Here is a 54,794-nt window from a genome sequence, read left to right on the forward strand (position 1 = left end):
GCCTCTAGCTGGTTCGGCGAGAGCGGCGGATCGAAGGCGCAGCCGTGGTCGTCCCCGTCCACGCGCACGACCTGCGCCGCCGCGGTGCCGGCACCGGCAAGGCCTAGGCGGATGGGTGTGCCGATGGGGAGCCTGTCGGTCGAACGATAGCGAAAGCCGGTCAGCGACAGATCTTCGACGATCACGTCGTGCGGGATATCCTGGCCGTCGCGGATGGTGGATAGGCGCCCGACGGTCGTGCGCGTGCCTGCGCGACGTTCGCTTGCGTCGCATTGGTCGATTGCGTTGCGCGGGTCTGGCAGATCGATCTTCGCAGCAAGCGTCATTGATTTGCCCCGGTGGCCTGGCTCCCCGCTACGCATCAAAGGTTAAGCACTTGTTTGGCAATGCGCGTCGGGCGCGATGGCGCAGTGACGCGGCACGATCCCCCACGATCGCGCTGCCGGATGTAATTTTCGATCGGGACTGTCTTTCGCGCCTTGATCACAACCTATGTGTATTGAGGCGACCCGTAGCGCGCCAGCATATTCGCTGCCGCGCGGGCGTTGGGGTTGTAAATCCTACAACCGTCGTAATGCGTGTTGCGAGAGATCCAAATTGCCATTTGGCGACAATCCGGATTGCTATTTTACTGCTTCCTGGCCGAAGACTAGCAACAGCGGGCTGCTCGGCGGAATTGGATTACTAAAACAGACATCTGGAGAGATGAGGATTTTGTCGTAGAACGCCGATGCGGCGTGTCCCGAAAAGGAACGAACATTTGCAAACGGCGTTCCATCTATATAATCTAGAGCAAAATAAAGAGAGGATGTACGAAATGCGGTCGCGCTCAATGGCGTCTAGTCGCCGTCTTGCCACTTGTCGGCCGATGCCTACGACGTCTTTCTCAGACAAGCGAAACAACGGACAAAGGCCGCGGGCGGAATTGCAGCCGGCAGGCCTGGTCAATGCAGTGGGCATGTCCGCAGTGATCTGGTTTGGATTGTTTCGCCTGATTCTCGGCTGATCCGAGGCTTGTCGGCGGTCGGTCAGTAAGAGCCGCGAGCGAGCATTACGCTCGGCACGGTCATTACAAGGATCTTTGCGTCGAACAAGGCCGATCGTGAGCGGCTGTATGTCACGTCGAACGCGACGCGGCGGCGATAGGACGTGTTGTTTCGGCCGCTTACTTGCCAGAGGCCGGTTATGCCTGGGCGAACGCTGCAGTAATGCGCGAAGTACCGGCCATAGCGTAGCACCTCGGCGTCGACGATCGGGCGTGGCCCGACGAGGCTCATCTCGCCACGTAACACGTTGAAGAGTTGAGGCAGTTCATCGAGACTGCTCTTGCGCAGGAGCCCGCCAATCGCGGTGATCCGCGGATCATTCTTCAGCTTGTGATCGCGCGCCCATTCGGCGCGCGCTTCAGCGTCTTTAGCGAGCAATTCCGCCAGCAATTCCTCGGCGTTGACCGCCATGCTGCGGAACTTGAGGCAGCGGAAATGCCGGCCGCCCCGGCCGACGCGGCGATGCGCGAAGAAGACTGGGCCGGGATCGGTCACGTAGATGATCGTGGCGATTACGAGCATGAGCGGGAGAAAGAACGCGAGGGCGATCAGCGCGACCGCCAGGTCCATCATACGGGTAATGCGCGCGTCCCAGCGCGCGCCCGTGAACCTTCGACCGCCGGACATCGCGGCCGGCGGCGTGACGACGGCCATGTGCATCGACTTCCCCCTATTTGCTTTGCGTCGATCTGCGCATCCGATGCTGTCGTATTCGGCGCTACGGTGGCGTTCCGCGCTTCGCCTAACGCCTTCCGCTCTTCAGCCCGGAAGTTCGACGCTCGTCAGCTGACGTCAAACCATGACTCAACCAGTCAGTTATCGAGTAAAAGCCGGCCGGAATCTTATCCGGCCGACTTTTACGTTCATGCATCAGGTGTGATCAATTGATCAGAGTGCTTCGGCCGCAATGATCAGTGCGTAGAGTTCGTCCTGCGTGAACGTTTGATTGGTATAGTTTCCGCTACCGTCCGGCGTGATGTTACGGAACGTAAAAGACTCAGCTTCATAAAATGAAACCGCGTCGCCGCTTCCATCAGGTTCGCCAATATACTGAATCTTGATGCCGCCATCCGAGCGCGACGTAAAGATATAGTCGTTGATGCGATGGTTCAGGAAAATTTGATCATAGTCACTAGCATTTTCGCCCATTTTGATGATGCCATTCAGATCGACATTTATGTCGTTGGGACCGAAGACGAACACATCGTCACCGGCGCCGAGCTTGATCACCTGATCGCTGTCTTTCTGGACATCGAACAGCGTGCCGCGATCGTTTCCAGCCGAACCGACCACCTTACCATCGCCCTGCCCGGTTAGTGGCGAGAGTCCAGTTGGCGTTACGTCTGTGCTCGGAGCGTCCATTTCTGTAGGTGCAGCAATATTAAGAGAAACAGCCATGTCGATTACCTCCCAGTTGTATCGGTGGTTTGTCGGCTGGCAGAATCACCCGCCGCAAATACGGTGAACCACGGGTTATTAAATACCACATGAGATCACTTGTGCCGGTTCTTAAGGAGTCTTTAACTGAACCGTTTTGGAGGATTTTTTTGGTCTTCCTAATGTAGCGCACGTGTCCTGTGTGTTTCGTTGTATTCGAAACTGCGAAAATTATAGGATTTTGCGAATATGGGATATATTTATACAGCGAGGTACTTAGTCGTCGATGCACCGTGGAAAAGTATTGCTAGATAGCTATTTCAAGGTTCCGTCCTACAATTTCTACAGAATTGATCGTCTTGACCTTCCATTCATGCAAGGTTGGCACGCGCCGCCGTCGCCATTGCGCCGAGGGCACGGCGGCGAGAGCCCGGCACGTGATCGAGCGCACGCGCGGTTGCATACTCCACGCTCTCGGGGATCGCCTGCGACACCAACGGCAGGTCGAACCGCGTCGCGATGAAGCGTGTCTTCGCGGTTCCGTCGTCGATAACGAGGATGGCGCAGTCCGACAGCAGCGCGAAGATGATCGCGTGCAGCCGGTTGGTGACGACCAGCGAGGCGTGGCGGTATTCGTCAAGCAGCACGTCGAGCTCATACGTCGCCTGCAGCCGCGCGTCGGACAGTGCCAGGCCGTCGATCAGGCTGTGCGCGGCCGCGACATCCATGCCCGGCCGCGGATCGTGGCAAGCAAACACCAGCGCGTCGTCCGGCCGACGCTCGCGCGCTGCCTCAAGGATCTGCGCGAACACCGGCGTTGCCATCGAGCGCCCTTCGCTACCGTCGATGCACGGGGCGATGAGAATGCGATCGCGAACAGCTGCCGGCCCGGATGCCCGTTCGTGCAGACGGCCGGGAATGAAGGCGGCGTCCGCGGTTTGCACCACCCGATTGCGCCCCACTAGCGCCGCCGCGTTCTTGACCGACTGGGCATCGCGAACGCGCACGTCGGTCGCGAGCCGCAACAATGCCTTCCACAGCAAACGCCGATTGCGATCGCTGATCGTGCCAACCCCGAGACCGCGGGTGGTGACGACGCCGCCACGCCAGCGCGCCGCGCGTGCGCCGGCATATTGCGCGACGAGGCTGGGGAGCGAGACGTTGCCGCGCACCAATTGCCCGCCGCCGATGACGATGTCGCACCGGCTTGCAAGCGCCACGAACGCAACCAAGTTGCGACTGTCGACGAGCGTGCCACCGGCCGCGACCACTTGGCGCTCGACCTCGGGCGGCAGCGGCGCCCAGCGGCGGACATAGGCGGTGGCGCCGGCGGGCAGATGCTCAAGGTTCTGTAGCAACAGCGCGAGATCGCCGAGATTGCAAAGGTCACCGCAATAAAACAGGTGCGGTCGCACGCCGTTGTTCCGCATCTTCTGCGCCCCCCGGATCCCATGTGTCGCGGCGCGGCGGAACGGACCATCACGCGATGCCGGACGCGCTTATGCTTAGCCGCGCGCTCGGATCGGGCCGCGGTTTGTAGGTCCGGGATGGTTGAATCTGGCGGTAAACCGCACGAGCGCCACGCTAGGGATAGCCGCGACACATCATCACCGTCCGGTCCACGCCTGGGGCGCGCGGAGGCGAATGAACCGGAGCTTCCGTGTGAAGGTCGCGATCCTCAATGTGAAATACAGCCCGAACCTGGGCGACGGGCTGCTGGCGGAATGCCTGGAGCGCGAGCTGGTGCGGCATCATCCCTCGATCGAGGTGGTGCCGATCGATCTGGCAGGCCGCACGCACTATGGCGGGCACGGTCGCAACCGCGCGCTGGCGATGCGCACGCTGGAACGGCTGCCGGGGCCGCTGCGCCGCGTGGCAGCGTGGTCGGTGCTCAGCCTGCTCGCGCGGGTGCGGCTGCGACCGGCGTTCCGCGCCGCGCTTGCCGATTGCGACGCAGCGGTGATCGGGGGCGGCAACCTGTTCGCCGACGACGATCTCAACTTCCCGATCAAGCTGGCGCTGGGCCTCGCCGAGACCAGACGGCGCGACGTGCCGGTAGCGGTGTTCGCGGTCGGCGTATCGGACAATTGGAGCGCAACCGGCGAGCGGCTGTTCGCGCGCGCGCTCGCCTCCGCGCGGCTGGCGTGCGTGCGGGTGCGCGACGAGCGATCGCAGGACATCTGGAACCGTCGGCTGGGCGTGCACGGCGTGCCGCATGCAAAGATCGCGCGCGATCCGGGCCTGCTCGCGGCGCGCTGTTACGCGCTCCCGGCGTGCGCGCACGCCATGCGCGTGGTCGCGCTATGCGTCACAGACCCGCTGGCGGTGCGCTATCACGGTGGGTCGGACGGGAGCGATGCGGTTTTGGCAGCGTGGTACACGCAATCGATTGCCGCGCTGGCCGATGCGGAGTGGGACGTGGCGTTGTTCACCAACGGCAGCCCGGAGGATCGCGCTTTCCTCGATCAGCGTTGTGCTGGCTGGGTTGCGGCTGGGCGCGGCCGGGTCCGCCGGCTGCCCGATTTCGCGCAACCGGCCGATCTGGTCGCAGCCTTGTCGCGCGCGACGATCGTGATCGCGCACCGGATGCACGCCTGTATCGCGGCCTATTCCTGCGGAGTGCCGGCGATCGGACTGCGCTGGGATCGCAAGCTCGACAGTTTCTTCGCGCTCTCGGGTCGAGACGCCTTCATGGTCGATACGGCTACGCTCGCGCCGGCCGAAATCGTGACGCTTGCCGAGCGGGCGGCGCATGAGGGCGTGGAGCCAGCGCTACATGCCGATCTGCTCGATGCGGCCAGCGCGAGTGTGGCGCTGCTCGGCGACCTGCTGCGCGACAGGGCGTGCGCGCGATGATCGACCGGGTCGTCATCCTAAACGACATCGCCAGGCCAATGGGCGGCGCGACGGCGCTTGCGCTGCTCTCCGCGCACCTGTTCCGTGCGCGCGCGCTGCCCGTCACCTTCATCTCGGGCGATGCGGGCGAGAATGCCGAGCTAGCGGCGGCCGGAGTAGAGGTGGTTGCGCTGGGTCAGGCGCGGCTGGAGGCCGCTGGTGTGGCCAGCGCGCTGGTAGGTGGCCTATTCAATCGCCCGGCGATGGCAATGGTGACGCGCTGGATCGCCGCCAACGATACGCCCGGCACCGTCTATCATCTTCACGGCTGGGCGCAGATCCTGTCGCCAAGCGTGTTCAAGGCGCTGCAGCCCGTCGCGCACCGGCTCGTGCTGTCGGCGCACGACTTCTTCCTCACCTGCCCCAACGGCAGCCAATCATTCCTGAAAAGCGGCCGGATCTGCCCGCTGACACCGATGACGCCCGCCTGCATCGCGGCGAATTGCGACCGGCGGCTCTATGCGCACAAATTGTGGCGCGTCGCGCGGCAAGCGGTGCAGCGGCGCTTCTACGACCGGCAAAACTCACCGCCGGTGTTCGCGATCCATGAGGCGATGCGGCCGTTCCTGATGCGTGCCGGCATTCCCTCCGCAGCGATCCACACCGTGCCAAACCCGGTGACCGCGTGGACGCAGGAGCGGATCGCGGCGGAGCAAAACGATGAAGTGCTGTTCGTCGGCCGGCTCGAAGCAACCAAGGGCCCGGACCTCGCCGCCGCGGCCTGCCGCGCGGCGGGGGTGACGCTGCGCGTGATCGGCGACGGGGGCTGCGCGAGCGGCTTGCGGCGGAATATCCCGAGGCACTGCTGATGGGCCGCCGCGGGCCGGCGGAGATCGCGGATTATGCGCGACGCGCGCGGCTGCTGGTGATGCCGAGCCGTTATCCCGAACCCTTCGGGCTGGTGGCGGTGGAGGCGCTGTGGAGCGGGCTGCCAGTGATCGCGACCGAGACGGCGTTCCTTGCTGACGATATCGTCGCGGCGGGCGCCGGACTCGCGGTCGAGCCCCGCGACACCGACGCGTTCGCCGAGGCAATCCGCACGTTCTTCGTTGACGACGCACGCTGCCGTCAGGCGAGCGTCGCGGCGTTCAAAGATACACGAGCAGTCGCACTATCCCCCGACGCATGGGCGGAGCGGCTGATCGCGGGTTATCGCGAGCGGCTTGGCGCGTCGGGCTAATCCCTTCCCTCGTGAAAATGCTGGCGGCGATGCGCCGCGGTAGGACGGCGATATCGCGCACGCTGCGCTAGGGAAGAAACCAGCGCTACAGTCGGAGTCTCAAGCGGGCGATGCTCGTGACCCCGATGCGCCTTGATACGCACGCAAGCAGCCAAAAATCGGATCGGCGTCAAGGGCAGGCCATGCCGAGCCTGGGACGGTCGTTGCACTATAACATTTTGGCAACACCGTCAGACAGAATCGCGCTAGCCAAATTGCATCCTTGTGATGATGTAACACACCCTGTTAGGCGATCCGTGGCTTGGGAGTTTTCGAATGCACCGTATGGTTAAATTGCTTCTTTTTACGACTGTTGCCGCTCAGGCTTTTCCGGCCCTGGCGCAAGTCGCCGAAGCGCCGGCGCCCGCGGCAATCGATCGCGATGATGCGGTCCATAACCAGCAAAGCGAGATCGTCGTGACGGCACCTTTCGTCCGTGAGCTTGATCTGTTGGCCGGCAGCTCGGTTATAACCGGCGACGAACTGGTGATCGACGTTCGCTCACAGATCGGCGAAACGCTCACCCGGCAGCCCGGCGTTTCGGCCACGTCGTTCTCGCCAGGCGCGTCGCGACCGGTGCTGCGCGGCTTTCAAGGCGAACGTATCCGGGTTCTGTCCGACGGGCTGGGCTCACTCGATGTATCAAACACCTCGACTGACCATGCCGTGTCGATCGAACCCCTTACCGCTGAGCGGATCGAGATACTGCGCGGTCCAGCCAGCTTGTTGTTCGGGAGCCAAGCGATCGGCGGCGTGGTCAACGTGATCGACCGCCGTATTCCCCGGAACGTCCCCGAGGCTGGCTTCCATCTTGATGCGATCGGCGCCTACGGCTCTGCCGCCGAAGAACGTAGCGGCGGCGCATCGCTCGACGTTGCGCTGGCGCCCAACATTGTCGCGCATGTCGATGGCACTTACCGCAAAAGCGACGATCTCCGGATTGGTGGCTTCGTGCTTTCGCCGACCCTTCGTGCCGATCAGCGGGCGATTGCTGCCGAGGAAGCCGAGGAAGGCAATCTTGGTGAGGCAGCAGAGGCGAGTGCGCTTGCCAATCTGCGCGGCCCCCTACCCAATAGCTTCACCGAAACCTTCTCGGTCGGCGGTGGTTTGGCGCTGATCAATGACGGCGGCAGTCTCGGCTTCTCGGCGGGCTATTACGATACCAAGTACGGCGTTCCTTCGCGGCCCGGTGCGGGGCATCATCATGGTGAGGAAGGCGAAGAAGGCGAGGCAGAAGGCGGAGAAGAGGAAGGCCCCGTCACCATCGACCTGAAGCAGTTCCGCGCAGATATGCGCAGCGAAATCACTGTAGGCGGTAGCTTTCTGGAAAGCATCCGAACCCGGATCGGCTATTCCGACTACACGCACACTGAGTTCGAAGGTGCCGAAGTCGGGACGGTGTTCGACTCCCAAGCATTCGAAGGCCGATTGGAATTCGTTCAGGCAGACCGCGACGGGTGGCGTGGTGTGACCGGTTTCCAGGGCTTCACCCGCGACTTCTCCGCAGTTGGCGCCGAAGCCTTTGTTCCGCCTAACGTCACCGATCAGTACGGCGTGTTCACCCTGCAGGAGTTCAACTTCGGCAAGCTGGGATTAGAAGTGGCCGGCCGGTACGAGCGAAGCGAGGTTAGCTCGTCGAGCGTGCGGATCGGGCTGGAAGAAGACGCACAGATCGTCGCGGTAGATCGTACGTTCAATGCCTTCTCAGGCGCGATCGGCGTGTCGTACGCCGTAACGCCGACCGTAAAGATCGGCATCAACGGATCACGCGCCGAGCGCGCACCATCGGGTGAGGAGTTGTTCTCCAACGGTCCACATATCGCAACCCAAGCCTTCGAGATCGGCGACCCCAACTTCACCAAGGAGAAAAGCTGGGGTGTCGAATTGTTTGCACGTGGGGACGCCGGGCCGATACGCTTCCAGGTTGCAGGCTATTCGACGTGGTTCAACGACTATATCTACGAGGCGGACACCGGCCTCGAAGCTGATGAATTGCCGCTATTCCAGTATATGCAGGCCGACGCCCGCTATTACGGCGTTGAAGGCGAAGTATCGGCGACGATTGTCAATACCGGTACGTTCCGGCTGGACGCCAATGTCGTCGCTGATTACGTTAACGCTGAGTTAAGCAATGACGGCGGTCCATTACCTCGCATCCCACCATTGCGCGTGCTTGGCGGCCTGTCAGCAGCGGCGGGAAGCATTAGTGGTCGGCTGGAAGCCGAGCATATCACCGCACAAAACAACATAGCCGCATTCGAGACGCCAACCAAAGACTTCACCTTGGTCAACGCTACCTTGTCATTCAAGCCGTTTGGCGGGAAGAACGAGACGATCATCAGCGTTTCGGCAAACAATATCTTTGACGTCGATGCGCGCCGTCATGCTTCATTTACCAAGGATTTTGTGCCCTTGCCCGGCCGTGACATTCGAGTTTCGGCGCGCCTCAGTTTTTAGTTGGATCGCACTATTGCAAGCCAGCTTCATGACGAAGTTCTCGGCTCGTTTCCGGCTGAAGAAGCTGGGATCGAGCCGTGCAACGAAGCTGGCGGGTGAAGAATTCGAATCACTCGTCACTCCTTCAAGCGATTGGAAGATCGACGTCGGGTACGAAGCCAACGCGATGCGTCTGGAAAACTTGCGCACCCTGCGTTGACAGGCTGGCCCGACTATATTGATAGTATTCTCATGGGGACCGCGATCTCCCCACGAGGCGGCAGGCCGAAGTATCGCGTCCCGATCCTATCGAAGGACGCGCTATGCCTGCTCTCAATGCGATTGCCTGCGACAAGCTTGGACGTCGCACAAGGCGAAGGGAGAGCGCCCGTGAACCCCGCCACTCTCGAGACTCCCGTCGCTGCGACGACACGACCCGCGCCGGTGACGCTGGGCCAAGCCTTCTGGGTATGGCTGCGGATTGCCGCGCTCTCGTTCGGCGGGCCGGCGGGGCAGATCGCGGTGATGCATCGCATCCTGGTCGAGGAAAAGCGCTGGATCGGTGAGCATCGATTCCTGCATGCGCTCAACTATTGCATGCTGCTGCCCGGCCCCGAGGCGCAACAACTCGCCACCTATATTGGCTGGCTGCTGCACCGGACGAAGGGCGGTATCGTCGCCGGGGTGCTGTTCATCCTGCCCGGCGCGATCTCGATCATGGCGCTGAGCTTCGTGTATGTGTTGTACGGGCGGCTCGGGATCGTTTCGGCGCTGTTCTTCGGGCTGAAGGCGGCGGTGCTGGCGGTCGTGCTGCAAGCGGTGGCGCGGATCGGCAAGCGCGCGCTGAAGAACCGTCCGATGCAGGCGATGGCGGCGGCGGCGTTCTTGCTTATCTTCTTCGTTGCGGCGCCGTTTCCGGTCATCGTCCTCGGCGCCGGGCTGATCGGCTGGTGGGGCGGGCGAGGGGGATTGGCAGCATTCCAGGCCGGCGGCGGGCATGGATCGAGCGGCGGCACGATAGTTGCCGACGCCGACACGCTGCTGGGCGAGGAACTGCCCGCACATGCCAGCCCCAGTTGGGGCGAGACGCTGCGAACCGCCTTGTGGTGGCTGGCGCTGTGGCTGATCCCGGTTGCGGGGCTGCTGCTGACGCTCGGGCCCGACCATGTGTTCAGCCGGATCGCCACCTTCTTTTCGACGATGGCGATGGTGACCTTTGGTGGGGCCTATGCGGTGCTCGCCTATGTCGCGCAGCAGGCAGTCGAGAATTATGGCTGGTTGCGCCCCGAGGAGATGCTCGACGGGCTCGGCATGGCCGAGACGACCCCGGGACCGCTGATCATGGTGCTGCAATTTGTCGGGTTCCTGGGCGCCTATCGCGATGCCGGCGGGATGACCCCGCTGCTCGCCGCGACGATCGGCGCTCTGCTCGCAACATGGGTGACATTCGTGCCGTGCTTCCTGTGGATTTTCCTGGGCGCCCCGTTCGTCGAACGGCTGCGCGGGAATGCGGCGATCGCCGGCGCACTATCGGCAATTACCGCGGCCGTGGTGGGCGTGGTGCTCAACTTGGCGATCTGGTTCGCGTTGCACACGCTGTTTCGCCAGGTGTCGCCAGTCGCGGCAGGCCCGCTGCGCTTCGATGCGCCGGTGCTGGAGAGCATTGATCCTTGGGCGACGTTGCTGTCGGCGGTGGCAATCGTCGCGATCTTTCGATTCAATGCGGGGGTTATCACCACCCTGCTAGCGAGTTCGGTCGCTGGGCTCAGTCTGTACGCCCTTGGTTTGATCGGCTGACCGATGGCCAGGTTATCGTTTGCGACACTGCTGGCCTGAGGCTTACTGGCGGCCGTCCAGCCGGCATCGGCGCAGCAAGCCGGCAAAACCGACGGCCCGCTCCAGCTAAGCGGCACGGTCCGTGCGCGCTACGAGGTGATCGACGGGCAGGCGCGCGCTGGCTTTAACACCAGCGACGCGCTGCTGAACCTGCGCACCATCGCTACCGCCGACTACGCCGTCGATCCGCACCTGCGCGTCGTCACCGAACAGTGGGACAGCCGCGTCTATGGCGCCAACCGCGGCACGCCGGTATCGACCAACGAGGTCAATACGTTCGAGCTGCCGCAGGCGTTCGTCGCGCTGACGCTGCCCGAAGCGATCGGCAAGGGCAGCAGCGTGAGCGCCCAGGCGGGCCGGTTCCTCCTCAACCTCGGCTCGCGGCGGCTGGTCGCCGCCGACGATTATCGCAACACCACCAACAGCTATACCGGCCTGCGAATCGACGGTGCCTTGCGCGGCGGGTGGAAGGCGACGCTGATCTACACACTGCCGCAACAACGGCGGCCGACCGACCTCGACGCGTTGCTGGCGAACCGCGTGCAGGTCGATCGCGAGAGCTTTGACCTTGTGCTTTGGGGCGGGCTGTTCAGTCGCGCACGCACGATCGCCGGCGCGACCGCCGAGTTCGGATTCTTTCATTTGGGCGAGCGCGATGCCGCCGGTCGTGCCACCCGCGACCGCTCGCTGGACACCGCCAGCGCGCGGGTCATCCGCGATCCCGCACGTGGCGGAGTTGATTTCGAGGTCGAGGGAATCGCCCAGCGCGGTACTGTCTCGACAACCCTGGCTGCAAACGCACCGACCCAGCAGGTGCGCGCGTGGTTCGTGCATGGTGACGTCGGCTATACGTTTCGGGGCGGCTGAAAGCCCAGATTGGCGATCGAGTACGACCATGCCAGCGGCGAATCCCCTGGCGGCAGCTTCGGGCGCTTCGACCCGCTGCTGGGGATGCGGCGGCAGGATCTGGCCCCCGCAGGGCTCTACAATACCATTTCGCGTACCAACCTGATCAGCCCGGGCGTCCGGATCGAAGCTGTTCCCGATGCCAAGAGCGACCTGATGGTGAGTTATCGGCCGTTCTGGCTGGCGGCGCGTCAGGACGCTTTTTCGTCCAGCGCGGTGCGCAACGCCGCCGGAAACTCCGGCAACTTTGCGGGCCACCAAATCGACGCGCGCCTACGCTATCTCCTGTTCCCGACCCTACGTCTGGAGGCCGACGTCGTTTTGCTCGCCAAGGGGCGATTTCTGCTTGATGCACCCAATGCGCCGACCGGCCGCTGGACGCGCTATCTGTCACTCAACGCCACCTTCGCCTTTTGACCGGAACGACCGATAGCGGATCACTCCCACTCGATCGTGCCGGGCGGCTTGGAGGTATAGTCGTACGTGACGCGGTTGATCCCGCGTACCTCATTGATGATGCGCGTCGTGACGCGCGCCAGGAAGCCGCCGGGGAACTCGAAAGCCTGCGCGGTCATGCCGTCGGTCGATGTGACCGCGCGCAAGGCGAGCACGCTGTCGTAGGTGCGGCCATCGCCCATCACGCCAACCGAGCGGACCGGGAGGAGAACCGCGAACGCTTGCCAGATCGCATCGTACAGCCCGGCGTTGCGGATCTCCTCGAGATAGATCGCGTCCGCCTTGCGCAGGATGTCGCAGCGTTCCTTGGTGACTTCGCCGGGGATGCGGATCGCGAGGCCGGGGCCAGGGAAAGGGTGACGGCCGACGAAGATGTCGGGCAGGCCAAGCTCGCGGCCGAGCGCGCGCACCTCGTCCTTGAACAATTCACGCAAGGGCTCGACGAGCTTCATGTTCATCCGCTCGGGCAGGCCGCCGACGTTGTGGTGGCTCTTGATCGTCACCGATGGCCCGCCGGTGAAGCTGACGCTCTCGATCACGTCGGGGTAGAGCGTCCCCTGCGCGAGGAATTCGGCGCCACCGATCTTCTTTGCCTCGGTCTCGAACACTTCGATGAAGGTCTTGCCGATGAACTTGCGCTTCAATTCCGGGTCGGTGACGCCGGCGAGGCCGTTCATGAACAGCGGCTCGGCGTTTACGTGGACGAGCGGGATGTTGTAATGGCCGCGGAAGAGGCTGACGACCTGATCCGCCTCGCCAGCGCGCAGCAGGCCGTGATCGACGAACACGCAGGTTAGCTGTTCGCCGATCGCCTCGTGGATCAGCACCGCGGCTACGGCGGAATCGACGCCGCCGGAGAGGCCGCAGATCACCCGGCCCTGCCCAACCTGCGCTCGGATCTCAGCAATCTTGGTCGCGCGGAACTCGGCCATCGTCCAGTCGCCGACCAGGCCGCAGACATGGCGGGCGAAGTTCTTGATCAGCCGCGCGCCATCGGGCGTGTGCGCAACTTCGGGGTGGAACTGCATTCCGTAGAAGCGCCGGCCTTCGTCCGCGGTGATGGCGAACGGCGCGCCGGGCGAGGTGGCGACGGGGACGAAGCCGGGGGCGAGCTCGGCCACGTGATCGCCGTGACTCATCCACACCTGATGCCGCTCACCTTCCTGCCACAGCCCGTCGAAGAGACCGCAGCCTGCGGCGACCTGCACAAAGGCTTCGCCGAATTCGCCCGAATGGCCCTTCTCGACGCGGCCGCCGAGTTGCGTGTTCATCACTTGCTGGCCGTAGCAGATGCCGAGCACGGGTACGCCGCTGTCGAACACGGCTTGCGGTGCGCGCGGGCTGCCTTCGTCGACCACAGACGCAGGGCCGCCGGAGAGGATCACGCCCTTGGGCTTCATTCGCTCGAACGCTTCGGCCGCGGACTGGAAGGGCGCGATCTCGCTGTAGACGCCAGCTTCGCGCACGCGGCGCGCGATTAGCTGAGTCACTTGGCTGCCGAAATCGACGATGAGAATGCTGTCGGGGTGCTCCATCCGCAGCGCATAGCGGCCCAACGCGCTCGGCGAAAGGGCGGGTACCGACGTAAACTATTGTCGCGCGGCAGTACTCAGCGCATGAAGATTAGCGACAGATAAATCGGGGGAGATTACAGCATGCTGATCGTTCAGGACGTGAACATATCGTCGACCGTCAATCGCCAGCTGCAAATGATCGGCAACCAGCGGCAGCTCGCCGTTGCTGCGCTCAAGCGCCTCGGCAGGACCGGCGGCAAGGCTGGCAAGCCGGTGGGCACCACGGAGGCTGGGCAAGTGCGCAAGGCAGCACGTGTCCACGGCAGTGCGGGTAAGATCTTCTCCGTTCCATACGGCGACGATAATTTCTGCATCTTCTATTATCGCACCGGTGGCGACATCAAGGCGGAGGACAAGCTGAGCCACGAGGCTGCCTTCAAGAAGCAGGAGGCCAGCGGCGGCGGTATCTGGACGTTGCTGCTCGGACGCTTCGAGGGAATGTCGCTGATCCTGCCGACGCACGACAACACGCCATTTGGAGAGGTGCCAGACACGGCAGCCGCCTGAGGCGCGGTCAGTCCGACGTGCCATCGGACATTTGAAAAAGGGCCGCCCCGCAAGCGGGACGGCCCTGTTAGCCTCATCAACTGCGACGCGATTACGCCGCCTCGTCGAAGTCCTCGTCGTTCATCACTGGGCCCGAATCCTGGCCCTTCGCCGAAACGTCGCGATCGACGAACTCGATGATCGCCATCGGCGACGCGTCCGAGGCGCGGATGCCGGCCTTGATCACGCGGGTGTAGCCGCCAGCACGATCGGCGTAGCGCGGCGCGAGAACGTCGAACAGTTTCACCAATTGCGCATCGTCGAGCAACCGAGCGTGGGCGAGACGGCGGTTCGACAGGCCGCCCTTCTTGCCCAGCGTGATCAGCTTTTCGATATACGGGCGCAGTTCCTTCGCCTTGGCGACGGTGGTGGTGATCTGCTCGTGCTTGATGAGCGCTGCCGACATGTTGCGGAACAGCGCGATGCGGTGGGCCGAGGTCCGCTGAAGCTTACGGCCGCCTACACGGTGACGCATGGGTAATTCCTTCTCGTTCGTTCGGGGGCCGTGAACGGATCCCATCAAAGTATTACTTTGATGGGTACCCTCAGGTACCCCAGGACAGGTGGGACGTTAGGGCCACCCTATGTTCGTCACCCCGGCTTAGCGCCGGAGTCCCGCTTGATCTTCTGCCGGCAGCGCCGCGGCAAAGCCGCGGCGTCGGTCGGGCTGTTTCGTCTCCGACGCAGCGTGGCTGCGCCGGTGCGAAATCAGCCCATAATCTCCTGCTCGAGCTTCTTGGCCATCTCTTCGATGTTCTCAGGCGGCCAGCCGGGGATTTCCATGCCCAGGCGGAGGCCCATGCTCGAGAGCACTTCCTTGATCTCGTTGAGCGACTTGCGGCCGAAGTTCGGGGTGCGCAGCATCTCCGCCTCGGTCTTCCCGACGAGATCACCGATGTAGATGATGTTGTCGTTCTTGAGGCAGTTGGCCGAACGCACCGACAGTTCGAGCTCGTCCACCTTCTTGAGCAGGTAACGATTGATCTGCTGCGTATCGCTGGCGATCTCACCAGTCGGAACCGGAGCGGCCATGCCGACCGGAGCCGAACGCTGGACGATCGAATCGTCGAAGTGGACGAACAGTGCGAGCTGATCCTGCAGGATGCGACCGGCGTAGCCGACGGCGTCCTCAGGCGTCACCGTGCCGTCGGTCTCGACCGTCAGGGTCAGCTTGTCATAATCCAGATCCTGGCCAACGCGGGTCGGATCGACCTTGTAGCTGACTTGGCGAACCGGCGAATACAACGCGTCGACCGGGATCAGGCCGATCGGCGCATCGGCCGGGCGGTTGACGGTCGCGGGCACATATCCCTTACCGGTGTCGGCAGTCAGCTCCATGTTGAGCGTCGCGCCTTCGTCGAGATGGCAGATGATCAGCTCGGGGTTCATCACCTCGATATCACCCGACACCGCGATGTCGCCGGCCTTCACCTCGGCCGGGCCGGTGGCGGAAAGCTGCAGCCGCTTGGGCCCTTCGCCCTGCATCTTCAACGCGATCTGCTTCACGTTGAGGACGATATCGGTCACATCCTCGCGCACACCGGCGAGGCTCGAAAATTCGTGCAGCACGTTTTCGATCTTGATCGACGTGACGGCGGCACCCTGCAGGCTCGACAGCAATACGCGGCGAAGCGCGTTGCCGAGGGTCAGGCCGAAGCCACGCTCGAGCGGTTCGGCGATGAAAGTCGACTTGCGCTTGCCATCTCCGCCCTTCTTTTCGAGCGTGTTGGGCTTCTTCAGTTCCTGCCAGTTCTTAGCGTTGACGGACAAGGCTCGTGTCCCCTGATGTTGGGCCGGACGGGGGCGCGTCCGGCCTGGTGTTAGAGGGCGCCCCGACTCGTCAGCCGGGCGCCGGACGTCATCAGACGCGGCGACGCTTCGACGGACGCACACCATTGTGTGGAATCGACGTAACATCGCGAATCGACGTGATCTGGAAACCGACCGCCTGCAGCGCACGGAGCGCCGATTCGCGGCCCGAACCCGGACCTTTCACTTCGACCTCAAGCGTGCGGACGCCGTGCTCGGCAGCCTTCTTGCCGGCGTCCTCAGCCGCGACCTGCGCCGCATACGGCGTCGATTTGCGCGAACCCTTGAAGCCCATCGTGCCGGCGGAGGACCAACTGATCGCATTGCCCTGGGCGTCGGTGATGGTGATCATCGTGTTGTTGAAGCTGGCGTTGACGTGCGCCACGCCGGCGGTGATGTTCTTGCGTTCGCGACGGCGAATACGCTGCGGTGCCTGTGCCATTTGGTAACCCTGACCTTTGTATCAAGCGAAGACCGGGAGGCGCGACGCCTCGACCGGTCGACGACCGAAGAAGTGGAAGCTCGCGCTTACTTCTTCTTTCCTGCGATCGGCTTCGCCTTGCCCTTGCGCGTGCGCGCATTGGTGTGCGTGCGCTGGCCACGGACCGGCAGGCCCTTGCGGTGACGCAGGCCACGATAGCAGGCAAGATCCATCAGACGCTTGATGTTCATCGCGGTCTGGCGGCGAAGATCACCCTCGACGGTGTAGCCAGCGTCGATCGCCTCGCGGATCTGAAGAACCTCCTGGTCGGTCAAATCCTGCACGCGACGCTCGGCGGTGATCTCGAGTTTGTCGGTGATCTGCTTGGCCTTCGCCGGGCCGATACCGTGAATATATTGAAGCGCGATGATCACGCGCTTGTTGGTCGGGATATTAACGCCCGCGATACGTGCCATGAACTATGTTCTCCTCGTGCTCCACGGGACGCGGCATGGTTCGCGCATCCCATCTCTTCGCATGAACTTCCACCACGCAAGAAAGCGGCAAGCGCTTACGAAACGCCGCCGGTGACCGGTATGCTGGAAGGCGGTCGGTTAAGCGCCGGCGAACGCCGTGTCAAGCGCCCGGTTCCGGCGTTTCGTCTTTCATAGGCTGCAACTCAACCGCCTGATGCCAAGCAAATCGCCTGGCGAAAGGACGCAGCCTATTTTCCGTCGAGGATCGCCTCGATTGCGCGCGTGACTTCAGCGATGTCGGCCATGCCATCGACGCGGTGAACCAGCCCCCGCGCGTCGTAGATCGGCAGGATCGGCGCGGTCTTCGCGCGATACTCCGCCATGCGCGTGCGGACGGTTTCCTCGTTGTCGTCGGGCCTGCGCTTGAACTCATGCGCGCCGCACACGTCGCAGGTGTCGGCGACCTTGGGCAGCTTAAAGCTATCGTGATAGCTGGCGCCGCAATTGCCGCAGGTGAAGCGCCCGACGATCCGCTCGACAAGCGCATCTTCGTTCACTTCGAGTTCGATCACATGATCGAGCGTCCGGCCGCGCGCGTCGAGCAGCTGGTCCAATGCGGACGCCTGCGCCGCGGTGCGGGGATAGCCGTCGAAGATCGCGCCTTGGTCAGCATCAAGTCGATCAAGATTCTCGCCGATGAGGTCGGACACGATCGTGTCGGAGACGAGCGCGCCCGCGTCCATCACCGCTTTAGCCTGCACGCCCACCGGCGTGCCGGCCTTTACGGCAGCCCGGAGCATGTCACCGGTCGACAGCTGAACCATGCCGCGATCCGCCACCAGGCGTTCGGACTGGGTGCCCTTGCCGGCTCCCGGCGGCCCCAGCAGAATGATGTTCACGAACCGCCCTCCCCGTTTTCTTTATGCGTCGTCTCGCCGCGCTTCAGCGCAGGCGGCCGCCCTTCAACTTCGCCTTCTTGATCAGATCACCATATTGGTGCGCCAACAAATGCGACTGGATCTGCGTTACCGTGTCCATCGTCACGTTGACGACGATCAACAGGCTGGTGCCCCCGAGATAGAAGGGGATCGACAGCGCCGACACGAGATATTCCGGCACCAGGCAGATGAAGGCGAGATACGCCGCGCCGATCACCGTGATGCGCGTGAGCACATAGTCGAAATATTGCTCGGTGTTCTTGCCCGGGCGGATGCCGGGAACGAAGCCGCCGTAGCGCTTCAGATTCTCCGCCGTCTCTTCCGGGTTGAACACGACCGCGGTGTAGAAGAACGAGAAGAAGATGATGCCGGCACCGTACAGCAGCATGTACAACGGGCTGCCGTGCTGCAGATACTGATTCATGCCGATGATGGCATCGCCCCACCAGCTGTCACCCGACACGCTCTGGCCAGCGAATTGCGTGATCGTCAGCGGCAGGAGCAGCAGCGACGATGCGAAGATTGGCGGGATCACGCCTGCGGTGTTGATCTTCAGCGGCAAGTGGCTGCGATCGGCCTGCATGCCGCGCTGCGTCTGGCGCTTGGGGTATTGGATCAGGATGCGGCGCTGCGCGCGCTCCATGAAGCAGATGAACAGGACCAGCCCGGCCACGGCGAGAACGATCGCGATCAGGATCGCGGGGTTCATCGAGCCCGTCCGGCCGCCTTCAAGCAGGTTGACGATCGTCGTCGGCAAATGCGCGACGATGCCGGCCATGATGATCAGTGAAATGCCGTTGCCGATGCCGCGGCTGGTTATCTGCTCGCCGATCCACATCAGGAACATCGTTCCGCCGATCAGCGAGATTACCGCAGCGACGCGGAACAGCATGCCCGGCTCGACCACCGCACCGCCGGCCTCAAGCCCGGTTGCGATGACATAGCCCTGGATCGCGGTGAGGAACACCGTGCCGTAGCGTGTGTACTGGTTGAGCTTCTTGCGCCCGCTCTCGCCTTCCTTCTTGATCGCGGCGAGCTGCGGCGAGAGCGACGTCGCAAGCTGCACGACGATCGAGGCGGTGATGTATGGCATCACGCCGAGCGCGATCAGCGAGGCACGCTCCAGAGCGCCACCCGAAAAGGTGTTGAAGAAGTCGAGCACGCCGCCCTGCGTCTGCTTGGCCAGCGCGGCAAGGCCGGTCGGGTCGATGCCCGGCAGCGGCACATAGCTCAGCAGTCGGAAGACGATCAGCGCACCGATCGTGAACCACAGCCTCTTCTTGAGATCAGTCGCCTTCGCGAATTTCGCGAAATTGATGCTTTGCGCCATCTGGTCGGCTGCGGATGCCATACTGCGTCGATGCCTTCGGAAACGATGAACGGCGGAGGAGGTCTGATGCCCCGCCCCGCCGCTCATATAGGGGCGCATGGCCCTATGTCTAACTTCTCGTCACCCCGGCGTGGCCGAAGCTTCGTCCCGGTCGAGGCGCGAGAAGGCAGCGGGACCCCGGCGCATGTCCGGGGTTTGGGAAGTTACGCCTTGCCCTGCTTCTCGGCCTTGTTGGCGAGACGCACTTCGCGCGCCTTGCCCTTCTTTGCCTTCGCCTTGTCGGCAGCGGCAACGACCTCGATTACATTCACGGTGCTGCCCGACTTCTCGAGCGCTTCGCGTGCGCCAGCCGAGACGCCGGCGACGGTGAAGTTCAGCTTGGCGGTCAACTCACCCTTGCCAAGCAGCCGCACGCCATCCTTGCCACCGCGCGCCAGGCCAGCAGCCTTGAGCGTCGCGTGATCGATGTCGGTTGCGGTCAGGTTGCCCGAGTCGATCGCCTTCTGGATCGCGCCCAGGTTCACCTCGGCATAATCCTTGGCGAAGATGTTGTTGAAGCCACGCTTCGGCAACCGCATGTGCAGCGGCATCTGACCGCCTTCGAAACCGGCGATCGAGACGCCCTCGCGGCTCTTCTGGCCCTTCTGGCCACGTCCGCCGGTCTTGCCCTTGCCGGAACCGATACCGCGGCCGACACGCATTCTGCGATGGCGGGCGCCTTCGTTATCTCTGAGTTCGTTGAGCTTCATATCGTGCACTCGCTTTCGCTTTTGTCGCGCTGATGGAAAAAGGAAGGGGGCCGGTTAGCCCCCTTCCCCGTAATTGTCACTAGGTGGGTCGCAGGAGGGTTAGTCCTGCACCTCAACCATGTGCTGCACCTTGCGGATCATGCCGCGAACCTCGGGGGTATCCTCGAGCTCCGAAACACGGTGCATCTTGTTCAGGCCCAGACCAACGAGCGTCGCGCGCTGGTCCGAGGTCCGCCGGATCGGCGATCCGGTCTGCTTCACCTTGATGGTTGCCATGTCCGCTTACTCCGTAACGGCCGCGGCATCCGCCTCGGCGGTCTGCGACCCACCGCGGCCGAGCAGGTCGGCGATCTTCTTGCCGCGCCGCTGCGCAACCGACTTCGGCGAAGTCTGGTTGTTCAGCGCCTCGAAGGTGGCGCGGATCATGTTGTACGGGTTGGACGTGCCGACCGACTTGGTCACCACATCGGCAACGCCGAGCGATTCGAAGATGGCGCGCATCGGGCCGCCGGCGATGATGCCGGTACCCTGCGGTGCCGAGCGGACCGTGACGCGGCCGGCACCGAAGTGACCGTTCACGTCGTGGTGCAGCGTACGGCCTTCCTTGAGCGGCACGCGGACCATGGCCTTCTTGGCCGCCGCAGTCGCCTTCGAGATCGCCTCGGGCACTTCGCGTGCCTTGCCGTGGCCGAAACCGACGCGACCCTTGCCGTCACCTACAACGACCAGCGCTGCGAAGCCGAAGCGCTTACCGCCCTTCACCGTCTTCGACACGCGGTTGATGTGAACGAGCTTCTCGATCAGCTCTTCGCCACCCTCGTCGCGGTTGCGATCGTCACGACGACCGCCTCGGTTGCCACCAGGGCCACCACGATTGCCACCGGGGCCGCCACGGCCGCGGTTACCACCGCCGCCACCGCCGCCGCCCGGGCCGCCGCGACCACGACCACCACCCTGGTAGCCGCCACCGCCGCCACCCTGATAGCCGCCGCCCTGCTGGGGCGCATCGCTGCTCTGCGTGGCAGGCGCTGCGTCCTGTGGCGCCGAGCCTGGCGTGTTGTTGTCGTCAGCCATGTCTTAGAACTCCAGTCCGGCTTCGCGCGCGGCTTCCGCCAACGCCTTCACCCGGCCGTGAAAGAGAAAGCCGCCACGGTCGAACACGACCTGCGTGACGCCCGCAGCCTTGGCTGCCTCGGCAATGCGCGTGCCGACTGCGGTTGCCGCGTCGACATTCGACGTTGCACCCTCGTGGCCCTGCAGCGTCGATGCGGCAGCAACGGTGCGCCCGGCCGCATCGTCGATCACCTGGGCATAGATATGCTTGCCCGACCGGTGGATCGACAGCCGCGGACGGCCACCGCTACGCGCACGAAGCGCAGTACGGTTGCGGCGACGCCGCTTCTCGAAAAGCGAAAGGCCCTTGCTCACTTCTTCTTCCCTTCCTTGCGGAAGATAAATTCGCCGTCGTACTTGATGCCCTTGCCCTTGTACGGCTCGGGCTTCCGCCAGCGACGGATCTCCGCGGCCAGCTGGCCGACCTTCTGCTTGTCGGCGCCGCTGATCTCGACCGTGGTCGCGTCCGGCGTCTTCACCTCGATGCCCTCGGGCACGTCGATGTTCACGTCATGGCTGTAACCGAGCTGCAACTTGAGGTTCCGACCCTGCGCAGCAGCGCGATACCCGACGCCGGTGATCAGCAGCTTCTTGGTGAAGCCGTCGGTCACGCCGGTCACGAGATTCTGAACCATCGTGCGCTGCATGCCCCAGAAGGCGCGCGCCTGCTTGCTGTCGTTGGCCGGCTGCACCGAGATGCCACCATCTTCGACCGTGTACGTGATCTCGTCGCGCATCGCGAGGTTCAGGGTTCCCTTGGGCCCCTTCACCGTCATCTGCTTGCCTTCGATCGTGGCGGTGACACCGGTTGGGACCGGAACCGCTTTCTTACCGATGCGGCTCATCAGAATACCTCCGCCAGCACTTCGCCACCGACGTTCTGCTCGCGTGCTTCGGCATCCGAGAGCACGCCGCGCGGCGTCGAGACGATCGTGATACCCAAGCCGTTCATCACTCGCGGCAGGTCGTTCGACCCACTGTAGATGCGGCGGCCAGGCTTCGAAACGCGCGCGACGTGCTTAATAGCCGGCTGCCCTTCGAAATACTTGAGCTCAATGCGGACGCCCTTGACGGGGCCCATCTCTTCATCGCTGTAGCCACGGATGTAGCCTTCGCGCTGAAGCACGTCGAGCACGCGGGTCCGCAGCTTGGACGCTGGCGAGAGGACGGAGTCCTTCTTCGCGCGCTGCCCGTTGCGGATGCGGGTGAGCAGGTCACCCAGGGGATCGGTCACTGCCATCTTGGGATCCTTACCAGCTCGACTTCGTCAGACCGGGGATCAGGCCCTTGTTGGCCAGATCGCGCAGCATGACGCGGGCAAGACGGAACTTGCGATAATAAGCGCGCGGCCGACCGGTGATCTCGCAACGGTTGCGCACCCGCGTCGGGTTCGAATTGCGCGGCAGTTCGGCCATCTTCAGGCGCGCGATGAGACGCTCGGTCTCGTCGAGCGACTGATCGTTCGCCGCGGCCTTCAGCTTCGCCCACTTGGGGGCGTACTGCTTGACCATCTTCTTGCGCCGCTCATTCTTATTTACGGAACTCAGTTTCGCCATGGACTTAAGCTCTCTCGTTTAGTTCGTTGCCAAGGGGCTCACGCCGCCTTCTTTTCTTCGTCGGCCTCGTCCCGCGGGAACGGGAAGCCGAACAGACGCAGCAGCTCGCGCGCCTCGTCGTCGGTCCGTGCACTCGTCGTGACAATCACGTCCATGCCGCGCACCTTATCGATGCGGTCATAGTTGATTTCCGGGAACACGATCTGCTCCTTGAGCCCGCAGGCATAATTGCCACGACCATCGAAGCTCTTCGGGTTGAGCCCACGGAAATCGCGAACGCGCGGCAGCGCGATCGTGATGAAGCGATCGAGAAACTCGTACATGCGATCACGGCGAAGGGTAACCTTCACGCCGATCGGCATGCCTTCACGCAGCTTGAACTGCGCGATCGACTTCTTCGCCTTCGTGATCACCGGCTTCTGACCTGCGATCAGCTCCATCTCGGAAGCGGCCTGATCGACGCGCTTCTTGTCCTGGGTCGCCTCACCGACGCCCATGTTGAGCACGATCTTCTCGATCCGCGGCACTTCGAGCACGTTCTTGTAGCCGAACTTCTCGGTCATCGCCTTGGCGATGCTCTCGTCATACAGCTTGCGGAAGCGCGGCGTATAGCCCTGGGTGTTAGCCTCAGCCACCGATCTTCTCCCCGGTCTTGACCGCAATGCGGACCTTTTTGCCGTCCTGCATTTCGAAACGGACGCGCGTCGGCTTGCCATCGGCCGTCACGTGCGCAACCTTCGAGGCATGCATTGGCGCTTCGAAGCGCTTCAGGCCGCCCTGCGGGTCGCCCTGCGTCGGCTTCGAGTGGCGCGTCGCGACGTTGATGCCGCCGACGATGACCTTGCCGTCCTTCGGCATGGAGGCGGTGACGGTGCCCGTCTTGCCCTTGTCCTTGCCGGACAGGACGATGACCTGGTCACCCTTCTTGATCTTCGCGGCAGCCATTACAGCACCTCCGGCGCAAGGCTGATGATCTTCATGTGCTTCTTGCCGCGCAGCTCGCGCACGACCGGGCCAAAAATACGGGTGCCGATCGGCTCCTCGTTCTTGTTGACCAGCACCGCGGCGTTCGAATCGAAACGGATGGTCGAACCGTCCGCCCGATGAATGTCCTTCGCGGTACGCACGATGACGGCGCGGTGAACGTCGCCCTTCTTCACTTTGCCACGCGGCTGCGCTTCCTTGATGGAGACGACGATGATGTCGCCCACACCGGCAACCCGGCGCTTGGACCCGCCAAGCACCTTGATGCACTGCACCCGCTTCGCGCCGCTGTTGTCAGCGACGTCGAGATTGGACTGCATCTGGATCATTGATCCGCTTCCTTCTCGCTATTGGGGTGGATACCGACCCAGCCCCGCCTTAAAAAAATGACCCCGGCCGCGGGGTTATCCGCGTCCAGGGGGAGCGGCCCGTTAGCCGCCCCGCAAGAAAAATGCAATGCCCCGTGGGGCGCTGCCTCGTTCCTGCCCTTACTCACCCTCGCCCCTCGGCTGGTCTCCGGTACCCCGGACCCTGGCCGATACTGACGAAGGTGCCCTGCTATCGAACCAGCGGCGGCTTACGCCGTTGCCGGCTCGTCGATCTCGACCCGCTCTGGCGTCGCATGGGTGTTAACCCGGTCGACAACCTTCCAGGTCTTCAGCTTGGAGATCGGAGCTGTCTCTTCGATCCGAACCGTCTCGCCCTGCTTGAACTCATTCGTCTCGTCGTGAGCATGATACTTCTTCGAGCGACGGATGATCTTGCCGTAGAGCGGGTGCTTCACCTTGCGCTCGACATTCACCACCACCGTCTTGTCGCCCTTGTCGGAAACGATCAGCCCGGTCAGCACGCGCTTTGGCATGTGCTTGTCCTTTACTTGCCGGTCGCAGCACTACGCTGCGACTGGAGGGTCTTGATGCGGGCAATGTCCTTGCGGACCTCACGCACGCGGCTCGGCTTTTCGAGCTGGTTGGTCGCCGCCTGAAAGCGCAGGTTAAACTGCTCGCGCTTCAGGTTGCCCAGCGCGTCGGACAATTGATCGTCCGACTGGCCATTATATTCGATCTTCTTAGCCATCTCACTCGCCTCCGAGATGCGTGGTGTCGCCGAGACGAGCCACGACCTTGGTCTTGATCGGGAGCTTCATCGCCGCGCGCTCGAACGCCTCGGCAGCAAGCGGACCCGGAACCCCGTCGAGCTCGAACAGGATACGACCCGGCTTGACGCGTGCGGCCCAGAACTCGGGCGAACCCTTGCCCTTACCCATGCGGACTTCGGCCGGCTTGCCCGACACCGGAAGATCCGGGAAAATCCGGATCCAGAGCCGGCCCTGGCGCTTGATGTGACGCGTGATCGCGCGGCGAGCCGCCTCGATCTGACGCGCGGTGATCCGCTCGGGCTCCAGCGCCTTCAGGCCATAGGCCCCGAAGTTGAGCGCGGTGCCGCCCTTAGCGTCGCCGCTGATGCGGCCCTTGAACGCCTTGCGGAACTTGGTGCGCTTCGGTTGTAGCACTTTTCTCTACTCCTTAGCGACGGTCGTCGCGCGCAGGACGCACGCCGGAGGTCTGAGCCTCCATCATCAACCGATCGAACGCCATCGGATCATGGCCGAGGATCTCGCCCTTGAAGATCCAGACCTTCACACCGCACACGCCATAAGCGGTGTGCGCCTGGGCCTCGGCATAGTCCATGTTGGCGCGCAGCGTGTGCAGCGGCACCCGGCCCTCGCGATAGCTTTCCGAACGCGCGATCTCGGCGCCGCCAAGGCGACCGCCGCACGCGACGCGGATGCCATCAGCACCCAGCCGCATCGCCGACTGCACCGCACGCTTCATGGCGCGACGGAAAGCGATACGACGCTCGAGCTGATCGGCGATGCCCTGCGCAACGAGCTTGGCATCGACTTCCGGCTTGCGGATCTCGACGATGTTGAGCGAGACGTCCGAACTCGTCATCGAACCGATCGTCTTGCGCAGCTTCTCGATATCGGTGCCCTTCTTGCCGATGATCACGCCCGGACGTGCGGCAAAGATGGAAATGCGGCACAGCTTGGCCGGACGCTCGATCACCACCTTGGAGATCGCAGCCTGCGGCAGCGTCTTCATGATGTGCGTGCGGATCTTCAGATCCTCAAGCAGCAGGCGACCATAGTCGGCGCCGTCGGCGTACCAGCGGCTGTCCCACGTGCGGTTGATCTGCAGGCGCAGACCGATCGGGTTGCTCTTATGACCCATTAGGCTTCTTCCTGCTCGCGCACGACAATCCGCAGCCGCGAGAACGGCTTGAGAATGCGGGTGGACTTGCCGCGGCCGCGCGTCGCGAACCGCTTCATAGTGATCGACTTGCCAACCGACGCCTCGGCAACGACGAGTGCGTCGACGTCGAGGTTGTGGTTGTTCTCGGCATTGGCAATCGCGGAGGCGAGAACCTTGCGCGCATCGACCGCCATGCCCTTCGTCGAGAAGGTCAGGATGTTCAACGCGTCGCCGGCCTTCTTGCCACGGATCAGCGCCGCAACCAGGCCCAGCTTCTGCGCCGAACCACGGATCTGCGTACCGACCGACAAGGCTTCCTTGTCGCCGACCTTGCGGGGGGACTTAGGCTTGCTCATCAGCGCTTGCCCTTCTTGTCGGCGGCGTGGCCTGGGAAATAGCGCGTCGGCGCGAACTCACCCAGCTTCATGCCGACCATATCTTCATTGACCGAAACCGGCACGAACTTGCGACCATTATAGACGCTGAACGTAAGGCCGACGAACTGCGGCAGGATCGTCGAACGACGCGACCAGGTCTTGATCGGGCCGGTGCGACCGTTCTGGTCCTGCGCCACTTCTGCCTTCTTCAGCAGATGAAGGTCCACGAACGGACCCTTCCAGACGGAGCGAGCCATTACTTCTTCCTCGCGTGACGGCTGCGGATGATCATCTTGTCCGTCGCCTTGTTGTGGCGGGTGCGCGCACCCTTCGTCGGCTTGCCCCACGGCGTGACCGGATGACGACCGCCCGAAGTGCGGCCTTCGCCGCCGCCGTGCGGATGGTCGACCGGGTTCTTGGCAACACCGCGCGTCAACGGGCGCTTGCCCATCCAGCGGGTGCGGCCAGCCTTGCCGAAGTTCTGGTTCTGGTTGTCCGGGTTCGACACCGCACCGACCGTCGCCATGCAATCCGAGTGGATGTAGCGCTGCTCGCCCGAGTTCAGGCGAACGATCACCATCCCGCGATCACGGCCGACGACCTGCACGTACGTGCCAGCCGAGCGTGCGATCTGCCCGCCCTTGCCCGGCTTCATCTCCACATTGTGGACGATGGTGCCGACTGGCATCTGGCCGAGCTCCATGGCGTTGCCCGGCTTTACGTCAGTCTTCTTGCCCGCGATAACCTTGTCGCCAGCGGCAAGCCGCTGCGGCGCGATGATGTAGGCCAGCTCCTCGTCCGGATACTTCACCAGCGCGATGAACGCCGTGCGGTTGGGATCATATTCCAGCCGCTCGACAGTACCTTCGACATCCCACTTGCGACGCTTGAAATCGATATGACGATAGCGCTGCTTGTGGCCGCCGGCGATGCCGCGCGACGTGACATGGCCCTTGTTGTTGCGGCCACCGCTCTTGCGCTTACCTTCAGTCAGCGCCTTAACGGGGCTGCCCTTGTGCAGGGTCGAACGATCGATCAGGACGAGCCCGCGCATCGCGGGGCTCGTCGGATTATAATGCTTGAGTGCCATCTTACTTGGCCCCCTCGGTAACGTCGATCGACTGCCCGTCCTTGAGCGTCACGATTGCCTTCTTCATGTCCGACCGGAAATAGGGCTTGCCCTTCCAGCGCTTCGTCTTGCCCTTCTGGACGATGGTGTTCACGCCAACGACGCTAACGTCGAAGATCGCTTCCACCGCCGCCTTGATCTCCGGCTTGGTGGCGCTGTTGGCCACCTTGAACACTACGGCGTTCTGCTCGGAGAGAAGGGTCGACTTCTCGGTGATATGTGGCGCGACGATCACGTCATAGTGACGGTTGTCGATCGCCTTCTGCTGCTTAGCCATTGAAGCGAGCCTCCAGCTTCTCGACCGCCGCGCGGGTGAGCACCAGCGTATCGGCCTTAATGATGTCGTAGACGTTCGCACCGACCGCCGGGAGCATGTCCACGCCCGGCAGGTTGTTGCCGGCGCGGAAGCTCTCGGCAGTATCGGCGTCGATCACGAGCGTGCGCTTGCCTGTGCCCAGCGTCTCGAAGTGACCCTTCAGTTCCTTGGTCTTGGAAACCTGGAAGGCATCGAGAATGATGAGCGAGCCAGCGAGTGCATGGCTCGACAGCGCCATCTTCAGACCGAGCGCACGAACCTTCTTGTTCAGCGACGGATTGAAGTCACGAACGCGAGCGCCGTGAGCCTTACCGCCGCCAACGAAGACCGGAGCGCGACGATCGCCGTGACGAGCGACACCGCCGCCCTTCTGACGACCGAGCTTCTTGCCGGTCCGTGCGACGTCGGAACGCTCACGCGTGCCACGCGCGGTGGCGCGGCGCTTTTCGAGCTGCCAAGTGACGACGCGGTGCAGGATGTCGGCGCGCGGCTCGAGGCCGAAGACCTCGTCCGACAGCTCGACATCCGCGGCGCTCGCCGTGGCATCGAAGGAGGAAACCTTGACCTTCACGTTCAGCCCTCCTGGCCGTCGACCGCGTCGGTCGCGGGAGCGGCCTCGGCGGTATTGCTGTTGGCAGCCTTCAGGCTGGCCGGGAACGGCGCTTCAGCATGCGGCTTGACCTTCACGGCGTCCTTGACGAACAGCCAGCCACCCTTCGAGCCAGGGACCGAGCCCTTGACGAAGATGAGGCCACGCTCGGTGTCGGTGCCGACGATTTCGAGGTTCTGCTGCGTGCGGAACTTGTCGCCCATGTGGCCGGCCATCTTCTTGTTCTTGAAGACGCGGCCCGGATCCTGGCGCTGACCGGTCGAACCCAGCGAACGGTGCGAGACCGACACGCCGTGGGTTGCCCGCAAACCACCAAAGTTCCAGCGCTTCATGCCGCCGGCGAAGCCCTTACCCTGGGTACGACCCTGGATATCGACCAACTGGCCAGCAACGTAATGATCGGCAGAGATCTCCGCGCCGACATCGAGGAGATTGTCCTCGGTCACGCGAAATTCATGCACGACTGCCTTGGGCTCGACTTCGGCCTTGCCGAAGTGGCCACGCTGCGGCTTGTTAACGTTCTTAACCTTGGCGACACCTGCGCCAAGCTGGACGGCGGTATAGCCGTCACGATCGGTTTCGCGGCGAGAGACGACCTGAAGCCCTTCGAGCTGCAGGACGGTAACCGGCACATGCCGGCCATCATCCTGAAACACGCGGGTCATGCCCATCTTCTTCGCGATCACGCCGGTACGCATGATCCGTTGCTCCTCAACAGAGGCACCCTGGGACCATCCCAAAGGTGCTTGTGACCGACCCCGAGAGATCGATCTGTTCCAGCCCGGAAATGCGAAGCGTGCCCCCGTTCCGGGCTGGCTATCCCCTGACGGGAATAAAACGGGAGACGCTGGCCCGGCGAGCGGACCCGCCGGCGGTATCTCTTGTCTGTCGAGCGCTTTGTTTAAGCGCCAAACCGCTCCGCCAAAGGCAGGAACGACAAACCCGCGGGACTCACGTCAACCGCGGGGTCCGGCGTCCTTAGGCGAGCTTGATCTCGACGTCAACGCCTGCTGCGAGGTCGAGCTTCATCAGCGCGTCGACGGTCTGCGGGGTCGGTTGAACGATATCGAGCATACGCTTGTAGGTGCGAACCTCAAACTGCTCACGGCTCTTCTTGTCGACGTGAGGCCCACGGTTGACCGTGAACTTCTCGATACGCGTCGGGAGCGGGATTGGACCGCGGATAAGGGCACCCGTGCGACGGGCGGTGTCGGCGATGTCGCCGGTCGCCTGGTCAAGCACGCGATGGTCGAACGCCTTCAAGCGAATGCGGATGTTGCTGTCCATAATCCCTACCGATGCGAAAGAGCGGGCCGCGTGAATGCGGCTCTTGCTGTTCAGAAACTGTCGAAGGCGCGGGCTATAACCACCCCTTCATAAAAAGCAACCGCCCGACGCACCTGATGGCGCGCCGGGCGACTGTTTTACGACTAGCCGCTTGCGCGGCCGGCGTTTTACTTGGCGATGGCGCTGACCACGCCCGCACCGACGGTGCGGCCGCCTTCACGGATCGTGAAGCGCTGCCCCACGTCCATGGCGATCGGTGCGATCAGCTTGATGCCCAATGCGACGTTGTCGCCCGGCATCACCATCTCGGTGCCCTCAGGCAGCTCGACGGTGCCGGTCACGTCCGTCGTGCGGAAGTAGAACTGCGGACGATAGTTCGCGAAGAACGGCGTGTGACGGCCACCCTCTTCCTTCGACAGAACATACACTTCCGACGAGAAGTCAGTGTGCGGCTTGATCGTGCCTGGCTTACAGAGCACCTGGCCACGCTCGACTTCGTCGCGAGCAACACCGCGGATCAGCGCGCCGACGTTGTCGCCAGCCTGGCCCTGATCAAGCAGCTTGCGGAACATTTCGACGCCCGTGACGGTGGTCTTGCGAACGGTCGGGTGAATGCCGACGATCTCGACTTCCTCGCCAACCTTGACGATGCCGGTCTCGACACGGCCCGTGACGACCGTGCCGCGACCCGAGATCGAGAACACGTCCTCGATCGGCATCATGAACGGCTTATCGAGCGGACGCTCCGGCTGCGGGATATACTCGTCCACTGCGGCCATCAACTTTAGCACGGCTTCCTTGCCGAGCGTGTCGTTCGAGCCGCTGAGCGCGCACGTCGCCGAACCCTGGATGACGGGGATGTCATCGCCCGGGAAGTCGTACGACGAGAGCAGCTCGCGGATCTCAAGCTCGACGAGCTCGAGGATCTCGGCGTCATCGACCAGATCGACCTTGTTCATGAACACGACCATTGCCGGCACGCCGACCTGGCGGGCGAGCAGGATGTGCTCGCGCGTCTGCGGCATCGGGCCGTCGGTGGCCGACACGACCAGGATCGCGCCGTCCATCTGCGCTGCACCGGTGATCATGTTCTTCACGTAATCGGCGTGACCCGGGCAATCGACGTGCGCGTAGTGACGGTTGACCGTCTCATACTCGACGTGCGCGGTCGAGATCGTGATGCCGCGCTCGCGCTCTTCCGGAGCCTTGTCGATGTTCGCGAAGTCGACAGCGGTGCCGCCGGTCGTCTCGGCGAGAACCTTCGTGATCGCGGCCGTCAGCGAGGTTTTACCATGATCGACGTGACCGATGGTACCGATGTTCAGGTGCGGCTTGTTCCGCTCAAACTTAGCCTTAGCCATTATATCCCTACCTTCTGGATTTCAACTTGAGCCGCGCTGAGGACTCGCCGTGAAGGCGGCCCCATAGCGACTGAATCTTGGTTGCGCAAACCCTGACCCGCCGCCCGGAGAGGCCGGACAGCGGCAGGTGTTATCAGGCGAGCTTCGCCTTCACTTCGTCGGCGACGTTCTGCGGCACTTCGTCATAGTGCGAGAACTCCATCGAATAGCTGGCGCGCCCTTGCGTGAAGGAGCGCAGCTGATTGACGTAGCCGAACATGTTGGCGAGCGGCACCATCGCGGTCACCGTCTGCGCGTTGCCGCGGCTGTCGGTGCCCTGGATCTGCCCACGACGACTGTTCATGTCACCGATCACGTCGCCAAGATAATCCTCCGGCGTCACGACCTCGACCTTCATCACCGGCTCGAGCAGCGTGATGCCCGCCTTCTGCGCCGCTTCGCGCATCGCTGCACGGGCGGTGATTTCGAACGCCAGCGCCGACGAGTCGACGTCATGATAAGCGCCGTCGTACAGGTTGATCTCGAAATCGATGATCGGGAAGCCAACGAGCGAACCGGTCGCTGCCGTCTCGCGGAAGCCCTTTTCGATCGCCGGGATATATTCCTTCGGAATGTTACCGCCCTTGATCTCGTCCTTGAAGATGATGCCCGAACCGCGCTCGCCCGGTGCTAGCTTCACCTTCACGCGACCGAACTGGCCGGTACCACCGGACTGCTTCTTGTGCGTGTAATCGATGTCGACCGGCTTCTTGAGGTATTCGCGATACGCCACCTGCGGCGCGCCGACGTTGGCCTCGACCTTGAACTCGCGCTTCATGCGATCGACCATGATCTCGAGGTGAAGCTCGCCCATCCCTTTCAGGATGGTCTGGCCGCTCTCGTGATCGGTCGACACGCGGAACGATGGATCTTCGCGCGCAAGACGATTGAGCGCGACACCCATCTTTTCCTGGTCGGCCTTGGTCTTCGGCTCCACCGACACTTCTATGACGGGGTCCGGAAACTCCATCCGCTCGAGGATGATCGGCAGGTTCTGCGCACAAAGCGTATCGCCGGTCGTCGTGTCCTTCAGACCCGCGAGCGCGACGATGTCACCAGCGTAAGCGACTTGGATGTCCTCACGATCGTTCGCATGCATCAGCAGCATGCGACCGACCTTTTCCTTCTTGTCCTTCACCGAGTTCAGCACCGACGATGCCGTCTCCAGCTTGCCGGAATAGATGCGGGCGAAGGTGAGCGTGCCGACGAACGGATCGTTCATGATCTTGAACGCCAGCGCCGAGAACGGCGCGTCATCGGCTGCTGCGCGGCTGTCTTCAGTAACGCCGTCGAGCTTGAGGCCCTGGATGGCGGGCACGTCGAGCGGCGACGGCAGATAGTCGACCACGGCGTCGAGCAAAGGCTGCACGCCCTTGTTCTTGAATGCCGAACCACACAGAATCGGCACGAATGCCGACGTAAGCGTACCCTTGCGGATCAGCGACTTCAGCGTCGCTACGTCGGGCTCGTTGCCTTCGAGGTACGCCTCCATGATGTCGTCATCTTGCTCGACGGCCATCTCGATCAGTTCCGACCGCGCGGTTGCCGCAGCGTCCTTCAAATCGTCAGGGATGTCCTGATATTCGAACTTCGCGCCGAGCGACTCTTCGAGCCAGATGATCGCACGGTTCTCGACCAGGTCGACAAGGCCCTTGAACCCGCCCTCGATGCCGATCGGAAGGTACAGCACGGCCGGGCGCGCGCCGAGACGATCCTTGATCATCTCCACGCACCGCTCGAAGTTTGCACCGGTGCGGTCGAGCTTGTTGACGAAGCACATCCGCGGCACGTTGTACTTGTCGGCCTGCCGCCACACCGTCTCGGACTGCGGCTCGACGCCGGCAACGCCGTCAAAGCACGTGATCGCGCCATCGAGCACGCGCAGCGAACGCTCGACTTCGATCGTGAAGTCGACGTGCCCGGGGGTGTCGATGATGTTGATGCGGTGGTCGTCCCAGAAGCACGTCGTTGCAGCCGACGTGATCGTGATCCCGCGCTCCTGCTCCTGCTCCATCCAGTCCATCGTCGCGGTGCCTTCATGCACTTCGCCGATCTTGTAGGACTTGCCGGTGTAATAGAGGATGCGCTCGGTCGTGGTCGTCTTACCGGCATCGATGTGCGCCATGATGCCGATATTGCGATACTTCTCGAGCGGATGGCTGCGGGCCATGACGGACTTCCTTAGCGATATGGGGAGCAGGCCCGTGGCCGGCTCCCCATGATATAGTTTACGTGTGAGACGCTGCCAAGACGGGCAGCGCCGCCATTACCAGCGATAGTGGCTGAACGCGCGGTTCGCTTCGGCCATGCGGTGCGTGTCTTCGCGCTTCTTCACCGCGTTGCCGCGGTTGTTTGACGCGTCGAGCAGCTCGCCCGACAGACGCGCATCCATCGTGTTCTCGCTGCGACCGCGCGCGGCGGTGATCAGCCAGCGGATCGCGAGCGCCTGCGCGCGCTCCGGACGAACCTCTACCGGCACCTGGTACGTCGCACCGCCAACGCGGCGCGAACGGACTTCGATGCCCGGCTTAATGTTGTTCAGCGCGTCGTGAAACACGCCGATCGGCTCGCGCTTGGCGCGGGCCTCGACAGTGGTCAGCGCGGAATAGACGATGCCTTCCGCGACGGACTTCTTTCCGTCCATCATCACGGAGTTCATGAACTTCGACAGAACCTCATCCCCGTAGACGGGATCAGGCAGGATTTCCCGCTTTTCGGGACGACGACGACGAGCCATCTGATATCTTCCTTCTAAACTTCAGCCTTGTTGGTCAGACATGCGCTGACCGGCTTACTTCGGACGCTTGGCGCCGTACTTGGAACGGGACTGACGACGGTCCTTCACACCCTGTGTGTCGAGCACGCCGCGCAGTACGTGGTAACGCACACCGGGAAGGTCGCGAACGCGACCGCCGCGGATCAGCACCACCGAGTGCTCCTGCAGGTTGTGGCCTTCACCCGGGATGTAGCTGATGACTTCGCGCTGGTTGGTCAGGCGAACCTTGGCCACCTTGCGCAATGCCGAGTTCGGCTTCTTCGGGGTCGTCGTGTAAACACGCGTACACACGCCGCGCTTCTGCGGGTTCTGTTCCATCGCAGGGACCTTTGACTTGGCCTTCTGCGGATCGCGGCCCTTGCGGACCAGCTGGTTAATCGTCGGCATTGAAGCCTTCACCTTTCCGTAGGTTACTTTGCTGGAGCTGTGACAGCACTTGGAATACGAAAAGGACCATCAGGCGGTCGCGTGCGACCTACCGGCGGCCCTTCTAGCATCCAGCAATGTTCAAGCTGCCCGTGCGGGCAAGGCCCACCACGAACGGCCGCGGCTATACGCAGCGGATCGGCAAGCGTCAATGCCGCGCGCCTTAACGTGGCAGCAACCATCTCCGCCGCATTCCTGCGTCGTGATCGCGCGCACCCTCTCCCCGCTTTCAGCCCCGCCGCTGGTGGCCACGCTCGTGCTGGCGGTGGCCGCACACTGGTGGCTGTGGGGCTTCACCGGGCTGGATGTCGCGACCTATCTGCTGCCGTGGTTCCGGCACATCCTGGAAGCTGGGCCGATCGGCGCCTTCGCAGCCCCATTCGGGAATTACTCTCCACTGTACCTGTACATGCTAGCCGCCACGACTTCGCTTGCTGACTGGTTTCACCCTGTCGACCTGATCAAGGCGCTGTCAGTCGCGGGCTCGCTCGCGCTGACCGGCGCGGTCTGGCATTTACTGCGGACGCTCGGCGACGGCCGGACGCCCCATCCTCTTGAGCGCGCAGCGGCATTGGTGCTGATTCTGCCCACAACCCTGCTCAACACCGCGCTATTGGGACAATGCGATGCGATGTGGTCGGCCGCTTGCATAATGGCGCTGGCAGCCGCGGTCGCTCGGCGCCACGCAGCGATGCTGGCGTGGTGCGGCGTCGCATTCGCGTTCAAGCTGCAGGCGGCGTTCTTCGCGCCGTTTGTGCTTGCGCTCCTGATCCGCCGCCGTGTCCCGCTGCGGCTGTGGCCGATCGCCGCCGTCACTTGGATCGCCAGCCTCATTCCGGCTTGGCTCGCGGGATGGCCCGCGCTCGACCTGCTCACCATCTACTTTCGGCAGACCGAGTACGACCCGTCGATGCCGCTAAATGCTCCGAACCTTTGGATGATCGTTGCCGCGCTCCCGCTGTTCGCCGGTGTGCCACTCACTGGCCTCGCCTTCGCCACCGCCATCGGCGCCACCGCCACCTATGTTGCGCGGCTGACCGTTGCGCCGTTCGGCCCGCGGCGGGTGATGGAGGCTGCGGCCTTGTCGCCGATGCTGGTCGCCGGGCTGCTGCCGCGGATGCACGAGCGCTATTTCTTTCTGGCCGACATCATCACGCTCGCCATCGCGCTCGCCTGGCCAGACCGGCGTAGCATCGGCATCGCCGCGCTGGTCCAGTTCGGCTCGGCGCTGGGGCTGCTCGCGTATCTCAGCGGCATTTCCGGGCTGGCGATGCTCGGCGCGGTGCCGATGATCGCCGCGACCGTCGCGCTTGCCAGGCCGCTGTGGCGGCAGCCAGCCAACGACAATCCACTGGTTACGCGCGCGGTGGGTTAGCGTACCACCGACAACAGCGTCTTCTCGAACCGCGCCGGATCTTCGACCTGCGGCGAGTGCCCGAGCCCGTCGAGCCGCACCAGCGTCCCCTTCGGCATTTTGGCCACCGCGCCCGGCGCGACGAGCGGGATCGCCTGGAGGAACTGGTGCAACGACGTGGGAACCTGCTGGCGCCCGAACGCGGTCTTGTCGAGCGTGCCAACGATCACCGTCGTGGGCGGCTTGATCCGATACAACTCGTGCGCGACGGGCTGCGTCTTGATCATCTCACTCGTCTTCGCCTGCGCCAGCGCGACCATGTCACGCCCCTGCCCCTCGTACATGCCTGCCAGCATCCAGACCCAACGGTCGTACGCCGGCTTCCAGGTGCCGTGGTAATAGTTTTCCTGCTGATAGGCCTTGATCGAGGCGTAGCTCGTCTTCTTCTCGCCAGCCCATAGCGTATCGACATCGACGTACGGCAGCCCTTGCTCCGACCGGTCGACCAAGCCGAGAGGGTTGACAAGCACCAGCCTATCTACTGCTTCCGGAAACATGATTGCGTATCGCATCGCAAGCATGCCACCCAGCGAATGACCAACGATCGTCGCACGCGCCACGCCGCGCGAGGCGAGCAGCTTGCGCGTATTGCTCGCCAGCATCTCGAAACTGTATTGCGCCGCGCGCGGCTTGGACGATTTGCAGAAGCCGATCTGATCGGGAATGATCACGCGATAACCGGCCTGGACCAGCGCCCGCCCGGTCGACCCCCAGGTTGCGCCGCAGAAGTTCTTGCCGTGCAGCAGCACGATCGTGCGTCCGTTCGGCCGATCGGGCGCAATATCCATGAAGACCATCGTCGCAGGCTGACCGATAACATCCACCGTCATGCTTTGCACCGGCCATGGATAGGTAAAACGCTCGAGGTTCACACCGAAGTCAGGAGAAGATGGCGCTGCCCCCATCAGCATCGCCGCTGCAACCACTACGCCAATCGCTCGCATTCGCCCTCATTCCCCGCCCGTCAGTAACATGCGTTAAACCAGCTGACGAACGGATGCTACGCCTTCAAAGGATCGTGCCCCCAGTTCATCAGCGAATAGCGCCAGTCGCTATGCTCCTTGTCCTTGGCGGGGCCGCCCTGCGCGAGATGGCGATGCACGTAGCCCGTCACCTTCTTCATGTGCGCGTAATCGTCGTCGCTGAGGTCCGCCTTCTTCTTGCGCTTGATATCGACGATCCGCCGGCCAGACGCATGGCCGACGCTTTCGCCCGCGTCATTGCCGTCTTCGCGCTTCCAGCCGACCCGTTTCGACTCTTCGGTGTCGAGGAACTGCTCGATCGCCGCCGGCGTCATGTTCACCGCCTCGCCGAAATCCTTGTACACTTGCTCGCGATCTTCCTGGTCGGCCACCGGCACTCTCCTTCGTTCCGATGAACCAACGAGGCGACGCGACGGTTCAGTCGACGCACACGCCGCCCTTGATCACCGCCACCGGCCGCTCGAGCGTCGTCACGTCAGAAAGCGGATTACCCGACACCGCAACCATGTCGCCATAGCGCCCGACCGCGATCGCGCCGACGTCGCGGCTGCGACCCAGCGCCTCGGCTGCGGTAACCGTCGCGGCGCGGATCGCCTGCAGCGGCGTCATCCCGTACTGGATCATAACGCGGAACTGCTTGCCGGCGTCGCCATGCGGCATCACCCCGGCGTCGGTGCCGAACACCATCTTCGCGCCCGCCGAATTGGCCTTGCGGAAATTGTCGCGCTGGACCTGCGCGACCTCCCGGTCCTTGCGCAGATTGTCTTCGAGGATGCCGTTCTTCTTGCCCTCGGCCTGCGTGTAATCGGTGTTGTAGATGTCCATCGACAAATAGGTGCCGCGCTCCTTGGCGAGGCGGATGCCTTCGTCGTCGATCAGGCTGGCATGCTCGATCGTGTCGATCCCGGCGCTGATCGCGGCCTTGATCCCCGCCGCACCGTGCGCGTGGGCGGCGACCTTGAGCCCCCATTGATGCGCCTCGTCGGCGATCGCGCGAAGCTCGGTTTCCGAAAGCTGCTGCTGTCCCGGCTCCGTATTGCGGCTGAAAACGCCGCCCGTCGCGCACACCTTGATCACTTCGGCGCCATATTTGCGCTGCTCGCGTACGACCTTGCGCAGCTCCTCGGGGCTATCGCCCACAGCCTTGCTGCGCTGGTTGAACGAAGGCGGGAAGAAGGTGCTGTCGCAATGACCGCCTGTCGCGCTCAGCGCATGCGCTGCGGGCACGATCCGAGGCCCGATCATCACACCCTCCTCGATCGCCTGCTTGTAGGCGACATCGGCAAAATTGTCGGAACCGACGTTGCGCACCGTCGTAAAGCCCGCGCGCAGCATCGCTGCGGCATTGCCGACACCTTGCACTGCCCAAAATGCATCGGTGAACTGCAGTGCCTGATACGGGCCGTAGCGCGGATTGCCGTCAAGATGGACGTGCATGTCGATCAGCCCCGGCACGAGCGTCACGTCCCCAAGATCGAGCGTCTTCGCCCCCGCCGGAGCAGCGCCGCCGATCGACGCGATCCGCCCGTCAGTGACGACGATCACCGGCCGCTCGACGATCGCGCCCTTCTCAACATCGAGCATCCGCGCGGCCGTCACCACGACCGTCTCGGCGGTCGCGGGAACGGCGGCGATCATCGCAACGGTGGCAAGCAGAATGGACTTCACGAAACACCCCCCATGGCGTCCATCGCGCGGGAATATGCTCCCGCCGCCTGGACGATATCAACGAAAAAACCGATCCACATCGCCATCAGCGCAATCACCGACACGAGATAGACCAAGAAGCGCGCGGGCACCTTCTTCGGCCCGATGTGAATTAAGCTGTGCACCGCACGCGCCGTTACGAACAGCCACGCGAGCGTCACTTGGATGACATTCGCCTGCGCCGTGATGATCAGCAGCGGCACCAGCGCGAAATAGAGTACCGGCATTTCGAACAGATTGGCGAGGTTGTTTGCCGGCATTTCCACCGGCTGGAAATAACGCATCGACGCCTCGCCACTGGCGAAGTCCGCTGCTTTGGGCGGGGTGCGCCTCATATGCCGCATGCGCTGGAAGAACAGCGTGAACCACACGACAAAGACGAGCGCGACCAGCGCAAACGTCGGCCACAGAATACCCAAGATCGCCACAGTCCGCCCCCTTACTCGCGGGTCAGCATGGCGCGGAACTTGATGAGAGGGAAGCCAACGATCGGCGTCCGCCGGGCGCCACTACCCAACGCGTCACCTCGGACTTGAGCCGAGGTCCATAGCGCCGCGAGCGCTGCCGTTCGAGCTGATACGGCGCCGGTCCCTGTCATGCCGGGCCCGTCCCGGCTCCACCGTGCCGCGAGTTCGCCAGCGGTTGGCTGGACTGCGCGGTGGATGCCGGGACAGGCCCGGCATGACGGTCGAGATGTCGTCCCTAAATTCTGATTTAGCGTCTCTGGCACTACGGTCCCGGCTCAACGCCGGGATGACGGTCCCACAATCACCGTAGTGGAACGATAACCTCGTCGGGGTGGGCCACGTTCAGATCGCGCCGCACCAACTCGTCGACCATATCGGGGTTGGCATGCCGCGGATCGAGCAGCGCGACGCGGTTGCGCAGCATCTCACGACGCTGGTCAAGCGCGGCGAAATGCTGCTCGCGCTTGGCAAGCTGGCGCTTGTAATCGCCGAACGCCAGCAGCCCATTCGTGCCCAGCACCGCATAGCCCCCGAAGAACGCCATCACCACCAGCGCGACCGCCGGCCAGGCGGCGCGCTTCAGCACGGAGCGAAAATTGGAGGGCTTGCGGAGCATCAGAGTGATTCTTGCTGAATCACCCCGTAGATTCAAGCGCTTTTACCGCGTGCGCAACACATCCCGCCCAGCATAAACGGCGATACTGCCCAGTTCCTCCTCGATCCGGATCAGCTGGTTGTACTTAGCGAGCCGGTCCGACCGCGCGAGGCTGCCGGTCTTGATCTGCCCGCAATTGGTCGCGACCGCGAGATCGGCGATCGTCGAATCCTCGGTTTCACCCGAACGGTGGCTCATCACGGCGGTGTAGCCAGCGCGCTCGGCGATGCGGATCGCCTCCAGCGTCTCGGACAATGTGCCGATCTGGTTGACCTTCACGAGCAGCGAATTGGCGAGCCCCTGCGCGATGCCGTCGCGCAGTCGCGACGGATTGGTGACGAACAGATCGTCGCCAACGAGCTGCACCTTATGGCCGATCGCGTCGGTCAGCGCCTTCCAGCCCTCAAAATCGTCCTCGGCCATGCCATCTTCGATCGACAGAATCGGATAGCGTGCGGCGAGATCCGCGAGATACTCGGCCATTGCGCCGGGCTCGAGCGTCAGCCCCTCGCCCGAAATGACGTACTTTCCGTCCTTGAAGAATTCGGTCGCCGCGCAGTCGAGCGCCAGCATCACGTCGTCGCCCGGCGTGTAGCCGGCACGCTCGATCGAGGTCATGATGAAGTCCAGCGCATCGGTGGTGCTCGCCAGGTTGGGCGCGAAGCCGCCCTCGTCACCGACTGACGTGGCCAGGCCCTTTTCATGCAGACCCTTCTTCAGCGTATGGAATATTTCCGCACCGCACCGCACTGCTTCGGCTAGGCTTTCCGCCCCGACCGGCATGATCATGAATTCCTGGAAGTCGATCGGATTGTCGGCATGCTCGCCGCCGTTAATGATGTTCATCATCGGCACCGGCAGCACATGTGCCGCGACCCCGCCGACATAGCGGTAGAGCGGCAGCCCGCGGGCATCCGCCGCGGCCTTCGCCACCGCCAAGCTCACACCGAGGATCGCGTTCGCGCCCAACCGGCCCTTGTTCTCGGTGCCGTCCAGATCGATCATCACCGCGTCGATCTCGATCTGATCTTCGGCCTCAAGGCCGCGCAGGGCGTCGGAGAGTTCGGTATTCACCGCCTCGACCGCATCGTCGACGCCCTTGCCCAGCCAGCGGCTCATGTCGCCGTCGCGCCGCTCGACAGCTTCGTGCGCGCCGGTCGATGCACCGGACGGCACGGCGGCGCGGCCGAAACTGCCGTCCTCCAGCAACACATCGACCTCCACCGTCGGGTTGCCGCGGCTGTCGAGGATCTGGCGGCCTTGCAGGTCGATGATTGCGGTCACGTAATGATCCTTCTACGGTGGCAGACACGGGTTCGCGATGCCCGATAACGGGGCGCGGGCGCGGCGGCAAATCGCGATGGAACCACGGCGGACGCCGCGGGGTTTCCGTTACGATCAAAGAAGGATCTATCATGGCCGACGACACCCACAAGCCAACGAACGACACCGATGTCGCGCCCCCGGCTGCTGACCCGCTGGTCCAGGTCGACTCGCTCGAACCCGCCAACCCGATGAATCCGGTCGATGCGTACCAGCCTGCCGACCCCCTGAAGGGCACATCAACCGACGGCGGCGATCCGCTGCCGCCGCTGCCCAGTGACTCGGACATCGCCGATGAGGATGATGCCGACGAGCAGACGCCCCCGCTTAACGCGCGCCAGGCGATCAGCGACAACGTCACGAAGCTGAAGAGCGAAGCAACTGATCGTGCCCGTACCCTCGCCGACGAAGGCAAGGCCCGCGCCACCGGTGCGCTCGAACAGCTCTCGCAGATGCTCACCGACGCTGCCGAGCAGGTCGATGAGAAGCTTGGCGAGCAATATGGTCAGTATGCGCGCAGCGCGGCGGATCAGGTGCAGGGTTTCTCCTCGTCGCTGAATGACCGAAGCGTCGAAGAACTGCTCGACGATGCGCGCGGCTTGGTACGCAAAAGCCCAGCCATGGCGATCGGCACCGCCGCAGCGTTTGGCTTCGTCGTGGCTCGGCTCCTTTCCGCAGGGCTCGACCAGCGCGACAAGGCGTGAACTTCATGCACGGTGATCGTGTCGATTTCGAAGAGCCGGGCATCGGCCAGCTCGTTTCCCAACTCGCTGGCGACGCCCGCGAGATGGCGCAGGCGGAGCTCGCGCTGGTCAAGGCGCGGGCCGCCGTTGCCGTTACGCGGTACAAGTGGGCGGCGGTTTATTTCGGGATTGCCAGCGTGCTCTCGCTGGCGGCACTAATTGCGCTGCTGGTCGGCCTGATCATGACGCTGGCGACGCTGATCGGTCCGGGCTGGGCCACACTGGCAGTGGTTGGCAGCGTCTTCGTGATCGCGGGAATTCTAGCGATGATTGGTAGCGCCCGGCTTAACCGCAAGGTGGGCGCATGAGTGCCGATCCGGGCGCGCTGCAGGTGACCGAGGCTGAGGCGCGCGCGGCAGCGGCACGGCATCGACTGACGGAAACCGTCGGCACACTGCAGACGCGGCTCAACCCGCGCATCGTCGCGCGTGACGCCGTCGAGGGCCTCACCGAAAGCGGCGAAAAGGCATTGCGGACCGGTGTGGAAACGGCGCGTGCGCATCCGAGCGCAGTCATGGTCGCCGCGACCATCGCGGTGGCGTGGCTGGCACGACGCCGGATCGGGGCGGCATTGCGTCTGCCCCGCAAGCGCACGGAAACAAACGCAACCGGGTTGCCGCTTGCGCGTTCGATCCCAGGTGACTGGCCGGAACCGGCCGAGAGGAAAAAGCGATGACCGACTCCAAGCAATCGTCCGCCACCAATGCCGGATCCGAATCGGAGACGCTGCGCGATCGCGCGACTCACGCCTACGAAAGTGCGGTCGCGCGCGCCGAAGACACTGTTGAGACGTCGCGGGAAAAGGCGCGTGACGCTGCGCATCAGGCGTCGGATCTGGTCGAAAGCAATCCGCTGGGCATCCTTGCCGGTGGACTGGCGCTGGGTGCGATCGTCGGCGCGCTGGTGCCGCGCAGTGATCGAGAGAAGGAATTGCTCGCGCCTGTCGGCAAGCGGATGAGCGTTGCGGCACTCGCCGCGATTGCCGCCGCAAAGGAAGCTGGGCGCAGCGAACTCGACGAGCTCGGGTTCAGCAAGGATGCGGCGCGCGAGCAAGTGAAGTCGCTGTTCCAGGGCGTTACCAAGGCGGCAACGCATGCCGGGAGTGCTGCGGCTCAGGCCGGCCGCGAAAAGATCAAGACGCCGGAATAAGGCAATCGTGATGCCTTCAATCCCGAACGCTGAAGCGATATGAGACTGGCATGAGCAAGCTTCATCTCGTTTTCGGCGGCCGGGTGGCCGATCCTCGCACGCTCGATTTTGACGATCTCACGTCCATCGACATCGTCGGCGTTTATCCTGATTATGCCTCGGCTGAGTCGGCTTGGCGTGGCGCTGCGCAGCGCACGGTCGATGATGCCGAAATGAAATACGTTGTGGTTCACCTCCACCGCTTGCTCGAGCCGGACCTGCTCAAGCGCGTACCCTGACGTCAGAACAGTTCGTCGAGCGAGCGATGCAGTATCATTCGCTGCCAATCCGGCGGATTTAACGCGAGCGCAGCGATGAACATCGCCTGCGCCGCCGCGCCGAGCCCTCCCAAGTCGCGCCAACAAATGGCAATGTCCTGGTACGGGTCCGCGACTCCAAGCCGCCCCGCGTCGATGCAGCCGCTGACGTTACCGGCGTCGTTGAAGAGCAGGTTACCAAGCGACAAATCGCCATGCACGACGACCCGCCCGGTAGCGCAAGCTGCGAGAGCCTCGACCTTTGCGAGGACCTGTTTCGCGCTCCATCCGCAATGATCCGGGTCGAAGTCGTCTTCGTCAACCAGCCCTGCCGCAACACGGTCGCGAGCCTCGGGTAGCCATGCGGCAACGCTCGAATCGAACGGGCATTCGTCAGCCGGCAGATCATGTAGCGCACGCATGTACCGGCAACTGCACCGACTAGCTCGTTCGCTCGATCAGGATATTTCGATAGCCAAGCGCCGGCCGATTGCCCCGGAAGCGCCTCCGTCAGCAGCCACCCATGGCCCCTGAACGCCTCCGACGCCACGACACGAGCCGCCGGCAAGCGGCTGGCAAGCCAGCGCAATCGTGCCGCCTCGTCGAGGACCGCGTCAGCCAACCCGCCTTCACCGCATTTGAGAAACAGGTCCACCGGCCCGCCAACGAGCCGATGAACACCCGCGCCTGACTCGCCGTCATCAACCCGCACCCACCGCCGCTCGCCGATGATATCGGCAAGCGCGGGGGGCACAGGCGGCATGATCAGATGAACTCGATCTTCGACACGACGTAATAACGCTCGCCCGCCGGCACCGAGACCTCGATCTCGTCGTCAACGCTGCGGCCGATCAACGCGCGGCCCATCGGCGAATTGTAGCTGATCCGCCCGGACTTCGCGTCAGCCTCGGTTTGGCCGACGATCTGATAGCGAACTTCCTTCTCATCCTCGTCGAGCAACGTCACGGTCGCGCCGAAGACGATCTTGTCGCCGGACAAGTCGCGCGGATCGATGATCTGCGCGCGCGACAATTTGTCTTCGATATCGGAGATCGATGCCTCGACCTGACCCTGACGCTCCTTGGCAGCATGATATTCGGCGTTTTCGGAAAGATCGCCGTGCGCACGCGCTTCCTCGATCGCATCGACGATCGTCGGCCGTTCGATCTTGAGCCGTTTCAGGTCTGCGGACAGCCGCTCATAGCCCTCCTGCAGCATCGGCATCTTTTCGACGGTCGCCATTGCGCCTGTTCCTTCAACAAAACCCCTACCCCGAGCGGCGCCCTGACCGGCCGCTTCGCACGCAACAACAATGTCGGGGATTAATTGTGCGGCTGCAAATAATAGGATTGAAGCGGCCTTACTTCAAGGTCGCGCGTACCTGACGTGATTGCCTTCGCCACCTGAATGCTTGCCTGAGCGGTGGTGAAATAGGGAATCTTCTGATTCACCGCCGAGGCGCGGATCGGCTGCGAGTCCTTCAGGCTCTGCCACCCTTCGGTGGTGTTGAAGATCAAACCGATGCGCCCGTCCTTGATCCGGTCGACGATGTGTGGCCGGCCCTGCGCCACCTTGTTGACCCGCTCGACCGGCACGCCGGCGCGCATTAGATGATCGGCCGTGCCCCCCGTGGCGACGATGGTGAAGCCAGCATCGGCGAGATCGCGCATGGCAGGAACGATCGCTGCCTTGTCGTCGTCCTTCACGCTCACGAACACCGCGCCGCCGGTCGGCAACACATTGCCCGCAGCGAGCTGCGACTTGGCAAAGGCGGTGGTGAAATCGAGGTCGATCCCCATCACTTCGCCGGTCGATTTCATTTCGGGCGACAGCACTGGATCGATACCGGGGAAGCGATTGAACGGGAACACCGCTTCCTTGACCGCGAAATAGTCGATCGCGCGGTCGATCTTGGGAAGGTCGCGCAGCTTCTCGCCCGCCATCACGCGCGCAGCGATCTTGGCGATCGGCGCGCCAATCGCCTTGGCGACGAACGGCACGGTTCGGCTCGCACGCGGGTTCACCTCGATCAGGTAGACCAGCCCGTCCTTCACCGCGAACTGAATGTTCATCAGCCCGCGTACTTCCAGACCGCGCGCCAGCAGCTCGGTCTGGCGCTCGATTTCGGCGATGATCTCGGGCGGCAGTGAATAGGGCGGGATCGAGCAGGCGCTGTCGCCCGAATGGACCCCCGCCTCCTCGATATGCTGCAGCACGCCCGCGACCACCACGTCATCGCCATCGCAGAGCGCATCGACATCCACTTCGATCGCGTCGCGAAGATACTGGTCGATCAGCACCGGTGCGTCGCCCGACACCTGTACCGCAGTCTGGATATAATCATCGAGCTGCGCCGGGCCGTCGACAATCTCCATCGCGCGCCCGCCGAGCACGAAGCTCGGCCGCATCAGCACGGGGTAGCCGACGCGCTCGGCGACGCGCAGCGCCTCGTCGCGGCTTCGCGCCATCCCGTTCTTCGGCTGGAGCAAGCGCAGCCGGTCGATCAGCGCGGCGAACTGCTCGCGGTCTTCCGCCAGATCGATCGCCGCCGGCGACGTGCCGAGGATCGGGATCCCCGCCGCCTCCAGCGCGCGCGCGAGGTTCAGCGGCGTCTGCCCTCCGAACTGGACGATCACACCGACCAGCTCACCGCGACTCGCCTCGACATGCAGGATCTCGAGCACGTCCTCGGCTGTAAGCGGCTCGAAATACAGCCTGTCGGACGTGTCGTAATCGGTCGACACCGTTTCAGGGTTACAATTGACCATGATCGTCTCGAAGCCCGCATCGGCCAGCGCGAAACAGGCATGGCAGCAGCAATAATCGAATTCGATCCCCTGCCCGATCCGGTTCGGCCCGCCGCCCAGGATCACGATCTTGCGCCGCTCGGTCGGCTGCGATTCGCACTCGGGCTCGCCGAAGCTCGGCCCCTCGTACGTCGAGTACATATACGGCGTCTTGGCGTCGAACTCGGCCGCACACGTGTCGATCCGCTTGAAGACAGGCCGCACACCCAGCTTCACGCGATGCGCGCGGACTTCCTCTTCCGTCACGCCGCCCGTCATCGCCTTCACCGCTTCGTGGATCAGACCAGACCCACGCGCGATGCCGCGCTGCATCCCGCGCAGGTTCGCCGATTGCAGCGCCAGCCACGCGAGGCGCTTGTCGCTGAACCCCATGCCCTTCAGCCGCCGCATGCCCGGCGCGTCGATCGGCAGGCCGTTCGTCATCACCTCGTTCTCGGCCGCGACGATTTCGGCGATCCGCTCGAGGAACCACGGATCGTACTTGGCGATCGCGTGGACCTCGGCGACGGTGAAGCCCTCGCGCAATGCCTGCGCCGCCACCAGCAGCCGATCGGGCGAAGCGACCGCAAGCGCCGCCTCGATCTCGCCGCGCGGCGCGCCGATCAGCCGATCGACATGGTTGAAGCCGGCCAGCCCCGTCTCGAGCCCGCGCAGCGCCTTCTGCATCGATTCATGGATGTTGCGACCGATCGCCATCACTTCGCCGACGCTCTTCATCGCGGTCGACAGCACCGCTTCGGCGCCCTTGAACTTCTCGAACGCGAAGCGGGGGATCTTAGTGACGACATAGTCGATCGTCGGCTCGAACGCCGCGGGCGTGGCGCCGGTGATGTCGTTGATGATCTCGTCAAGCGTGTAACCGACCGCCAGCTTCGCCGCGACCTTGGCGATCGGGAAGCCCGTCGCCTTCGAGGCGAGCGCCGAGGAGCGCGACACGCGCGGGTTCATTTCGATCACGATCAGCCGGCCATCCGCGGGATTGACCGCGAACTGCACGTTCGAGCCGCCAGTCTCAACGCCGATCTCGCGCAGCACCGCGATGCTGGCGTTGCGCATGATCTGATATTCCTTGTCGGTCAGCGTCAGCGCCGGCGCGACGGTGATCGAGTCCCCAGTATGGACGCCCATCGGATCGATATTCTCGATCGAACAGATGATGATGCAATTGTCCGCGCGATCGCGGACCACTTCCATCTCATATTCCTTCCAGCCGAGCAGCGATTCCTCGATCAGCACTTCCTTGGTCGGCGATGCGTCCAGGCCCTTACGGACGATCTCGAGGAATTCCTCGCGGTTGTACGCGACACCGCCGCCGGTGCCGCCCAGCGTGAACGATGGACGGATGATCGCCGGCAACCCGACCTTGTCGAGCCCTTCGAGCGCCTCCGCCTCGCTGTGCGCGATCGCCGAGCGCGCGCTTTCCAGCCCGATCCGGTCCATCGCGTCGCGGAACTTCAGCCGGTCCTCGGCCATGTCGATCGCGTCAGCATCGGCGCCGATCATCTGGACGCCATATTTCTCCAGCGTACCGTCGCGGAACAGCGCCAACGCGGTATTGAGAGCGGTCTGTCCGCCCATCGTCGGCAGCACCGCGTCGGGGCGCTCCTTCGCGATGATCTTGGCGACGATCTCGGGCGTGATCGGCTCGACGTACGTCGCTTCCGCGAGTTCGGGATCGGTCATGATCGTCGCAGGGTTCGAATTCACCAGAACGATGCGATAACCCTCCTCGCGCAACGCCTTGATCGCCTGCGTGCCCGAATAATCGAATTCGCACGCTTGGCCGATGACGATCGGCCCCGCGCCGATGACGAGGATCGAGGAAATGTCGGTGCGTTTAGGCATATCATTGTCTCGTCAGCGAAAGATAGGGAGCGACGCGCGCGAGCACGGGCGCGGCGAGGCCGCGCCGGGAGAGGTTTCGCTGCTGCATCGAAGCCGTGCCTATGCCACGTCGGCCCGCCAATGCAACCGCGCGCCAGCCCGCGATGCGATCGATATATGTCATTTTGTTGCCGATGCATCTTCTAAATAAACCCGGCGTACCTGCGCGGAACCAAAGGGAGAGTGTTAATGGCTGTCAATGGAGGCAGAGACCGCGACGATGTGGTCGGGTACAACCTGTCGCAATTCGCCAGCATCAACCGTGATCTTGGCGCCGGCTACGACGTCGTAAACATCGATGACACTGCTGGTTCCGTCCGTCAGGTACGTATCACCTTTACCAGTACCGAAGTCGGCAACAACGTTGCCACCGATTCGGGGACGCTCGCCAATCAAGATGGCGGGCTAGCCGTGCGCATGCAGGCCGAGGACGATAGCGGCGCGCTGACCGGTGGCGTTGCTCGATTTGATGATGAGGGCATTAGCTTCATTGCCACCGGTCGGACTGGTACGAGCGCCTTTTCGTAGGTGCTGCCTACCGCCGCAGGTCGCTGACGAACCGTTCGAACAGATAGAAGCTGTCTTGCGGCCCGGGGCTTGCCTCGGGGTGATACTGGACGCTGAACGCCGGTCTGTCGGTCAGTTCGAGCCCGGCGTTGCTGCCGTCGAACAGCGACACGTGCGTCTCGCGCGCATTCGCTGGCAAGCTCTCGCGCTCGACCGCGAAACCGTGGTTCATGCTGGTGATCTCGACCGCGCCGTCCGACAGCCGCTTGACCGGATGGTTGGCCCCGCGGTGGCCCTGAAACATCTTCGTCGTCCGCGCGCCGACCGCCAGCCCGAGCAATTGGTGCCCGAGGCAAATGCCGAACATCGGCTTGCCCGTGTCGAGCAGCTGCCGGATCACCGGCACGGCATATTCGCCCGTCGCGGCGGGATCGCCGGGGCCGTTCGACAGGAAGATGCCATCGGGCTCCAGCGCCATAATCGTGTCGTAGCTCGCCTCGGCGGGCACCACTGACACCTTCGCGCCGGCCGCAACAAGACTGCGGAAAATGTTGTGCTTGCTGCCATAATCGATCGCGACGACGTGTGGTCGGCCGCCGGCATCCTGTCCCTCGACTTCGCTCGGGACGGACGGGTCGGATGTGTCATCTTCTTCACCGTTCGTGCCGAGCGAAGTCGAGGCCCCATAGCCAAACCCCAGCCGCCACACGCCGCCAGCACCGTCATCACCCCACGTCCCATGCGTTTCACGGGTCACTTGCTTGGCGAGGTCCATCCCCTCCAGCCCGGGCCAGGCCCGGGCGAGCCCCAGCAGGAAATCCACATCGAACGTCCCGCTCGCGGAATGCGCGATCACCCCGTTCGGCGCCCCGCCGCCGCGAATGCGCCGCGTCAGCGCGCGGGTGTCGATGCCGGCGAGCCCGATCCGCGTATGGCGCTTCATCCAGCCGTCGAGGTGCTCCACCGCGCGGAAGTTCGACGGGCCGGTCGGATCCTCGCGCACGATCATGCCCAGCGCATGCGGCTCGTCCGCCTCGACGTCGTCAGGGTTGGCGCCGACGTTGCCGATGTGCGGGAAGGTGAAGGTGATGATCTGCCCGGCGAACGACGGATCGGTCATGATCTCCTGATAGCCAGTCATTGCGGTGTGGAAGCACACCTCGCCCGCCGCCTGCCCCTCGGCGCCGAACCCGCGCCCCCACAAGACGTCGCCCGAAGCGAGAACGAGCACGCCGGTGGCGCCATCTGGAGCAGGTCGACTTTGGGGCGCGTGCGAGGGCTTGGCGTCGGCCATGGGGCGGGCACTCCTGGGGTTCGGCGATGTACGTAAGGCCCGCGCGCTAAACTCGCCCCTCGCCCGCGTCAATCTGATATGGCCCCGCGCACCATGATTCGAGACGACATCAAACAAGCCCAGATCGCCGCCATGAAGGCTGGCGACAAGGAATCCCGCAACGCGATCAGCCTGATCCAGTCAGCGATCAAGAACCGCGACATCGAGGCGCGCACACAAAGCACAACGCCGGATGACGATACGCTCGTCGTCGAGGTTCTTCAGAAAATGAAGAAGCAGCGCAGCGAATCGATCGAGATGTACCGCAAGGGTGGCCGCGAGGAACTCGCCGCCGCCGAAGAAGCCGAAGTCGCGGTGATCGACCGCTTCCTGCCCAAGCAGCTAAGCGAGGTTGAGACGACCGCCGCGATCGTCGCCATCCGCGACGAGATCGGTGCCGCGGGCATGAAGGATATGGGCCGCGTGATGGCCGAACTGAAGGCGCGCCACGGCAGCGTCCTCGATATGTCGAAGGCAAGCGGGCTGGTGAAGGCGGCGTTGGCGTGATCGACCTCCCGCTTGCGGGAGATATCGGGCCCGCGCATGTCATCGATGCCGTGCCCAGGCTAGAACCAGGATGTCTCTAACCCCCGCCTTCCTCGACGAACTCCGCGCCCGCACATCGCTGTCGGCGCTGATCGGCCGAACCACCAAGCTCACCAAGGCTGGCCGCGAGCACAAAGGCTGCTGCCCGTTCCACAACGAAAAGACGCCCAGCTTCTACGTCAACGACGACAAGGGCTTCTACCATTGCTTCGGCTGCTCGGCGCATGGCGATGCGATCCGCTGGATGACCGATCAGCGCGGGCTGCCCTTCATGGATGCGGTGAAGGAGCTTGCGCAGGCCGCCGGCATGGAAGTCCCCGCCCTCGACAAGAAGTCGGCCGAGCGCGCGGAGAAAGCGCAGTCGCTGCATGACGTCATGGCCGCCGCCGCCGAGTGGTTCTGCACGCAGCTCGACGGGCTGGAGGGCAGCGCCGCGCGTGAGTTGCTCGACCGGCGCGGCATCAAGGCGGAGACAAAGCGCACCTTCGGCTTCGGCTTCGCTCCCGATGCGCGCGGCAAGCTGCGCGCGGCGTTGAAGCAGTTCGGCGATGCAATGCTGATCGAGGCCGGGCTGCTCATCAACGTCGAGGGCAAGGAGCCCTACGATCGCTTCCGCGGCCGGCTGATGATCCCGATCCGCGACCAGCGCGGGCGCGTGATTGCGTTCGGCGGGCGGATCATCGGCGACGGCGAGCCGAAATATCTGAACTCGCCCGACACCCCGCTCTTCGACAAGGGCCGCACGCTCTACAATATCGATCGCGCGCTGCCCGCGGCGCGCAAGGCGAACCGCGTGTTTGTCGTCGAAGGCTATATGGACGCAATCGCGCTGGCGCAGGCGGGGATCGGCGAAGTCGTCGCCCCACTCGGCACCGCGCTGACCGAGCATCAGCTCGAACGGCTGTGGCGCATCGCCGATGTGCCGACGCTCTGCTTCGACGGCGACAATGCCGGCCAGAAGGCCGCGATCCGCGCCGCGCACCGTGCCATGCCGATGCTGGCGGCGGGCAAGAGCCTCAAGTTCGTCACCTTGCCCGAGGGGCAGGATCCCGACGATCTGATCCGCGCCAAGGGCGCCGGCGCGTTCGAGGCGCTCGTTCGCGACGCAACACAGCTAGTCGATCGACTATGGGCGCACGAACTCGCTGCCGAGCCGATGACGACTCCCGAGGAGCGCGCCGGCTTCCGCGGCCGCTTCGCGGAATTGGCCAAGGCAATCGCCGATCCGGTCGTCCGCTCCGAATACCAATCCGAATTCCGCCGCCGCTACGACGAGCAGTTCGCCGCCCCGCCGCGCGCGCCGTTTCAACCGCGCCAACCCTTCGTGCCTCGCAAGCCGGGGCAGAAATGGTCGCCCCCGCCTGCCCCCGTCACCGAGGATGCCAAAGCGTTTCGCGCGATCGGGATCGATCGCGTGCTTGCCAAGGCAGTGCTCGCCGGACTGATCCGCCACCCGGTGGAAATCGCACGGCATGTCGAGGTATTGGGATCGCTTCGGCTGGCGGATGGCGCGCTCGGACGATTGTTCGAGGCCGTGGTGGATGTCGCGCTTGAAGATCAGGCGCTTGATAGCGGCCGCCTGGTTACCATATTGGCGCAAAGCGGTTTCGAAACGGTCGCCCGCGACCTCTTGAGAGCCGATACGATGCCTTATTCCTTCACCCAAGCGACGGGGGACGAGACGCGCGCCAGGGAAGACCTTGACGAAGCGATAGCGATCCTCGTGGCGCGGCCCGAAGTGGATGCGGCGCTGGCCGATGCGACTTCCGCCATGCAGGCACGCTTCACTGATGAAGCGTTTCAGCGGCAGGTGGCATTGGTCAGGGAACAACAGGCGCTGGACCTTCGACTTGCAAATCTCGTGCAGTCGAACGAAGACGCCCGCGCTTTTGATGCCGAGGACGATTGATGGCGAAGGTTAACGGTAGCGGTGGCGACGAAGGCGGCGAAACGGCCGATGCACCGCTGATCGACCTGAACGATGCGGAAATAAAGAAGCTGGTCGCACGCGCGAAGAAGCGCGGGTACATCACCTATGATCAGCTCAACTCCGCATTGCCGCAGGATCAGATGTCGAGCGACCAGCTCGAGGACATCATGTCCGCGCTCAACGAAATGGGCGTGAACATCGTCGAGAACGAGGAAGCCGGGGAAGACGGCGACGAGCAGGAAGCCGCCGAGGACGAGGTCGAGACGGTCGACGCCGACCAGGAAAACGCGCCCGTCGTCGAAAAGAAGAAGGAAACGATCGACCGCACCGACGATCCGGTGCGGATGTATCTGCGCGAGATGGGCGCCGTCGAGCTGCTCAGCCGCGAGGGCGAGATCGCCATCGCCAAGCGGATCGAAGCCGGCCGGGACACGATGATCCTCGGGCTGTGCGAATCGCCGATCACCTTCAACGCGATCATCGATTGGTCGACCCAGCTCAACGAAGGCACGATGCAGCTGCGTGAGATCCTCGATCTTGACGCGATGTTGTCGAAGGGCCCGTCGGCCGAGCAGGTCGAGAACGCCGAGGACGACAGCGGCGAGATCAGCGAAAAGACCGCCGGCGCATCGTTCAAGGAAGAAGCCGAGCCGGAAGAGGCATCGGCCGACGAAGACGATGACATGACCGAGCGGCGCACGCCGCGTCCGTCGGACGACGAAGAGGAGGATAACACCCTCAGCCTCGCGCAGATGGAGGAAACGCTCAAGCCGATGGCGCTCGAGAAGTTCGCCAACATCACGGCGATCTATAAAAAATTCTCGAAGATGCAGCAGGGCCGGCTCGGCGCGATGGGCGGCGGCAGCGAGCTGTCGGCGGGCGACGAGCGCAAGTACCACAAGCTGCGCGAGGAGCTGACCGCCGAGGTCGAGAGCGTCCAGTTCCACAACGCCAAGATCGAATATCTCGTCGATCAGCTATACAGCTACAACCGGCGCCTGACCGCGCTCGGCGGCCAGATGCTGCGCCTCGCGGAACGCCACAAGGTGAACCGCAAGGACTTCCTCGATCGCTACATGGGCCACGAGCTCGACGACACATTTCTCGCGACCGTCACTGGGCTCGACAAGAAGTGGACCGCGTTCGCGACCAACGAGGGCGACGCCGTCGATCGCATCCGTATCGAGATTTCGGAAATCTCGCAGCAGACCGGCATGGCGCTCGGCGAGTTCCGCCGCATCGTCAACATGGTGCAGAAGGGCGAGCGCGAGGCACGCATCGCCAAGAAGGAAATGGTCGAGGCGAACCTGCGGCTCGTGATCTCGATCGCCAAGAAATACACCAACCGCGGGCTGCAGTTCCTGGATCTGATCCAGGAGGGCAACATTGGCCTGATGAAGGCGGTCGACAAGTTCGAGTATCGGCGCGGCTACAAGTTTAGCACGTACGCCACGTGGTGGATCCGCCAGGCGATCACCCGCTCGATCGCCGATCAGGCGCGCACGATCCGCATCCCGGTCCACATGATTGAGACAATCAACAAGCTGGTCCGTACCAGCCGCCAGTTCCTCCACGAGCAGGGTCGCGAGCCCACGCCAGAGGAAATGGCCGAGCGCCTGAGCATGCCGCTCGAAAAGGTCCGCAAGGTGATGAAGATCGCCAAGGAGCCGATCAGCCTCGAAACGCCGATCGGCGACGAGGAGGATTCGCACCTCGGCGATTTCATCGAGGACAAGAATGCCGTCATCCCAGTCGACGCGGCGATCCAGGCCAACCTCAAGGAAACCGTGACCCGCGTCCTCGCCTCGCTCACCCCGCGCGAAGAGCGTGTGCTGCGCATGCGCTTCGGGATCGGCATGAACACCGATCACACGCTCGAAGAGGTCGGCCAGCAGTTCTCGGTGACGCGCGAGCGTATCCGCCAGATCGAGGCGAAGGCGCTCCGCAAGCTGAAGCACCCGAGCCGCAGCCGCAAGATGCGCAGCTTCCTCGATCAGTAAGGCGCTGGGTGACGACGGAGAGCGCACGGCCGCTCTCCGCCTTTGCCAAAATCGCCCTTCGGTGATTCGGCCACGTCGAGGCGTCCGCGTTCGCTGGCTCATGATTGAGACGGACCGTCTCTATCGCGCGATGATGCGACGTCGCGCCGCGATGATCATGTCCAAGTCGGTCGCGTCGTAAACTCGCTCTTTACGCTGTTCCGCTAACGTCGTGGCTTCACCGGACAGGGAAAGTGCGTGTCGACCGCTCCGAGTACAGGCTTTGCGGCGTCGGGTCGCTCGATCGGCGGCATTGTCGCCGAAGAAGGCACGCTTGTGTCCGACCATGCGCGGTCGCTCTGTCTGCCGGGTGCAGCAACGCGTGATCTGTCGGACGCGGTCCATGCTCTGTGCGCGTTGCACGGCGCGACGCCGAGCATGGTCGAGCTCGCGATCGTCGCGCGCGGCGGGCAGGACGTGCAGCAATGGATGCACGATGCCGCCGTCGCCTTCGACGACGAGCGCCATGCGCTCGCGCTTCTCACCGCTGCGATCGGGCCGCTCCCGTCCACACCTGGCCAGGCCGAATCGGAAGCCGCGATCAGCGGCCAGCAGCGCGCCCTGGCGACGCTGGCCCGATCCGACCGCAGCGGTTGCGCTCTCGGTGCGGCGCTGGCCTTACTCCTAGACTGGCATGCGATCCGCCCCGTCCTCGACGCCGCAGCGCATCGTGCCGGCTCCGCGCCACGCCCCGTCATGCTCCCCGCCCCCCACCAGATTACCGCGATCGCCACGCGGCTCGCGGCGGAGCCCGCCGCCGCGCGCGCG

Annotated in this window: 65 protein-coding genes and 1 pseudogene (2 of these 66 only partly in view); 20 read left to right on the forward strand and 46 right to left on the reverse strand. The window is 63.6% G+C overall.

The features are described 5' to 3' along the window. The 4 genes from LLW23_RS02975 to LLW23_RS02990 form a co-directional block, all read right to left on the reverse strand. Positions 1-326, reverse strand: the 5' portion of a protein-coding gene (locus tag LLW23_RS02975; protein WP_228947305.1) for a PilZ domain-containing protein. The gene continues 166 nt to the left of window position 1, outside the view; 326 of the gene's 492 nt are visible here — the first part of the coding sequence; it begins with the start codon at positions 324-326; its stop codon lies beyond the left edge, outside the window. Positions 327-1,028: 702 nt separating this feature from the next. Next, positions 1,029-1,706, reverse strand: coding sequence for a sugar transferase (locus LLW23_RS02980; protein ID WP_333473788.1), 678 nt, complete (start codon positions 1,704-1,706; stop codon positions 1,029-1,031). 228 nt (positions 1,707-1,934) lie between these two features. Then, positions 1,935-2,444: a hypothetical protein gene (locus LLW23_RS02985; protein WP_228947306.1), complete on the reverse strand. Its 510-nt coding sequence runs from the start codon at positions 2,442-2,444 to the stop codon at positions 1,935-1,937. Between the two features lie 350 nt (positions 2,445-2,794). After that, positions 2,795-3,853, reverse strand: coding sequence for a polysaccharide pyruvyl transferase family protein (locus LLW23_RS02990; protein WP_228947307.1), 1,059 nt, complete (start codon positions 3,851-3,853; stop codon positions 2,795-2,797). Between the two features lie 214 nt (positions 3,854-4,067). Here LLW23_RS02990 and LLW23_RS02995 point away from each other — a divergent pair, with 214 nt between their 5' ends. The 7 genes and pseudogenes from LLW23_RS02995 to LLW23_RS03025 all read left to right on the forward strand — a co-directional run bounded on the left by LLW23_RS02995 (position 4,068) and on the right by LLW23_RS03025 (position 12,132). Continuing rightward, positions 4,068-5,279 carry a polysaccharide pyruvyl transferase family protein gene (locus tag LLW23_RS02995; protein WP_228947308.1) on the forward strand — a complete coding sequence of 404 codons (1,212 nt, stop codon included), beginning with the start codon at positions 4,068-4,070 and terminating at the stop codon, positions 5,277-5,279. After that, positions 5,276-6,127 carry a glycosyltransferase family protein gene (locus tag LLW23_RS03000; protein WP_228947309.1) on the forward strand — a complete coding sequence of 284 codons (852 nt, stop codon included), beginning with the start codon at positions 5,276-5,278 and terminating at the stop codon, positions 6,125-6,127. Before LLW23_RS02995 ends, LLW23_RS03000 begins: the two co-directional genes overlap by 4 nt. Further along, positions 6,127-6,498: a glycosyltransferase gene (locus LLW23_RS03005; protein WP_228947310.1), complete on the forward strand. Its 372-nt coding sequence runs from the start codon at positions 6,127-6,129 to the stop codon at positions 6,496-6,498. Before LLW23_RS03000 ends, LLW23_RS03005 begins: the two co-directional genes overlap by 1 nt. A gap of 315 nt (positions 6,499-6,813) precedes the next feature. Continuing rightward, complete coding sequence (locus LLW23_RS03010) at positions 6,814-8,994, forward strand: TonB-dependent receptor (RefSeq protein WP_228947311.1); 2,181 nt, start codon at positions 6,814-6,816, stop codon at positions 8,992-8,994. A 28-nt stretch (positions 8,995-9,022) separates the two neighbouring features. Beyond that, positions 9,023-9,193 (forward strand): hypothetical protein, encoded by a 171-nt coding sequence (locus tag LLW23_RS03015; protein WP_228947312.1) that lies wholly within the window; start codon positions 9,023-9,025, stop codon positions 9,191-9,193. Positions 9,194-9,363: 170 nt separating this feature from the next. Beyond that, positions 9,364-10,770 (forward strand): chromate efflux transporter, encoded by a 1,407-nt coding sequence (gene chrA, locus LLW23_RS03020; protein ID WP_228947313.1) that lies wholly within the window; start codon positions 9,364-9,366, stop codon positions 10,768-10,770. A gap of 135 nt (positions 10,771-10,905) precedes the next feature. After that, a pseudogene (locus LLW23_RS03025) lies at positions 10,906-12,132 on the forward strand (alginate export family protein). A gap of 20 nt (positions 12,133-12,152) precedes the next feature. Here the strand turns inward: LLW23_RS03025 and guaA are convergent. Then, positions 12,153-13,706 carry a glutamine-hydrolyzing GMP synthase gene (gene guaA, locus LLW23_RS03030; RefSeq protein ID WP_228947314.1) on the reverse strand — a complete coding sequence of 518 codons (1,554 nt, stop codon included), beginning with the start codon at positions 13,704-13,706 and terminating at the stop codon, positions 12,153-12,155. A 120-nt stretch (positions 13,707-13,826) separates the two neighbouring features. On the opposite strand from guaA, the gene LLW23_RS03035 reads away from it, so the two are divergent. After that, positions 13,827-14,252: a hypothetical protein gene (locus LLW23_RS03035; protein ID WP_228947315.1), complete on the forward strand. Its 426-nt coding sequence runs from the start codon at positions 13,827-13,829 to the stop codon at positions 14,250-14,252. Between the two features lie 91 nt (positions 14,253-14,343). On the opposite strand, the gene rplQ is transcribed toward LLW23_RS03035, so the two are convergent. From rplQ to rpsL, 31 genes are all read right to left on the reverse strand, one after another. After that, positions 14,344-14,766, reverse strand: coding sequence for a 50S ribosomal protein L17 (gene rplQ, locus LLW23_RS03040; protein ID WP_228947316.1), 423 nt, complete (start codon positions 14,764-14,766; stop codon positions 14,344-14,346). A gap of 233 nt (positions 14,767-14,999) precedes the next feature. Next, positions 15,000-16,061, reverse strand: a complete 1,062-nt coding sequence (locus LLW23_RS03045; protein WP_228947317.1) for a DNA-directed RNA polymerase subunit alpha — start codon at positions 16,059-16,061, stop codon at positions 15,000-15,002. Positions 16,062-16,152: 91 nt separating this feature from the next. After that, on the reverse strand, positions 16,153-16,542 hold the full coding sequence (rpsK, locus tag LLW23_RS03050) for a 30S ribosomal protein S11 (RefSeq protein WP_228947318.1): 390 nt from the start codon (positions 16,540-16,542) through the stop codon (positions 16,153-16,155). An 86-nt stretch (positions 16,543-16,628) separates the two neighbouring features. Then, positions 16,629-16,997 (reverse strand): 30S ribosomal protein S13, encoded by a 369-nt coding sequence (rpsM, locus tag LLW23_RS03055; protein WP_228947319.1) that lies wholly within the window; start codon positions 16,995-16,997, stop codon positions 16,629-16,631. A 248-nt stretch (positions 16,998-17,245) separates the two neighbouring features. After that, positions 17,246-17,896, reverse strand: coding sequence for an adenylate kinase (locus tag LLW23_RS03060; protein ID WP_228947320.1), 651 nt, complete (start codon positions 17,894-17,896; stop codon positions 17,246-17,248). 43 nt (positions 17,897-17,939) lie between these two features. Then, positions 17,940-19,286, reverse strand: coding sequence for a preprotein translocase subunit SecY (secY, locus tag LLW23_RS03065; RefSeq protein WP_228947321.1), 1,347 nt, complete (start codon positions 19,284-19,286; stop codon positions 17,940-17,942). A 182-nt stretch (positions 19,287-19,468) separates the two neighbouring features. After that, a complete protein-coding gene (rplO, locus tag LLW23_RS03070) occupies positions 19,469-20,014 on the reverse strand; it encodes a 50S ribosomal protein L15 (protein WP_228947322.1) in 546 nt (181 codons plus the stop codon). Positions 20,015-20,113: 99 nt separating this feature from the next. After that, the gene (rpmD, locus tag LLW23_RS03075; protein ID WP_228947323.1) at positions 20,114-20,290 is read right to left on the reverse strand and encodes a 50S ribosomal protein L30; all 177 of its coding nucleotides are present in this window, start codon (positions 20,288-20,290) and stop codon (positions 20,114-20,116) included. 6 nt (positions 20,291-20,296) lie between these two features. After that, positions 20,297-21,088, reverse strand: a complete 792-nt coding sequence (gene rpsE, locus LLW23_RS03080) for a 30S ribosomal protein S5 (RefSeq protein WP_228947324.1) — start codon at positions 21,086-21,088, stop codon at positions 20,297-20,299. Between the two features lie 3 nt (positions 21,089-21,091). Further along, positions 21,092-21,442, reverse strand: coding sequence for a 50S ribosomal protein L18 (rplR, locus tag LLW23_RS03085; RefSeq protein ID WP_228947325.1), 351 nt, complete (start codon positions 21,440-21,442; stop codon positions 21,092-21,094). After that, on the reverse strand, positions 21,439-21,972 hold the full coding sequence (gene rplF, locus LLW23_RS03090; protein ID WP_228947326.1) for a 50S ribosomal protein L6: 534 nt from the start codon (positions 21,970-21,972) through the stop codon (positions 21,439-21,441). Before rplF ends, rplR begins: the two co-directional genes overlap by 4 nt. Continuing rightward, on the reverse strand, positions 21,972-22,367 hold the full coding sequence (rpsH, locus tag LLW23_RS03095; RefSeq protein WP_228947327.1) for a 30S ribosomal protein S8: 396 nt from the start codon (positions 22,365-22,367) through the stop codon (positions 21,972-21,974). The genes rplF and rpsH overlap by 1 nt, the downstream gene beginning before the upstream one ends. 10 nt (positions 22,368-22,377) lie before the next feature. Then, a complete protein-coding gene (rpsN, locus tag LLW23_RS03100) occupies positions 22,378-22,683 on the reverse strand; it encodes a 30S ribosomal protein S14 (RefSeq protein WP_228947328.1) in 306 nt (101 codons plus the stop codon). 38 nt (positions 22,684-22,721) lie between these two features. Beyond that, complete coding sequence (gene rplE / locus LLW23_RS03105; RefSeq protein WP_228948444.1) at positions 22,722-23,246, reverse strand: 50S ribosomal protein L5; 525 nt, start codon at positions 23,244-23,246, stop codon at positions 22,722-22,724. A gap of 64 nt (positions 23,247-23,310) precedes the next feature. Beyond that, positions 23,311-23,628, reverse strand: coding sequence for a 50S ribosomal protein L24 (rplX, locus tag LLW23_RS03110; RefSeq protein ID WP_228947329.1), 318 nt, complete (start codon positions 23,626-23,628; stop codon positions 23,311-23,313). Then, entirely contained in the window at positions 23,628-23,996 is a 369-nt protein-coding gene (gene rplN, locus LLW23_RS03115; RefSeq protein WP_228947330.1) for a 50S ribosomal protein L14, read from the reverse strand. The genes rplX and rplN overlap by 1 nt, the downstream gene beginning before the upstream one ends. Before the next feature lie 248 nt (positions 23,997-24,244). Continuing rightward, positions 24,245-24,529, reverse strand: coding sequence for a 30S ribosomal protein S17 (gene rpsQ / locus LLW23_RS03120; protein WP_228947331.1), 285 nt, complete (start codon positions 24,527-24,529; stop codon positions 24,245-24,247). Positions 24,530-24,540: 11 nt separating this feature from the next. Then, on the reverse strand, positions 24,541-24,744 hold the full coding sequence (gene rpmC / locus LLW23_RS03125) for a 50S ribosomal protein L29 (RefSeq protein ID WP_228947332.1): 204 nt from the start codon (positions 24,742-24,744) through the stop codon (positions 24,541-24,543). A gap of 1 nt (position 24,745) precedes the next feature. Beyond that, complete coding sequence (gene rplP / locus LLW23_RS03130) at positions 24,746-25,180, reverse strand: 50S ribosomal protein L16 (protein WP_228947333.1); 435 nt, start codon at positions 25,178-25,180, stop codon at positions 24,746-24,748. A gap of 13 nt (positions 25,181-25,193) precedes the next feature. Then, positions 25,194-25,901, reverse strand: coding sequence for a 30S ribosomal protein S3 (rpsC, locus tag LLW23_RS03135; protein ID WP_228947334.1), 708 nt, complete (start codon positions 25,899-25,901; stop codon positions 25,194-25,196). Beyond that, entirely contained in the window at positions 25,901-26,278 is a 378-nt protein-coding gene (rplV, locus tag LLW23_RS03140) for a 50S ribosomal protein L22 (RefSeq protein ID WP_228947335.1), read from the reverse strand. The genes rpsC and rplV overlap by 1 nt, the downstream gene beginning before the upstream one ends. Then, positions 26,278-26,556: a 30S ribosomal protein S19 gene (gene rpsS / locus LLW23_RS03145; RefSeq protein ID WP_228947336.1), complete on the reverse strand. Its 279-nt coding sequence runs from the start codon at positions 26,554-26,556 to the stop codon at positions 26,278-26,280. Before rpsS ends, rplV begins: the two co-directional genes overlap by 1 nt. Further along, on the reverse strand, positions 26,556-27,389 hold the full coding sequence (gene rplB, locus LLW23_RS03150; protein ID WP_228947337.1) for a 50S ribosomal protein L2: 834 nt from the start codon (positions 27,387-27,389) through the stop codon (positions 26,556-26,558). The genes rpsS and rplB overlap by 1 nt, the downstream gene beginning before the upstream one ends. A gap of 1 nt (position 27,390) precedes the next feature. Next, positions 27,391-27,705: a 50S ribosomal protein L23 gene (locus tag LLW23_RS03155; RefSeq protein WP_228947338.1), complete on the reverse strand. Its 315-nt coding sequence runs from the start codon at positions 27,703-27,705 to the stop codon at positions 27,391-27,393. Next, positions 27,698-28,315 (reverse strand): 50S ribosomal protein L4, encoded by a 618-nt coding sequence (rplD, locus tag LLW23_RS03160; RefSeq protein ID WP_228947339.1) that lies wholly within the window; start codon positions 28,313-28,315, stop codon positions 27,698-27,700. The genes LLW23_RS03155 and rplD overlap by 8 nt, the downstream gene beginning before the upstream one ends. Positions 28,316-28,317: 2 nt before the next feature. Next, positions 28,318-29,052: a 50S ribosomal protein L3 gene (gene rplC, locus LLW23_RS03165; RefSeq protein WP_228947340.1), complete on the reverse strand. Its 735-nt coding sequence runs from the start codon at positions 29,050-29,052 to the stop codon at positions 28,318-28,320. 280 nt (positions 29,053-29,332) lie between these two features. After that, positions 29,333-29,641 (reverse strand): 30S ribosomal protein S10, encoded by a 309-nt coding sequence (rpsJ, locus tag LLW23_RS03170; protein ID WP_066776796.1) that lies wholly within the window; start codon positions 29,639-29,641, stop codon positions 29,333-29,335. Positions 29,642-29,808: 167 nt separating this feature from the next. Further along, positions 29,809-31,002, reverse strand: coding sequence for an elongation factor Tu (tuf, locus tag LLW23_RS03175; RefSeq protein WP_228947341.1), 1,194 nt, complete (start codon positions 31,000-31,002; stop codon positions 29,809-29,811). 133 nt (positions 31,003-31,135) lie between these two features. Beyond that, entirely contained in the window at positions 31,136-33,211 is a 2,076-nt protein-coding gene (gene fusA / locus LLW23_RS03180; protein WP_228947342.1) for an elongation factor G, read from the reverse strand. Positions 33,212-33,307: 96 nt separating this feature from the next. Continuing rightward, positions 33,308-33,778, reverse strand: a complete 471-nt coding sequence (gene rpsG, locus LLW23_RS03185; protein WP_228947343.1) for a 30S ribosomal protein S7 — start codon at positions 33,776-33,778, stop codon at positions 33,308-33,310. Between the two features lie 54 nt (positions 33,779-33,832). Beyond that, on the reverse strand, positions 33,833-34,204 hold the full coding sequence (gene rpsL / locus LLW23_RS03190; RefSeq protein ID WP_019516007.1) for a 30S ribosomal protein S12: 372 nt from the start codon (positions 34,202-34,204) through the stop codon (positions 33,833-33,835). A 241-nt stretch (positions 34,205-34,445) separates the two neighbouring features. On the opposite strand from rpsL, the gene LLW23_RS03195 reads away from it, so the two are divergent. After that, a complete protein-coding gene (locus LLW23_RS03195; protein WP_228947344.1) occupies positions 34,446-35,618 on the forward strand; it encodes a hypothetical protein in 1,173 nt (390 codons plus the stop codon). On the opposite strand, the gene LLW23_RS03200 is transcribed toward LLW23_RS03195, so the two are convergent. The 6 genes from LLW23_RS03200 to eno form a co-directional block, all read right to left on the reverse strand. After that, positions 35,615-36,601 (reverse strand): alpha/beta fold hydrolase, encoded by a 987-nt coding sequence (locus tag LLW23_RS03200; protein WP_228947345.1) that lies wholly within the window; start codon positions 36,599-36,601, stop codon positions 35,615-35,617. The two genes, LLW23_RS03195 and LLW23_RS03200, sit on opposite strands and share 4 nt — an antisense overlap. 56 nt (positions 36,602-36,657) lie before the next feature. Beyond that, positions 36,658-37,011, reverse strand: a complete 354-nt coding sequence (locus tag LLW23_RS03205) for a DUF3140 domain-containing protein (protein WP_228947346.1) — start codon at positions 37,009-37,011, stop codon at positions 36,658-36,660. Positions 37,012-37,057: 46 nt separating this feature from the next. Next, positions 37,058-38,278, reverse strand: a complete 1,221-nt coding sequence (locus tag LLW23_RS03210) for a Xaa-Pro dipeptidase (protein ID WP_228948445.1) — start codon at positions 38,276-38,278, stop codon at positions 37,058-37,060. A gap of 26 nt (positions 38,279-38,304) precedes the next feature. Further along, on the reverse strand, positions 38,305-38,775 hold the full coding sequence (locus LLW23_RS03215; RefSeq protein ID WP_228947347.1) for an MAPEG family protein: 471 nt from the start codon (positions 38,773-38,775) through the stop codon (positions 38,305-38,307). Between the two features lie 340 nt (positions 38,776-39,115). Further along, entirely contained in the window at positions 39,116-39,430 is a 315-nt protein-coding gene (locus LLW23_RS03220) for an FtsB family cell division protein (RefSeq protein ID WP_228947348.1), read from the reverse strand. 42 nt (positions 39,431-39,472) lie between these two features. Next, positions 39,473-40,753, reverse strand: a complete 1,281-nt coding sequence (gene eno, locus LLW23_RS03225) for a phosphopyruvate hydratase (RefSeq protein WP_228947349.1) — start codon at positions 40,751-40,753, stop codon at positions 39,473-39,475. A gap of 131 nt (positions 40,754-40,884) precedes the next feature. Here eno and LLW23_RS03230 point away from each other — a divergent pair, with 131 nt between their 5' ends. Genes LLW23_RS03230 through LLW23_RS03250 form a run of 5 tightly spaced genes read left to right on the forward strand, consistent with a single transcriptional unit; the run spans position 40,885 to position 42,962 of the window. After that, a complete protein-coding gene (locus LLW23_RS03230; protein ID WP_228947350.1) occupies positions 40,885-41,496 on the forward strand; it encodes a DUF883 family protein in 612 nt (203 codons plus the stop codon). A 5-nt stretch (positions 41,497-41,501) separates the two neighbouring features. Next, complete coding sequence (locus LLW23_RS03235; protein WP_228947351.1) at positions 41,502-41,843, forward strand: phage holin family protein; 342 nt, start codon at positions 41,502-41,504, stop codon at positions 41,841-41,843. Next, positions 41,840-42,211 carry a DUF3618 domain-containing protein gene (locus tag LLW23_RS03240; RefSeq protein WP_228947352.1) on the forward strand — a complete coding sequence of 124 codons (372 nt, stop codon included), beginning with the start codon at positions 41,840-41,842 and terminating at the stop codon, positions 42,209-42,211. Before LLW23_RS03235 ends, LLW23_RS03240 begins: the two co-directional genes overlap by 4 nt. Beyond that, positions 42,208-42,684 (forward strand): DUF883 family protein, encoded by a 477-nt coding sequence (locus LLW23_RS03245; RefSeq protein ID WP_228947353.1) that lies wholly within the window; start codon positions 42,208-42,210, stop codon positions 42,682-42,684. The genes LLW23_RS03240 and LLW23_RS03245 overlap by 4 nt, the downstream gene beginning before the upstream one ends. Before the next feature lie 50 nt (positions 42,685-42,734). Then, a complete protein-coding gene (locus tag LLW23_RS03250) occupies positions 42,735-42,962 on the forward strand; it encodes a DUF4170 domain-containing protein (RefSeq protein ID WP_228947354.1) in 228 nt (75 codons plus the stop codon). A 2-nt stretch (positions 42,963-42,964) separates the two neighbouring features. Here LLW23_RS03250 and LLW23_RS03255 read toward each other — a convergent pair whose 3' ends face one another. Next, a complete protein-coding gene (locus tag LLW23_RS03255; RefSeq protein WP_228947355.1) occupies positions 42,965-43,402 on the reverse strand; it encodes a phosphotransferase in 438 nt (145 codons plus the stop codon). Between the two features lie 101 nt (positions 43,403-43,503). On the opposite strand from LLW23_RS03255, the gene LLW23_RS03260 reads away from it, so the two are divergent. Beyond that, positions 43,504-43,671: a hypothetical protein gene (locus tag LLW23_RS03260; protein WP_228947356.1), complete on the forward strand. Its 168-nt coding sequence runs from the start codon at positions 43,504-43,506 to the stop codon at positions 43,669-43,671. Between the two features lie 74 nt (positions 43,672-43,745). On the opposite strand, the gene greA is transcribed toward LLW23_RS03260, so the two are convergent. Continuing rightward, on the reverse strand, positions 43,746-44,222 hold the full coding sequence (gene greA, locus LLW23_RS03265) for a transcription elongation factor GreA (protein ID WP_228947357.1): 477 nt from the start codon (positions 44,220-44,222) through the stop codon (positions 43,746-43,748). An 80-nt stretch (positions 44,223-44,302) separates the two neighbouring features. Further along, positions 44,303-47,632: a carbamoyl-phosphate synthase large subunit gene (gene carB / locus LLW23_RS03270; protein WP_228947358.1), complete on the reverse strand. Its 3,330-nt coding sequence runs from the start codon at positions 47,630-47,632 to the stop codon at positions 44,303-44,305. 228 nt (positions 47,633-47,860) lie between these two features. Here carB and LLW23_RS03275 point away from each other — a divergent pair, with 228 nt between their 5' ends. After that, entirely contained in the window at positions 47,861-48,199 is a 339-nt protein-coding gene (locus tag LLW23_RS03275) for a hypothetical protein (protein WP_228947359.1), read from the forward strand. Between the two features lie 7 nt (positions 48,200-48,206). On the opposite strand, the gene carA is transcribed toward LLW23_RS03275, so the two are convergent. After that, on the reverse strand, positions 48,207-49,472 hold the full coding sequence (gene carA, locus LLW23_RS03280) for a glutamine-hydrolyzing carbamoyl-phosphate synthase small subunit (RefSeq protein WP_228947360.1): 1,266 nt from the start codon (positions 49,470-49,472) through the stop codon (positions 48,207-48,209). 93 nt (positions 49,473-49,565) lie between these two features. Between carA and LLW23_RS03285 the strand changes: the two genes are divergently transcribed. The 4 genes from LLW23_RS03285 to LLW23_RS03300 form a co-directional block, all read left to right on the forward strand. Then, positions 49,566-50,018: a GatB/YqeY domain-containing protein gene (locus tag LLW23_RS03285; RefSeq protein ID WP_228947361.1), complete on the forward strand. Its 453-nt coding sequence runs from the start codon at positions 49,566-49,568 to the stop codon at positions 50,016-50,018. Between the two features lie 70 nt (positions 50,019-50,088). Next, the gene (gene dnaG / locus LLW23_RS03290; protein ID WP_228947362.1) at positions 50,089-51,966 is read left to right on the forward strand and encodes a DNA primase; all 1,878 of its coding nucleotides are present in this window, start codon (positions 50,089-50,091) and stop codon (positions 51,964-51,966) included. Further along, positions 51,966-53,987, forward strand: a complete 2,022-nt coding sequence (gene rpoD, locus LLW23_RS03295; RefSeq protein WP_228947363.1) for an RNA polymerase sigma factor RpoD — start codon at positions 51,966-51,968, stop codon at positions 53,985-53,987. The genes dnaG and rpoD overlap by 1 nt, the downstream gene beginning before the upstream one ends. Positions 53,988-54,224: 237 nt before the next feature. Further along, a protein-coding gene (locus LLW23_RS03300) for a DUF6975 family protein (RefSeq protein ID WP_228947364.1) crosses the window boundary here: on the forward strand, positions 54,225-54,794 show its 5' portion. Its footprint extends 90 nt past the window's final position; only the first 570 of its 660 coding nucleotides appear in the window; its start codon is at positions 54,225-54,227; its stop codon lies off the right edge, out of view.

The organism is Sphingomonas radiodurans, from assembly GCF_020866845.1.
In the GTDB taxonomy this organism is placed as follows: domain Bacteria; phylum Pseudomonadota; class Alphaproteobacteria; order Sphingomonadales; family Sphingomonadaceae; genus Sphingomonas; species Sphingomonas radiodurans.

Bases quoted from the DNA above. Each gene is read 5' to 3' on its own strand.
- LLW23_RS02990 (WP_228947307.1), bottom strand. From the start codon at position 3,853: ATGCGGAACAACGGCGTGCGACCGCACCTGTTTTATTGCGGTGACCTT.
- LLW23_RS03000 (WP_228947309.1), top strand. From the start codon at position 5,276: ATGATCGACCGGGTCGTCATCCTAAACGACATCGCCAGGCCAATGGGC.
- LLW23_RS03200 (WP_228947345.1), bottom strand. From the start codon at position 36,601: ATGCGAGCGATTGGCGTAGTGGTTGCAGCGGCGATGCTGATGGGGGCA.
- LLW23_RS03210 (WP_228948445.1), bottom strand. From the start codon at position 38,278: ATGATCGCCGCCGTTCCCGCGACCGCCGAGACGGTCGTGGTGACGGCC.
- rpoD (WP_228947363.1), top strand. From the start codon at position 51,966: ATGGCGAAGGTTAACGGTAGCGGTGGCGACGAAGGCGGCGAAACGGCC.
- LLW23_RS02985 (WP_228947306.1), bottom strand. From the start codon at position 2,444: ATGGCTGTTTCTCTTAATATTGCTGCACCTACAGAAATGGACGCTCCG.
- LLW23_RS03005 (WP_228947310.1), top strand. From the start codon at position 6,127: ATGGGCCGCCGCGGGCCGGCGGAGATCGCGGATTATGCGCGACGCGCG.
- greA (WP_228947357.1), bottom strand. From the start codon at position 44,222: ATGGCGACCGTCGAAAAGATGCCGATGCTGCAGGAGGGCTATGAGCGG.
- LLW23_RS03035 (WP_228947315.1), top strand. From the start codon at position 13,827: ATGCTGATCGTTCAGGACGTGAACATATCGTCGACCGTCAATCGCCAG.
- carA (WP_228947360.1), bottom strand. From the start codon at position 49,472: ATGGCCGACGCCAAGCCCTCGCACGCGCCCCAAAGTCGACCTGCTCCA.
- rpsL (WP_019516007.1), bottom strand. From the start codon at position 34,204: ATGCCGACGATTAACCAGCTGGTCCGCAAGGGCCGCGATCCGCAGAAG.
- rpmC (WP_228947332.1), bottom strand. From the start codon at position 24,744: ATGGCTAAGAAGATCGAATATAATGGCCAGTCGGACGATCAATTGTCC.
- fusA (WP_228947342.1), bottom strand. From the start codon at position 33,211: ATGGCCCGCAGCCATCCGCTCGAGAAGTATCGCAATATCGGCATCATG.
- LLW23_RS03240 (WP_228947352.1), top strand. From the start codon at position 41,840: ATGAGTGCCGATCCGGGCGCGCTGCAGGTGACCGAGGCTGAGGCGCGC.
- rplE (WP_228948444.1), bottom strand. From the start codon at position 23,246: ATGACCGAGAAGTTCGGCTACAAGAACGTGCTCGAAGTGCCGCGGATC.
- rplV (WP_228947335.1), bottom strand. From the start codon at position 26,278: ATGAGCAAGCCTAAGTCCCCCCGCAAGGTCGGCGACAAGGAAGCCTTG.
- LLW23_RS03245 (WP_228947353.1), top strand. From the start codon at position 42,208: ATGACCGACTCCAAGCAATCGTCCGCCACCAATGCCGGATCCGAATCG.
- rplB (WP_228947337.1), bottom strand. From the start codon at position 27,389: ATGGCACTCAAGCATTATAATCCGACGAGCCCCGCGATGCGCGGGCTC.
- rplQ (WP_228947316.1), bottom strand. From the start codon at position 14,766: ATGCGTCACCGTGTAGGCGGCCGTAAGCTTCAGCGGACCTCGGCCCAC.
- LLW23_RS03250 (WP_228947354.1), top strand. From the start codon at position 42,735: ATGAGCAAGCTTCATCTCGTTTTCGGCGGCCGGGTGGCCGATCCTCGC.
- LLW23_RS03260 (WP_228947356.1), top strand. From the start codon at position 43,504: ATGGCCCCTGAACGCCTCCGACGCCACGACACGAGCCGCCGGCAAGCG.
- rpsE (WP_228947324.1), bottom strand. From the start codon at position 21,088: ATGGCTGACGACAACAACACGCCAGGCTCGGCGCCACAGGACGCAGCG.
- dnaG (WP_228947362.1), top strand. From the start codon at position 50,089: ATGTCTCTAACCCCCGCCTTCCTCGACGAACTCCGCGCCCGCACATCG.
- rpsS (WP_228947336.1), bottom strand. From the start codon at position 26,556: ATGGCTCGCTCCGTCTGGAAGGGTCCGTTCGTGGACCTTCATCTGCTG.
- rplC (WP_228947340.1), bottom strand. From the start codon at position 29,052: ATGCGTACCGGCGTGATCGCGAAGAAGATGGGCATGACCCGCGTGTTT.
- LLW23_RS03255 (WP_228947355.1), bottom strand. From the start codon at position 43,402: ATGCGTGCGCTACATGATCTGCCGGCTGACGAATGCCCGTTCGATTCG.
- rpsN (WP_228947328.1), bottom strand. From the start codon at position 22,683: ATGGCGAAACTGAGTTCCGTAAATAAGAATGAGCGGCGCAAGAAGATG.
- LLW23_RS03235 (WP_228947351.1), top strand. From the start codon at position 41,502: ATGCACGGTGATCGTGTCGATTTCGAAGAGCCGGGCATCGGCCAGCTC.
- rplX (WP_228947329.1), bottom strand. From the start codon at position 23,628: ATGGCTGCCGCGAAGATCAAGAAGGGTGACCAGGTCATCGTCCTGTCC.
- carB (WP_228947358.1), bottom strand. From the start codon at position 47,632: ATGCCTAAACGCACCGACATTTCCTCGATCCTCGTCATCGGCGCGGGG.
- rpsC (WP_228947334.1), bottom strand. From the start codon at position 25,901: ATGGGTCATAAGAGCAACCCGATCGGTCTGCGCCTGCAGATCAACCGC.
- LLW23_RS02980 (WP_333473788.1), bottom strand. From the start codon at position 1,706: ATGCACATGGCCGTCGTCACGCCGCCGGCCGCGATGTCCGGCGGTCGA.
- rplO (WP_228947322.1), bottom strand. From the start codon at position 20,014: ATGAAGCTCAACGAACTCAGAGATAACGAAGGCGCCCGCCATCGCAGA.
- LLW23_RS03155 (WP_228947338.1), bottom strand. From the start codon at position 27,705: ATGGCTAAGCAGCAGAAGGCGATCGACAACCGTCACTATGACGTGATC.
- rpmD (WP_228947323.1), bottom strand. From the start codon at position 20,290: ATGGCAACCATCAAGGTGAAGCAGACCGGATCGCCGATCCGGCGGACC.
- secY (WP_228947321.1), bottom strand. From the start codon at position 19,286: ATGGCATCCGCAGCCGACCAGATGGCGCAAAGCATCAATTTCGCGAAA.
- rpsH (WP_228947327.1), bottom strand. From the start codon at position 22,367: ATGGCAGTGACCGATCCCCTGGGTGACCTGCTCACCCGCATCCGCAAC.
- LLW23_RS03275 (WP_228947359.1), top strand. From the start codon at position 47,861: ATGGCTGTCAATGGAGGCAGAGACCGCGACGATGTGGTCGGGTACAAC.
- LLW23_RS02995 (WP_228947308.1), top strand. From the start codon at position 4,068: ATGAACCGGAGCTTCCGTGTGAAGGTCGCGATCCTCAATGTGAAATAC.
- rpsG (WP_228947343.1), bottom strand. From the start codon at position 33,778: ATGGCTCGTCGTCGTCGTCCCGAAAAGCGGGAAATCCTGCCTGATCCC.
- rplF (WP_228947326.1), bottom strand. From the start codon at position 21,972: ATGAGCCGCATCGGTAAGAAAGCGGTTCCGGTCCCAACCGGTGTCACC.
- LLW23_RS03285 (WP_228947361.1), top strand. From the start codon at position 49,566: ATGATTCGAGACGACATCAAACAAGCCCAGATCGCCGCCATGAAGGCT.
- LLW23_RS03010 (WP_228947311.1), top strand. From the start codon at position 6,814: ATGCACCGTATGGTTAAATTGCTTCTTTTTACGACTGTTGCCGCTCAG.
- rpsK (WP_228947318.1), bottom strand. From the start codon at position 16,542: ATGGCACAGGCACCGCAGCGTATTCGCCGTCGCGAACGCAAGAACATC.
- rpsM (WP_228947319.1), bottom strand. From the start codon at position 16,997: ATGGCACGTATCGCGGGCGTTAATATCCCGACCAACAAGCGCGTGATC.
- rpsJ (WP_066776796.1), bottom strand. From the start codon at position 29,641: ATGGACAGCAACATCCGCATTCGCTTGAAGGCGTTCGACCATCGCGTG.
- LLW23_RS03015 (WP_228947312.1), top strand. From the start codon at position 9,023: ATGACGAAGTTCTCGGCTCGTTTCCGGCTGAAGAAGCTGGGATCGAGC.
- rpsQ (WP_228947331.1), bottom strand. From the start codon at position 24,529: ATGCCAAAGCGCGTGCTGACCGGGCTGATCGTTTCCGACAAGGGCGAC.
- LLW23_RS03220 (WP_228947348.1), bottom strand. From the start codon at position 39,430: ATGCTCCGCAAGCCCTCCAATTTTCGCTCCGTGCTGAAGCGCGCCGCC.
- rplN (WP_228947330.1), bottom strand. From the start codon at position 23,996: ATGATCCAGATGCAGTCCAATCTCGACGTCGCTGACAACAGCGGCGCG.
- LLW23_RS03230 (WP_228947350.1), top strand. From the start codon at position 40,885: ATGGCCGACGACACCCACAAGCCAACGAACGACACCGATGTCGCGCCC.
- guaA (WP_228947314.1), bottom strand. From the start codon at position 13,706: ATGGAGCACCCCGACAGCATTCTCATCGTCGATTTCGGCAGCCAAGTG.
- tuf (WP_228947341.1), bottom strand. From the start codon at position 31,002: ATGGCTAAGGCTAAGTTTGAGCGGAACAAGCCGCACCTGAACATCGGT.